Source organism: Polynucleobacter sp. QLW-P1DATA-2 (assembly GCF_001870365.1).
Lineage (GTDB): Bacteria > Pseudomonadota > Gammaproteobacteria > Burkholderiales > Burkholderiaceae > Polynucleobacter.
The window spans coordinates 1-57,671 of the sequence record NZ_LZMQ01000003.1; the positions used below are offsets into that span (position 1 = coordinate 1).

Annotated in this window: 47 protein-coding genes, 1 tRNA gene and 3 pseudogenes (1 of these 51 running past the window's edge); 43 read left to right on the forward strand and 8 right to left on the reverse strand. The window is 46.6% G+C overall.

Annotated features, from left to right (window positions below):
• The 15 genes and pseudogenes from A9236_RS02585 to cysM all read left to right on the forward strand — a co-directional run.
• Nucleotides 1–1,255, forward strand: a 1,255-nt coding sequence (locus A9236_RS02585) for a DNA gyrase C-terminal beta-propeller domain-containing protein (protein ID WP_304442056.1), incomplete at its 5' end; no start/stop codon positions are given.
• A gap of 26 nt (nt 1,256–1,281) precedes the next feature.
• Nucleotides 1,282–2,379 carry a 3-phosphoserine/phosphohydroxythreonine transaminase gene (serC, locus tag A9236_RS02590; RefSeq protein WP_071467736.1) on the forward strand — a complete coding sequence of 366 codons (1,098 nt, stop codon included), beginning with the start codon at nt 1,282–1,284 and terminating at the stop codon, nt 2,377–2,379.
• Nucleotides 2,379–3,458 carry a prephenate dehydratase gene (gene pheA / locus A9236_RS02595; RefSeq protein ID WP_071467737.1) on the forward strand — a complete coding sequence of 360 codons (1,080 nt, stop codon included), beginning with the start codon at nt 2,379–2,381 and terminating at the stop codon, nt 3,456–3,458. The genes serC and pheA overlap by 1 nt, the downstream gene beginning before the upstream one ends.
• Nucleotides 3,459–3,518: 60 nt before the next feature.
• Complete coding sequence (gene hisC / locus A9236_RS02600; RefSeq protein ID WP_071467738.1) at nt 3,519–4,637, forward strand: histidinol-phosphate transaminase; 1,119 nt, start codon at nt 3,519–3,521, stop codon at nt 4,635–4,637.
• Nucleotides 4,634–5,515, forward strand: a complete 882-nt coding sequence (locus A9236_RS02605) for a prephenate dehydrogenase/arogenate dehydrogenase family protein (protein ID WP_071467739.1) — start codon at nt 4,634–4,636, stop codon at nt 5,513–5,515. Before hisC ends, A9236_RS02605 begins: the two co-directional genes overlap by 4 nt.
• Complete coding sequence (gene aroA / locus A9236_RS02610) at nt 5,515–6,843, forward strand: 3-phosphoshikimate 1-carboxyvinyltransferase (RefSeq protein WP_071467740.1); 1,329 nt, start codon at nt 5,515–5,517, stop codon at nt 6,841–6,843. The genes A9236_RS02605 and aroA overlap by 1 nt, the downstream gene beginning before the upstream one ends.
• Nucleotides 6,843–7,505, forward strand: a complete 663-nt coding sequence (gene cmk, locus A9236_RS02615; RefSeq protein WP_071467741.1) for a (d)CMP kinase — start codon at nt 6,843–6,845, stop codon at nt 7,503–7,505. The genes aroA and cmk overlap by 1 nt, the downstream gene beginning before the upstream one ends.
• 130 nt (nt 7,506–7,635) lie before the next feature.
• Complete coding sequence (rpsA, locus tag A9236_RS02620; protein ID WP_011902345.1) at nt 7,636–9,309, forward strand: 30S ribosomal protein S1; 1,674 nt, start codon at nt 7,636–7,638, stop codon at nt 9,307–9,309.
• Between the two features lie 52 nt (nt 9,310–9,361).
• Nucleotides 9,362–9,700 (forward strand): annotated as a pseudogene (locus tag A9236_RS02625) (integration host factor subunit beta); the annotation flags it as partial.
• A gap of 67 nt (nt 9,701–9,767) precedes the next feature.
• Nucleotides 9,768–10,979: a lipopolysaccharide assembly protein LapB gene (gene lapB, locus A9236_RS02630; protein WP_071465302.1), complete on the forward strand. Its 1,212-nt coding sequence runs from the start codon at nt 9,768–9,770 to the stop codon at nt 10,977–10,979.
• Between the two features lie 40 nt (nt 10,980–11,019).
• Nucleotides 11,020–12,384 carry a UDP-glucose/GDP-mannose dehydrogenase family protein gene (locus A9236_RS02635; RefSeq protein ID WP_071467742.1) on the forward strand — a complete coding sequence of 455 codons (1,365 nt, stop codon included), beginning with the start codon at nt 11,020–11,022 and terminating at the stop codon, nt 12,382–12,384.
• A gap of 44 nt (nt 12,385–12,428) precedes the next feature.
• On the forward strand, nt 12,429–13,358 hold the full coding sequence (gene rfaE1 / locus A9236_RS02640) for a D-glycero-beta-D-manno-heptose-7-phosphate kinase (RefSeq protein ID WP_071467743.1): 930 nt from the start codon (nt 12,429–12,431) through the stop codon (nt 13,356–13,358).
• Entirely contained in the window at nt 13,355–14,374 is a 1,020-nt protein-coding gene (gene rfaD / locus A9236_RS02645) for an ADP-glyceromanno-heptose 6-epimerase (protein WP_071467744.1), read from the forward strand. Before rfaE1 ends, rfaD begins: the two co-directional genes overlap by 4 nt.
• 87 nt (nt 14,375–14,461) lie before the next feature.
• Nucleotides 14,462–14,887 carry a helix-hairpin-helix domain-containing protein gene (locus A9236_RS02650; protein ID WP_071467745.1) on the forward strand — a complete coding sequence of 142 codons (426 nt, stop codon included), beginning with the start codon at nt 14,462–14,464 and terminating at the stop codon, nt 14,885–14,887.
• A 41-nt stretch (nt 14,888–14,928) separates the two neighbouring features.
• A complete protein-coding gene (gene cysM / locus A9236_RS02655; protein ID WP_071467746.1) occupies nt 14,929–15,840 on the forward strand; it encodes a cysteine synthase CysM in 912 nt (303 codons plus the stop codon).
• An 18-nt stretch (nt 15,841–15,858) separates the two neighbouring features.
• Here cysM and A9236_RS02660 read toward each other — a convergent pair whose 3' ends face one another.
• Nucleotides 15,859–17,118: a lytic transglycosylase domain-containing protein gene (locus A9236_RS02660; RefSeq protein WP_071465308.1), complete on the reverse strand. Its 1,260-nt coding sequence runs from the start codon at nt 17,116–17,118 to the stop codon at nt 15,859–15,861.
• 83 nt (nt 17,119–17,201) lie between these two features.
• On the opposite strand from A9236_RS02660, the gene A9236_RS02665 reads away from it, so the two are divergent.
• The 5 genes from A9236_RS02665 (at nt 17,202) to A9236_RS02685 (ending at nt 23,398) form a co-directional block, all read left to right on the forward strand.
• Nucleotides 17,202–18,122: a histone deacetylase family protein gene (locus A9236_RS02665; protein WP_071465309.1), complete on the forward strand. Its 921-nt coding sequence runs from the start codon at nt 17,202–17,204 to the stop codon at nt 18,120–18,122.
• Nucleotides 18,123–18,146: 24 nt separating this feature from the next.
• Nucleotides 18,147–19,799: an acyl-CoA synthetase gene (locus A9236_RS02670; protein ID WP_071465342.1), complete on the forward strand. Its 1,653-nt coding sequence runs from the start codon at nt 18,147–18,149 to the stop codon at nt 19,797–19,799.
• A gap of 86 nt (nt 19,800–19,885) precedes the next feature.
• Nucleotides 19,886–20,635: an electron transfer flavoprotein subunit beta/FixA family protein gene (locus A9236_RS02675; protein ID WP_071465310.1), complete on the forward strand. Its 750-nt coding sequence runs from the start codon at nt 19,886–19,888 to the stop codon at nt 20,633–20,635.
• Nucleotides 20,636–21,571 carry an electron transfer flavoprotein subunit alpha/FixB family protein gene (locus tag A9236_RS02680; RefSeq protein WP_071465311.1) on the forward strand — a complete coding sequence of 312 codons (936 nt, stop codon included), beginning with the start codon at nt 20,636–20,638 and terminating at the stop codon, nt 21,569–21,571.
• Nucleotides 21,572–21,610: 39 nt separating this feature from the next.
• Nucleotides 21,611–23,398, forward strand: a complete 1,788-nt coding sequence (locus A9236_RS02685) for an acyl-CoA dehydrogenase (protein ID WP_071467747.1) — start codon at nt 21,611–21,613, stop codon at nt 23,396–23,398.
• A 53-nt stretch (nt 23,399–23,451) separates the two neighbouring features.
• On the opposite strand, the gene A9236_RS02690 is transcribed toward A9236_RS02685, so the two are convergent.
• Nucleotides 23,452–23,528, reverse strand: a tRNA-Met gene (locus tag A9236_RS02690).
• 170 nt (nt 23,529–23,698) lie between these two features.
• Here A9236_RS02690 and A9236_RS02695 point away from each other — a divergent pair.
• From A9236_RS02695 to radA, 3 genes are read left to right on the forward strand one after another with little or no spacing between them, the layout of a single operon-like run.
• Nucleotides 23,699–25,639 (forward strand): potassium transporter Kup, encoded by a 1,941-nt coding sequence (locus A9236_RS02695; RefSeq protein WP_083398911.1) that lies wholly within the window; start codon nt 23,699–23,701, stop codon nt 25,637–25,639.
• A gap of 44 nt (nt 25,640–25,683) precedes the next feature.
• Entirely contained in the window at nt 25,684–26,145 is a 462-nt protein-coding gene (locus A9236_RS02700) for a hypothetical protein (RefSeq protein WP_236638670.1), read from the forward strand.
• Nucleotides 26,146–26,180: 35 nt separating this feature from the next.
• Entirely contained in the window at nt 26,181–27,545 is a 1,365-nt protein-coding gene (gene radA / locus A9236_RS02705; protein WP_071467749.1) for a DNA repair protein RadA, read from the forward strand.
• Between the two features lie 16 nt (nt 27,546–27,561).
• Here radA and prmB read toward each other — a convergent pair whose 3' ends face one another.
• The 3 genes from prmB to dapD are packed head-to-tail and all read right to left on the reverse strand — an operon-like array spanning nt 27,562 to nt 30,491.
• A complete protein-coding gene (prmB, locus tag A9236_RS02710) occupies nt 27,562–28,458 on the reverse strand; it encodes a 50S ribosomal protein L3 N(5)-glutamine methyltransferase (RefSeq protein ID WP_071467750.1) in 897 nt (298 codons plus the stop codon).
• A 42-nt stretch (nt 28,459–28,500) separates the two neighbouring features.
• Complete coding sequence (gene dapE, locus A9236_RS02715; protein WP_071467751.1) at nt 28,501–29,652, reverse strand: succinyl-diaminopimelate desuccinylase; 1,152 nt, start codon at nt 29,650–29,652, stop codon at nt 28,501–28,503.
• Nucleotides 29,653–29,663: 11 nt separating this feature from the next.
• On the reverse strand, nt 29,664–30,491 hold the full coding sequence (dapD, locus tag A9236_RS02720) for a 2,3,4,5-tetrahydropyridine-2,6-dicarboxylate N-succinyltransferase (protein WP_071467752.1): 828 nt from the start codon (nt 30,489–30,491) through the stop codon (nt 29,664–29,666).
• Between the two features lie 174 nt (nt 30,492–30,665).
• On the opposite strand from dapD, the gene smc reads away from it, so the two are divergent.
• From smc to ligA, 3 genes are read left to right on the forward strand one after another with little or no spacing between them, the layout of a single operon-like run.
• Nucleotides 30,666–34,187 (forward strand): chromosome segregation protein SMC, encoded by a 3,522-nt coding sequence (gene smc, locus A9236_RS02725; RefSeq protein WP_071467753.1) that lies wholly within the window; start codon nt 30,666–30,668, stop codon nt 34,185–34,187.
• Nucleotides 34,188–35,258: a cell division protein ZipA C-terminal FtsZ-binding domain-containing protein gene (locus A9236_RS02730; RefSeq protein WP_236638671.1), complete on the forward strand. Its 1,071-nt coding sequence runs from the start codon at nt 34,188–34,190 to the stop codon at nt 35,256–35,258. It begins immediately after the preceding gene.
• Between the two features lie 9 nt (nt 35,259–35,267).
• Complete coding sequence (gene ligA / locus A9236_RS02735; protein WP_071467755.1) at nt 35,268–37,283, forward strand: NAD-dependent DNA ligase LigA; 2,016 nt, start codon at nt 35,268–35,270, stop codon at nt 37,281–37,283.
• A 4-nt stretch (nt 37,284–37,287) separates the two neighbouring features.
• On the opposite strand, the gene A9236_RS02740 is transcribed toward ligA, so the two are convergent.
• Both A9236_RS02740 and map read right to left on the reverse strand, forming a co-directional pair.
• Nucleotides 37,288–39,885, reverse strand: a complete 2,598-nt coding sequence (locus A9236_RS02740) for a [protein-PII] uridylyltransferase (RefSeq protein WP_071467756.1) — start codon at nt 39,883–39,885, stop codon at nt 37,288–37,290.
• Nucleotides 39,886–39,889: 4 nt separating this feature from the next.
• Nucleotides 39,890–40,726 (reverse strand): type I methionyl aminopeptidase, encoded by an 837-nt coding sequence (map, locus tag A9236_RS02745; RefSeq protein WP_071467853.1) that lies wholly within the window; start codon nt 40,724–40,726, stop codon nt 39,890–39,892.
• Between the two features lie 268 nt (nt 40,727–40,994).
• Between map and rpsB the strand changes: the two genes are divergently transcribed.
• The 17 genes and pseudogenes from rpsB (at nt 40,995) to A9236_RS02830 (ending at nt 57,295) form a co-directional block, all read left to right on the forward strand.
• A complete protein-coding gene (gene rpsB, locus A9236_RS02750; RefSeq protein ID WP_071467757.1) occupies nt 40,995–41,744 on the forward strand; it encodes a 30S ribosomal protein S2 in 750 nt (249 codons plus the stop codon).
• On the forward strand, nt 41,744–42,628 hold the full coding sequence (gene tsf, locus A9236_RS02755; protein ID WP_071467758.1) for a translation elongation factor Ts: 885 nt from the start codon (nt 41,744–41,746) through the stop codon (nt 42,626–42,628). Before rpsB ends, tsf begins: the two co-directional genes overlap by 1 nt.
• 185 nt (nt 42,629–42,813) lie before the next feature.
• Complete coding sequence (gene pyrH, locus A9236_RS02760; RefSeq protein ID WP_071467759.1) at nt 42,814–43,524, forward strand: UMP kinase; 711 nt, start codon at nt 42,814–42,816, stop codon at nt 43,522–43,524.
• Nucleotides 43,525–43,535: 11 nt separating this feature from the next.
• Nucleotides 43,536–44,096, forward strand: coding sequence for a ribosome recycling factor (frr, locus tag A9236_RS02765; protein WP_071467760.1), 561 nt, complete (start codon nt 43,536–43,538; stop codon nt 44,094–44,096).
• Nucleotides 44,097–44,119: 23 nt separating this feature from the next.
• Nucleotides 44,120–44,893, forward strand: coding sequence for a polyprenyl diphosphate synthase (uppS, locus tag A9236_RS02770; RefSeq protein ID WP_071467761.1), 774 nt, complete (start codon nt 44,120–44,122; stop codon nt 44,891–44,893).
• A gap of 19 nt (nt 44,894–44,912) precedes the next feature.
• Nucleotides 44,913–45,740, forward strand: coding sequence for a phosphatidate cytidylyltransferase (locus A9236_RS02775; RefSeq protein ID WP_071467762.1), 828 nt, complete (start codon nt 44,913–44,915; stop codon nt 45,738–45,740).
• Nucleotides 45,740–46,940: pseudogene (gene ispC / locus A9236_RS02780) on the forward strand (1-deoxy-D-xylulose-5-phosphate reductoisomerase). The gene A9236_RS02775 and the pseudogene ispC overlap by 1 nt, the downstream one beginning before the upstream one ends.
• Nucleotides 46,941–46,973: 33 nt before the next feature.
• Complete coding sequence (locus A9236_RS02785; protein WP_236638672.1) at nt 46,974–48,092, forward strand: RIP metalloprotease; 1,119 nt, start codon at nt 46,974–46,976, stop codon at nt 48,090–48,092.
• Entirely contained in the window at nt 48,089–50,437 is a 2,349-nt protein-coding gene (gene bamA, locus A9236_RS02790; RefSeq protein ID WP_083398912.1) for an outer membrane protein assembly factor BamA, read from the forward strand. The genes A9236_RS02785 and bamA overlap by 4 nt, the downstream gene beginning before the upstream one ends.
• An 18-nt stretch (nt 50,438–50,455) precedes the next feature.
• Entirely contained in the window at nt 50,456–50,983 is a 528-nt protein-coding gene (locus tag A9236_RS02795) for an OmpH family outer membrane protein (RefSeq protein ID WP_071467764.1), read from the forward strand.
• Nucleotides 50,984–50,985: 2 nt separating this feature from the next.
• Nucleotides 50,986–52,051: pseudogene (lpxD, locus tag A9236_RS02800) on the forward strand (UDP-3-O-(3-hydroxymyristoyl)glucosamine N-acyltransferase).
• A 48-nt stretch (nt 52,052–52,099) separates the two neighbouring features.
• Nucleotides 52,100–52,549 carry a 3-hydroxyacyl-ACP dehydratase FabZ gene (fabZ, locus tag A9236_RS02805; RefSeq protein ID WP_071465359.1) on the forward strand — a complete coding sequence of 150 codons (450 nt, stop codon included), beginning with the start codon at nt 52,100–52,102 and terminating at the stop codon, nt 52,547–52,549.
• Nucleotides 52,549–53,346: an acyl-ACP--UDP-N-acetylglucosamine O-acyltransferase gene (lpxA, locus tag A9236_RS02810; RefSeq protein ID WP_071467765.1), complete on the forward strand. Its 798-nt coding sequence runs from the start codon at nt 52,549–52,551 to the stop codon at nt 53,344–53,346. Before fabZ ends, lpxA begins: the two co-directional genes overlap by 1 nt.
• A 7-nt stretch (nt 53,347–53,353) precedes the next feature.
• Entirely contained in the window at nt 53,354–54,565 is a 1,212-nt protein-coding gene (lpxB, locus tag A9236_RS02815; RefSeq protein WP_071467855.1) for a lipid-A-disaccharide synthase, read from the forward strand.
• Entirely contained in the window at nt 54,562–55,155 is a 594-nt protein-coding gene (gene rnhB / locus A9236_RS02820) for a ribonuclease HII (protein ID WP_083398913.1), read from the forward strand. Before lpxB ends, rnhB begins: the two co-directional genes overlap by 4 nt.
• 3 nt (nt 55,156–55,158) lie before the next feature.
• On the forward strand, nt 55,159–55,983 hold the full coding sequence (locus A9236_RS02825; RefSeq protein ID WP_071467766.1) for an RNA methyltransferase: 825 nt from the start codon (nt 55,159–55,161) through the stop codon (nt 55,981–55,983).
• Nucleotides 55,984–55,999: 16 nt separating this feature from the next.
• Complete coding sequence (locus tag A9236_RS02830) at nt 56,000–57,295, forward strand: alpha/beta fold hydrolase (RefSeq protein WP_071467767.1); 1,296 nt, start codon at nt 56,000–56,002, stop codon at nt 57,293–57,295.
• Between the two features lie 105 nt (nt 57,296–57,400).
• Here A9236_RS02830 and A9236_RS02835 read toward each other — a convergent pair whose 3' ends face one another.
• On the reverse strand, nt 57,401–57,671 hold the final stretch of the coding sequence (locus A9236_RS02835; protein WP_071467768.1) for a pyruvate, water dikinase regulatory protein. It continues 557 nt past the right edge of the window; the window shows 271 of its 828 coding nt (coding positions 558–828); its start codon lies beyond the right edge, outside the window — the gene reads right to left on this strand; it ends in the stop codon at nt 57,401–57,403.

A 57,671-nucleotide genomic window follows, 5' to 3' on the forward strand; every position in this document is an offset into this window, starting at 1 on the left:
AGAAGTGATGGCAGAAATTTCTGACTTGCTTGATTTATTGGCTAAGCCAGAGCGCGTTACTTCTGTTATTGAAAGTGAACTCAAAGAAGTTCAGTCTGAGTTTGGTGCTGCTGGTAGTGATAACGGTCGTCGTTCATTTATTGAAATGAATGCAACCGAACTCTTCACGGAAGATTTGATCACACCTCAAGATATGGTGGTCACGCTTTCTCATACTGGTTACATGAAGAGTCAGCCGCTCAGTGAATACCGCGCACAAAAACGCGGTGGTCGTGGCAAGCAAGCAGCGGCAACTAAAGACGAAGACTGGATTGACACCTTATTCGTAGCGAATACGCATGATGCAATTTTGTGCTTCTCCGATCGTGGTCGTATGTATTGGCTCAAAGTTTGGGAAGTGCCGCAAGGAAGTCGTACTTCTCGCGGCAAGCCAATCGTGAACATGTTCCCGCTGATTGAGGGTGAAAAGATCACTGTGATTCTCCCGATTAAAGGGTATCAAGATGATCAGTACGTCTTTATGGCAACTAGTCTGGGAACGGTGAAAAAGACCCGTTTGTCTGATTTCTCCAATCCACGTAAGGCTGGCATTATTGCGGTTGACCTGAATGAAGGTGACTTCTTGGTTGGTGCAGCAATTACTGATGGTCAGCACGATGTGATGTTGTTCTCTGATGCTGGAAAAGCGGTGCGTTTTGATGAGAATGATGTTCGTCCAATGGGCCGTACCGCACGTGGTGTTCGCGGTATGAATTTGGGTGAAGGTCACCAAGTAATTGCGATGCTCGTTGCTCCAGCAGAAGCTGCCGAAGGCGCTGAAGCGGCAGTAGTAGATGCGAATGGTATTGCGATTCCAAGTAGCGTCTTAACTGCTACCGAAAATGGTTACGGAAAACGTACGCCAATTGCTGAATACACGCGTCATGGACGCGGTACTAAGGGCATGATTGCGATTCAGACTACAGAGCGTAACGGCAAAGTCGTTGCAGCCTCTTTAGTTTCTCCAGAAGATCAAATTATGTTGATCACTACTGGTGGTGTCTTGGTTCGCACGCGCGTTTCTGAAATCCGCGAGATGGGTCGTGCTACTCAGGGCGTTACTTTGATTAACGTTGATGAAGGTACTCGTTTATCTGGTTTACAACGAATTGCAGAGAGTGATTCAGATGACGATGGTGTTGATGAAGTAGAAGATGGTGATGCATCTGCAGATCCATCGACTGATTCTAATTCTGATGCGGCAGGTGACGCTTAAGGCGTCATCACAAGACTAGTAACGCTATGACTTTTGACCGCCGCATCTTCAATTTCGCTGCGGGGCCTGCTACTTTGCCTGAAGAGGTATTGAAGCAGGCTGCTGATGAAATGCTCAATTGGCGTGGACTCGGTACGAGCGTGATGGAGATTAGTCACCGCAGTAAAGAATTCATGGAAGTGTACGAAGAGACTTTGCAGGATCTACGTACTTTGATGAACATCCCTGACACATACGAGATATTGTTATTACAAGGCGGTGGTCTTGGTCAGAATGCGGCCATCCCAATGAACCTCATGCCTTTAGCCAAGAATGGCCCTAAGGCAGACTACATTGTTACTGGCGTATGGTCAGAAAAATCCTATAAAGAAGCGCAGAAATACGGCACTGCAAATTTGGCGGCCTCCTCCGCTGCAGAAAAATTCAACACCATTCCTCCAAGAAGCACTTGGAAATTATCCAATGATGCTGCTTATGTTCTCTACTGTGCCAATGAAACCATTGGCGGTGTTGAGTTTTCGGATGTGCCAGAGGTTGGCGATGTTCCATTAGTTGCAGATATCTCAAGCAACATTCTCTCTAAGGAGATGGATGTGAGCCAGTGCGCTGTTTGGTTTGGTGGTGCGCAAAAGAATATTGGGCCTTCTGGTGTGACGATTGTGATTGTTCGCAAAGATTTGCTAGGTCATAGCATGGGTATCACCCCTACGATTTGGGATTGGTCAGTTCAGGCTAATACCCAATCCATGATCAATACGCCTCCTACGTTCTCAATCTACATGGCCGGCTTAGGCTTTAAGTGGTTACTCAAGCAGGGTGGTGTTAAGGCAATTGAGAAACGCAACCAAGAAAAAGCAGATTTGCTCTACAACTTTTTAGATCAAAGCAGTCTGTATGAAAATCGCGTCACTAAAGAATATCGCTCACGGATGAATGTGACTTTCTTCTTAAAAGATGAGAACCTGAACGCAGAGTTTCTGGGACAGTCCAATGCTGCTGGTTTGGTGGCCTTACGTGGCCACAAGGCTGCAGGCGGAATGCGTGCCAGTATTTATAACGCAATGCCCATTGAAGGTGTAAAAGCCTTGGTTGAATTTATGCGCGACTTTGAAAGGCGGGCTTAATGAGTACTGAAGAACAGCGCTTAGCTCCCTTGCGGGAAAAGATTGACTCATTGGATGCGCAAATTTTAGATTTGCTGACCCAACGTGCAAAAGCTGCGCAGGAAGTCGGTCATGTCAAAGGTGGTTTTGCCTCGCCAGTGTTTCGTCCAGAGCGTGAACGCCAAGTCGTTGCCCGTTTGCAAGAAATGAATACCGGCCCTTTATTGCCAGATGGTATTGCAGCTATTTGGCGTGAGGTCATGTCTGCATGTAGAGCTTTAGAGGCTCGACAAACCATTGCATACCTTGGACCAGTTGGCACATTTTCTGAACAAGCAGCGCAAACGTACTTTGGACACTCCATTGCAGGTTTACCTTGTGCAAGCCTTGATGAAGTATTTAAAGCGGTAGAGAAGGGCGCGGCACAATTTGGCGTTGTTCCTGTTGAGAACTCCAGTGAAGGCGCAATCTCTCGCACACTTGATTTGCTATTGGATTCTTCCATGCGTATCAGCGGCGAAGTTGTTCTACCGATTCGTCATCACCTCTTGACCAAGAGCGGCAATTTAGATGGCGTTACAACCGTTTGCGCTCATGCTCAAGCTTTGGCGCAATGTCAGCAATGGTTAAGCGTTCACGCCCCACAACTGAAGCGCCAAGCAGTTAGTAGCAATGCTGAGGCTGCTCGTATGGCGGCTAACGATCCAACATTGGCGGCGATTGCTGGTGATCCGGCGCAAGAGGCTTATGGGTTACAAGCAGTTGCTGCACAGATTCAAGATGACCCCCATAATCGGACGCGTTTCGTGGTGGTTGGCAACTATGCATGCTCATCTACCGGCAAAGATCAAACTTCCCTAGTGCTATCCGTAGATAACCAGCCTGGTGCCGTACATCGCTTATTGGCACCTTTGGCTAAACATGGCGTATCGATGAATCGCTTCGAGTCACGTCCTGCCCGTAAGGGTACTTGGGAATATCACTTCTATATCGATATTGCCGGGCATTCTGAAGATGTGAAAGTGGTGAAGGCTTTGGAAGAACTCCAAGAGGTTGCCGCGTTCTATAAGAACCTGGGATCCTATCCTCATTCGGTGTAACTAATCGCGTAATAGATTTAGCAACAAGATTCAATAACAAATAAATTGAGTAGAGCTCGAATGACCTCCAAGATTGGCTTAAAACATATCCATGCGATTGCCCCTTATGTAGGCGGTAGACCTATTAGTGAGGTTGCGCGTGAGTATGGTTTGGACGAAAACAAGATTGTGAAGTTGGCCTCCAACGAAAACCCATTGGGTATGCCAAAGTCTGCACAAGAAGCAATGCTTAAGGCGGCTAGTGATCTTGGCCGCTATCCAGACTCCAACGGTTTTGAGCTCAAGAATGTGCTCTCTGCTGCATTAGGCGTTCCAAGTGATTGGATTACCTTAGGTAACGGCAGTAACGACATCTTGGAATTGGCGGCACGTGCTGTTGCCCAGGCGGGCGACGAAATCATTTTCTCCAAGCATGCCTTTGCTGTTTATCCGCTGGCAACGCAGGCTGTTGGCGCGAAAGCAGTAGAAATATCTGCAACCGCTACGTATGGTCATGACTTGCCAGCCATGTTGGCTGCAGTCAAGGCTGCTGGGGATAAAGCCAAGCTGGTCTTTGTTGCTAACCCAAATAATCCTACCGGTAGTTACCTTTCGGCTAAAGAGATTGAAGACTTTTTACTTGCAGTGCCATCGCATGTAGTGGTGGTTTTGGATGAGGCTTACAACGAATATCTCACGCCGGAGCAGCGCTACGATGCCATTGCTTGGGTGAAGCGTTTTCCTAATATGATTTTATCGCGTAGCTTCTCTAAGGCCTATGGTCTTGCTGGTCTACGCATTGGTTATGGTGTTGCGCAACCTCACTTAACTGATTTATTGAATCGTATTCGTCAGCCTTTTAATGTGAATAGCTTGGCTCAGGCAGCAGCGATTGCTGCTTTTCAGGATAAAGCGTTTTTGCAACAAGGTTTTGAGCTCAATTGCGCTGGTTATACCCAGCTCACTAAAGCCTTTGATGAATTGGGTCTCGAGTATTTGCCCTCTGCCGGAAACTTTGTTTTGGTGAAGGTGGGTGACGATGAACAAGCGGGCGCGCGTATTAACTTAGCCCTACTCAAGTGCGGCATTATTGTTCGCCCAGTAGGTAACTATGGTTTGCCACAATGGTTGCGCATCTCTATTGGCTTGCAAGAAGAGAATGCAGCATTCATTGCAGCCTTAAAAGATATTCTGAAATGACCATCATTAATCCAGCAAGCAATTACGGCACAGTCACTATTGTTGGTGTTGGCTTGATTGGAGCGTCCTTGGGATTGGCTCTCAAGCAAGCGGGCGTTGTTAACAAAGTCTTGGGTGTGGGTCGTAGCAAAGAAAACTTAGATCAGGCCCAAAAGATGGGTGCGATTGATGGCGTTGTTGATTTAGTTGAAGCTGCAAAGCAATCAGATGTGATCGTACTGTGTATTCCGGTAGCGCAGATGCGTGCAGCATTTGAAGTGATGGAGCCGCATCTTGAGTCACGCACCATGATTACAGATGCTGGCAGCACCAAAGGGGATGTTATTTTGGCCGCCAAAGAAGTATTGGGTAAAAAAGCATGCCAATTTGTACCGGCGCATCCGATTGCGGGCGGTGCACAGCATGGTGCAGCCGCCGCCAAGGCTGATTTATTTCAGGGCAAGCAAACGATTATTTGCCCGCTGCAAGAAAATTCTCCTGAAGATATTGCGCTGATGACAGGCTTTTGGGAGTCTGTTGGCTCTGAGGTTAAAAAGATGGGTGTTGTGCAGCACGATGCTATTTATGCAGCTGTTTCTCATTTGCCGCATCTCCTGTCCTATGCGCTGATGGCCAGTGTTGTGAACTCTGAAGATGCTGATCAAAAGCTTAGCCATGTGGGCGCTGGCTTTAAAGATTTCACGCGCATTGCTGCATCTAGCCCAGAGATGTGGCGTGACATTTGTTTGGGTAACCGCATGGCAATCCTGAAAGAGTTGGATCAATACCTATTAATCGTGAACCATATGCGTAAGTTGATTGCCGAGAACGATGGCGCTGGCCTAGAGAAATTATTTAATAAGGCAAGTAAAGCGCGTCAAGATTTGGATATTATTTAATGAGTGGTTTGCCTGATATTCGTATTGGCCCATTTAGGCGAGCTCAAGGCGCAATTATCTTGCCAGGCTCTAAGAGCATTTCTAATCGTGCCTTACTGCTAGCTGCACTCTCTTCTGGTACTACAACCCTTACGAATTTGTTGGATGCAGATGACACGCAAGTAATGCGTAATGCCTTGCGTCAACTAGGCCTGTCTGTGATCGATCAGGCTGACAAGGTTTGTGTCATTGAGGGTTGTGGTGGCAGATTTCCGGTACGTGATGCCGATCTCTTTATGGGTAATGCAGGCACAGCCATACGCCCCCTTACCGCTGCGCTAGCAATGCAAGGTGGTAACTATCGTTTATCCGGAGTCGCTCGCATGCACGAGAGGCCTATTCGGGATTTGGTGGATGGTTTACGCCAAGTAGGCGCCAAGATTGAATACGAGTTGCAAGAAGGCTATCCACCAATCAACATCTTGGCATCTGATATTCAGATTAAAGATGTTGTGAAGGTGCGCGGGGATGTGTCAAGTCAATTCTTGACTGCTTTGCTGATGGCTTTGCCATTGGTTGCAATCAATCCTGTACGTATAGAAGTGGTTGGCGAATTAATTTCTCGGCCCTATATCGACATTACTTTGAAACTCATGGCACGCTTTGGTGTGAATGTTGTTTGCCCAGACATGCAATCATTTGTGATTCCAGTCAAAACGGCTGATGGGGTTTATAAGAGTCCTGGTCAACTCTCGGTTGAGGGTGATGCCTCCTCCGCCTCTTACTTCTTAGCTCTTGGCGCCATAGGCGGTGGTCCTGTAAGGGTGCTGGGTGTGGGGAATGACAGTATTCAAGGGGATATCGCATTTGCGGATGCACTTACCTTAATGGGTGCCAACATTACCGCTGGTGAAGATTGGATTGAAGTTTCAGGTGTAAAAAATACAAACGGCAAACTCAATGGCATCACGATTGATTGCACTGAGATTCCAGACGCTGCAATGACACTCGCAGTTGCCGCTTTGTATGCAGAAGGCCCAACGCGTTTAAATAATATTGCTAGTTGGCGTGTGAAAGAAACAGATCGCATCGCCGCCATGGCAAAAGAATTAAAAAAAGTTGGCGCACTTGTTGAAGAGGGCCCCGACTATATCGTTGTGCAAGCACCAAACTCGCCAACTGAGTGGAAGTCACCTAGCGAAGGCATTGACACTTACGATGACCATCGTATGGCTATGTGTTTCTCTCTTGCCGCATTTGGTCCGAATGCCTTGAAGATTAATGACCCTAATTGCGTAGCCAAAACGTTCCCAACTTATTTCGGGGAATTTGCGAAAGTCGTCAGTTAATGAGTTCTTTCCCAGTCATTGCGATTGACGGACCTACTGCCTCAGGCAAAGGGACGATCGCGTCTTTGGTCGCTGAGAAGTTGGGTTTTCATTATCTGGATAGCGGGGCGCTGTATCGGCTACTTGCTCTCGCTAGTGAAAAGCAGGGAATGGATGTCAAAAATGGCTCTGAATTAGGTCTTTTGGTTCCCAAGTTATTGATTTCATTCAAAAATAGCTATATTTTCCTCAATGGGGAGGATGTGACGGACGCTATTCGCACGGAAAATATCGGCCTCAGAGCATCTGCCTTAGCGGTTCACCCAGAGGTAAGGACTGCTTTAGTGGGTCTGCAACGCAGTTTTCGCCAATCTCCAGGTCTAGTGGCCGATGGCAGGGATATGGCCAGCGTCATATTCCCAGACGCAGTTTTGAAGGTTTTTCTGACAGCTACAGCCGCCGCCAGGGCCGAGCGGCGCTATAAGCAATTGATAGCTAAGGGAATTTCTGCTAAACTTTCCGACTTACTGCAGGATTTGCAGGAGCGCGATGCCAGAGACAGTAGTCGAGGTGCCGCACCCTTGCTTGTTGCAGATGGTGCAAAAGTGCTTGAAACATCAGATCTTTCGATAGATCAAGCAGTTAAGACAGTTTTAGATTGGTATCAATCTTCAATTGCTTAGTTTTGTAAGTAGTAAGTAGTAGTTTTGGTGTCTTAAGAAACTCCACAACGCGAACATTTCATTAGCGTGTTTCTTGAAGATTTTTTTAACCTAACCCGTCAGGCCTTCTGGCGGCACAAAGTGAATACACATGTCTGAATCATTTGCAGAATTATTTGAAGAATCATTAACCCGATCGAATATGAAGACCGGCCAAGTTATTTCGGCTGAAGTCCTTCGCATCGACCACAACTTCGTCGTTGTTAACGCTGGCTTAAAGTCTGAAGCGTTTATTCCTGTTGAAGAATTCCATAATGACGCTGGCGAGATTGAAGTAGCTCCTGGCGATTTCGTTTCTGTTGCTATTGACGCCCTCGAAAACGGCTATGGCGACACCATCCTCTCCCGTGACAAAGCGAAGCGCTTGGCCTCATGGTTGAATTTGGAAAAAGCTCTTGAGCAAGCTGAGATTGTTACCGGTACTGTTACTGGTAAGGTTAAAGGCGGCTTGACTGTGATGGTTAACGGTATCCGCGCATTCTTGCCTGGATCACTCGTTGATACACGTCCAATCAAAGACACCAGCCCTTACGAAGGTAAGACGATGGAGTTCAAGGTTATCAAGCTTGATCGTAAGCGTAACAACGTGGTGTTGTCACGTCGCGCGGTTGTTGAAGCTAGCCAAGGTGAAGAGCGTGCTAAGTTGATGTCTAACCTTAAAGAAGGTGCAGTAGTTACTGGCCTCGTTAAGAACATCACTGATTACGGCGCATTCGTTGACCTCGGTGGTATCGATGGCCTCTTGCACATTACCGATTTGGCATGGCGTCGCGTACGTCACCCAAGCGAGATGTTGACTGTTGGTCAAGAAGTGACCGCGAAGATTTTGAAGTTCGATCAAGAGAAGAACCGTGTTTCACTCGGTGTGAAACAACTTGGTGATGATCCATGGGTTGGTATCGCTCGTCGTTACCCACCGAATACCCGTTTATTCGGCAAAGTAACCAACTTGACTGATTACGGCGCATTCGTTGAAATCGAATCTGGTATCGAAGGCTTGGTACACGTTTCTGAAATGGATTGGACTAATAAGAACGTTGCTCCAAGCAAAGCTACTGCATTAGGTACCGAAGTTGAAGTCATGGTTCTGGATATTGATGAAGACAAGCGTCGTATTAGCTTGGGCATCAAGCAGTGCAAAGCAAATCCATGGGAAGAGTTTGCACGTTCACAGCAAAAAGGCGACAAGCTTTCTGGCGCAATCAAGTCAATTACCGACTTTGGCGTGTTCATTGGCTTGCCTGGTGGTATCGACGGTTTAGTTCACCTCTCAGACCTTTCATGGAATGAGCCAGGCGAAGAAGCTGTTAAGAAATACAAAAAAGGTGATGAAGTTGAAGCCACTGTTTTGGCAATCGATGTTGAGAAAGAGCGTATCTCTCTTGGTATCAAGCAATTGTCTGGCGACCCATTCAATAACTACACATCTGTCAGCGACAAGGGTAGCCTTGTAACTGGTACTGTGAAGGCTGTTGATGCTAAGGGTGCAACAATTCACTTGGCAGATGAAGTTGAAGCTTACTTGCGCGCTTCTGAGATCTCAACCGATCGCGTTGAAGATGCACGCAATGTATTGAAGGAAGGCGATAGCGTAACTGCAATGATCATCAATATTGATCGCAAGTCACGTGTTATCAATCTTTCAATCAAGGCAAAAGACAGCTCTGATCAACAAGATGCAATGAGCAAGCTCCAAGGTGATGCGCAGTCTGGCACAACCAACTTGGGTGCTCTGTTGAAAGCAAAATTGGACAATCAAGGCTAAATCAATATCGCCGCTTTCCATGAGGAGAGCGGCGGTTTTTTATTGATAGATCATGACAGATCAAGAGCAACAAGCAATTACCCGCTCCGAACTAGTGGAGAGCTTAGCGGAACAGTTTCCGCAGCTTCTGCCTAGAGACGTGGAGTTGGCCGTAAAGACATTGTTGGACACAATGACTCAAGCATTGGCTGAAGGAAAGCGAATTGAGTTGCGCGGCGTGGGAAGTTTTGTACTTCATCATCGTCCTGCACGCACTGGCCGCAACCCAAAGTCTGGCGAGAAAGTATTGATCCCAGAAAAACGTGTGCCGCACTTTAAGCCTGGCAAAGAGCTGCGCGAGCGTGTTGATTACAAGCCGTTGAAACAGGCGGGCCCCAAAGAGGGTTCTGGTGCCTAGTAATCTGGCTCATCCTCAGTGGTCCGTTCGGACCTATTTTTTTATTTAGGTTCTGCGCGCTATGATTCAGATAGCTACTTCTTGGTTGCTGCTTCTACCAGTCATGTTTGGTATTGGCTGGTTGGCATCTCGTTGGGATTTGCGTCTTGAAAATCGTATGGATGAGCGTGAGCGTATGCGTCAGCAGCGCTCAACATTTAAGGGTTTGAGTTTGCTATTGAATGAGCAACCAGATCAGGCGATTGAAACGCTGGTGAAGATTGCCCAGCTGGATCCAGAAACAGTTGAATTACATTTTTCGCTTGGTAATTTATTTCGTCGCCGCGGCGAGACTGAGCGCGCCATTAAAGTGCATCAACATTTAGCAAATCGTGATGATTTGAAACCGCGTGATCGCGATCACGCTGCTTATGAGTTGGGTCGTGACTTCTTGCGCGCAGGTTTATTGGATCGTGCTGAAGCATCCTTAAATCGTGTGGGTGATGGTAAGTACGCAGTTCCCGCAAAAGAAAGTCTCTTGGAGATGTATCAAGTAGAGCGTGATTGGACAAAAGCTATCATTGCCGCCAGTGAGCTCGAGGGCTTGCAAGGAAAATCACATCGTACTGAGATTGCTCAGTTTCATTGTGAATTGGGTCAAGATGCTCTGCGTCGTAAAGATCTTGCCGAGGCTGAACAGTCGATTCAACGTGCCTTGCAAGCAGTTCCTAATCATGCTCGTGCGCTGATTTTGCAAGGCGACTATTTAGTGGCTGTAGAACGCCCAGCACAAGCCATAGAAGCTTGGAGCTTGGTGGCCGCTTCGCATCCCGCTTATATGCATTTATTAGCCGACCGGTGGATGGCAGCTCATGCCACCTTAGATAAGGCGAATGAGGGATTGGATCGCCTCCTGATATTGCTCAAGACACAAGCCTCTGGCGAGTTGTTGGATATTGTCTATAAGCAGCTTATGCAACTTCGCGGCCCCAAAGCTGCCAATGCCATGTTGGCTGAGGTGATGCAGTATTCACCTAGTTTGAGCGCCTTATCTAAGATGGCAGAAACTCGTCTTGCCCTCGAAGAGGGTAGTGCAAGCCCCGAAAGATTGTTAGAGCTTCAATCCATTTTGAAGCTTTTACGTGAGCGGACAACCAGCTTGGCTCGCTACACTTGCGGTAACTGTGGTTTCCGTGCGCGCAGATTTTATTGGCAGTGTCCTGGTTGTAATAATTGGGAGGCATACTCCCCAAGACGTTCTGAGGGCGTCGCGCCAAGCGGCCCTTCCATGTAATACCATTTATTAAAGTACTGAGACATCACTAGGGGTTCAATTGAAAGTTACGATCGTTGGCAGTGGTTACGTAGGTTTGGTTACTGGGGCTTGTTTGGCTGAACAGGGGAATAATGTCTTCTGTTTGGATTTAGATCCAAAAAAGATTGAAATTCTGAACTCCGGTGGCGTGCCAATCTATGAGCCAGGGCTAAAAGAAATGATTGAGCGCAATCGCGCTGCCGGCCGCTTGCAATTTTCAACCGATATTGCTGCTTCCGTAGCGCATGGTGATGTTCAATTTATTGCAGTAGGCACGCCTCCTGATGAGGATGGTTCGGCCGATTTGCAGTATGTCGTTGCTGCTGCTCGTAATATTGGTCGTCATATGACCACAGCTAAAGTAATTGTGGATAAATCGACTGTTCCAGTAGGCACCGCGGATAAAGTATCTGCAGCGATTACTGATGAGCTAGATAAGCGTAATCTTTCTGCTGAACTTTGTTCAGTGGTTTCAAATCCAGAGTTCTTGAAAGAAGGCGCTGCTGTAGAAGACTTTATGCGCCCAGATCGCATCGTAATCGGCACTGAAAATACTCCAGCAGGCATACGTGCAAAAGAGCAAATGCGCAAACTCTATGCGCCATTTAATCGCCATCATGAGCGTACCTATTACATGGACGTGAAGAGCGCAGAGTTAACGAAGTATGCTGCTAATGCAATGTTGGCAACCCGCATATCCTTCATGAATGAATTGGCTAATTTAGCTGACTTAGTTGGTGCAGATATTGAAGCGGTGCGTCAAGGTATTGGCTCCGATTCACGCATTGGCTTTGGCTTCTTATATCCCGGTACTGGCTATGGTGGCTCATGCTTCCCGAAAGATGTATCTGCGCTATCCAAAACTGCCAAAGAACATGGTCGAGATCTGAAGATCTTGGATGCTGTGGAAGCGGTGAATGAAATACAGAAATACGTCTTGGTAGAGAAAATTGAAAAACGCTTTGGCAAAGATCTCAAGGGTATGAAGTTTGCCTTGTGGGGCTTAGCATTTAAGCCTAATACTGATGATATGCGTGAGGCGCCTAGTCGCGTCATCATCCAGGAATTAGTGAAACGTGGCGCTACTATCGTAGCTCATGATCCAGTGGCTATGCCTGAAGCGAAACATTGCTTAGATTTGGATTTTCAAGGAAATCCGGATGGTCTAAAGCAGATTTCTATGGTCGAAGACCCAATGGCTGCCCTAGATGGTTGCGATGCCTTGGTGATTGTGACTGAGTGGAAGGCTTTCCGCAGTCCTGATTTTGATGCAGTCATGCAAAAGTTAGTGCGCCCTGTGATTTTTGATGGACGTAATCTGTACGAACCCCAGGCGATGCAAGAATTGGGTATTGAGTACTACGGCATTGGGCGACATAATTAAACTATTACTAGATATAGAAATAGAACAATAAAATAAGTATTCAAATGGAAAAAGCCAACCGAGAACAATTTTCAAATGCGCGTCTACTAGTGGTAGGCGATGTCATGCTGGATCGCTATTGGTTTGGAGATACCCATCGTATTTCCCCTGAGGCGCCAGTACCAGTGGTGCAGGTTGGCAAAATTGATGAGCGCCTAGGAGGTGCTGCCAATGTAGCCCGTAACGTAGCTGCCTTAGGTGCTCAAACTACTATCCTCGGAATTGTTGGCAAAGATGAGCCAGGTCAACGGGTAATTGATTTACTCAAATCAGGCGGCGTTGATAGTCAATTAGAAGTTGATGCAGACGTGCCAACCATTGTGAAATTACGTGTCATCGCACGTCAACAGCAACTCATTCGTCTGGACTTTGAAGAAACTCCTAGTGAAAAAGCATTGGCTCACAAATTAGAGCGTTTTGAAAAACTCGTTGGCTCTGCTGATGTTGTCATTTTGTCGGATTACGGCAAGGGCGCTTTGGGTCAAGTAGCTCATATGATTGAGCAGGCAAGGGCGCAAAATAAAGTGATCTTAGTTGACCCCAAAGGTGAAGATTATGAAAAGTATCGCGGCGCCACTGTCTTAACGCCCAATCGCAGTGAGTTACGTCAGGTAGTTGGGCAATGGACTAGCGAAGAAGATTTAACCAAAAGAGCGCAAGATCTCAGACAATCTCTGAATCTTCAGGCTTTGTTATTGACGCGCTCTGAGGAGGGGATGAGCTTGTATACCGAAGCAGGTGTCAGTCATGTGAAGGCACAAGCCAGAGAAGTGTTTGATGTCTCTGGTGCCGGAGATACAGTAATTGCAACCTTAGCCGTAGCATTGGCTGCTAAGTGGCCGCTAGAAAAGGCTATGGCGCTTGCTAATCGGGCTGGCGGCATTGTGGTTGGTAAGCTTGGTACTGCTACCGTTACTTCAGAGGAATTACAGTGACTATTATCGTAACTGGCGCTGCTGGTTTTATTGGTGCCAATATTGTTCAGGCGCTCAATGCGCGTGGTGAGAAAAATATCATTGCAGTAGATGACTTACGTCCTGCAGATAAATATCGCAATCTAGCTGATCTTGACATCATTGACTATCTCGATAAAGATGAATTTCTAGAAGCATTTAGAAGTGGACGCTTGGGTAAGGTCAGGGCAGTGTTTCATGAGGGGGCTTGCTCCGATACCATGGAGACCGATGGCATTTTTATGATGGCGAATAACTATCGCTACACCATGAATTTGCTCGATATTTGCACTGCTCAAAAAGTGCAGCTTCTCTATGCATCTTCAGCAGCTACTTATGGTGGTTCTGATGTATTTATTGAAAGTCGTGAGCATGAGAAGCCACTCAATATTTATGGCTACTCTAAATTCTTATTTGATCAGGTAATGCGTAAGCGTTTTGCTGAAAATGCAAACACTGCGCAAGTCGTGGGCTTCCGTTATTTCAATGTTTATGGTCCACGCGAATCACATAAAGGTCGCATGGCATCAGTTGCCTTCCATCAGTATCACCAATACAAGGCGAATGGCCATGTCAAACTCTTTGGTGAGTATGGTGGCTATGGTGCAGGTGAGCAAAGTCGTGACTTTGTTTCTGTAGAGGACGTGGTTAAAGTAAACCTCTTCTTCTTGGATCACCCAGAAATCAGCGGCATCTTTAATTTAGGCAGTGGACGCGCACAACCCTTTAATGATGTGGCGCATGCTGTTGCGAATGCCATGCGTAAGCTGGATAAAGCTCAACCAGCATCCCTGCAAGAATTGGTTAAAGAAAAGGCTATCGAGTACATTCCATTTCCGGATGCGCTTAAAGGTAAGTATCAGTGCTTCACTCAAGCAGATCTAACTAAACTGCGAGCTGCTGGCTACAAAGAGCCCTTCTTGAATGTTGAGCAGGGTGTAAGCCGTTATATCGAGTGGTTGGAAGCAAATTCTGGTTTTTTAGCTAATCCACTGTAAGCCCGTCAACTTCAGGTTTATCTCTTCGTTGTAAACGATCCACGCGCACTTTGTGTCCGTGGATTTTTTATTTACTACGGAGAATGTATGACAAAAAATTTCAATATGAGAAGTGCGGGCTTCATGAGATCAGCCTTGGTATCAGCAGTTCTGGCGATTGCTTCTTTAGGATTGGCCAATGCCTCACCGGTCAATGTGAATACCGCCACACAGTCAGAACTAGAGAGCATTAAAGGAATTGGCCCATCCAAGGCAAAAACGATCATCACAGAGCGGACGGATGGTGGACATTTTCAAGATGCCAATGATCTACAAAAACGCGTACGTGGCATTGGTATGAAATCCGTTGAAAAAATGGTGGACAACGGTTTAACGATCGAAGCCCCCAGCTCTTTTCGGGAGCCCACTGGGCGTACCAAGAAGGAGGGGAGCGCCTCTAGCAGACGCAATTCACGTAATCAAGCTGGTAATCGCAATCAGCCGGAGCGTCCGACACAACATCGCCGAAATTAAGCCCTTTAGAGTGTAGGCTTGCTTATGGCTAAAATGGGCTCATGAGTAGACCTTCTTACCTAACGATTTCACAAACAGTCGGCAATACGCCTTTGGTGCGTTTGCAGCGAATTCCCGGTTTAGAAAACCAGAATCGAAATAACGTGATCTTGGGTAAGTTAGAGGGCAACAATCCAGCCGGGTCGGTCAAAGATCGGCCTGCGCTGTCAATGATCACGCGCGCCCAAGAGCGTGGCGAAATTAAACCTGGTGATACCTTAATTGAAGCAACGAGTGGTAATACGGGAATTGCTTTGGCAATGACGGCGGCAATGCTGGGTTACAAGATGATTTTGGTAATGCCCGAGAGTCAAAGTATTGAGCGTCGTCAAAGTATGGCTGCTTATGGGGCGGAACTGATTCTGACTGCCGCCTCTGGTGGCATGGAATTTGCGAGAGATTATGCCATGCAGCTTCAACGTGAAGGTCGCGGTCGATTGCTTGATCAGTTTGCTAATTCAGATAATCCACGCGCTCATATTGAAACAACCGGCCCAGAGATTTGGCGCGATACCGACGGAGAGGTAACCCATTTTGTTTCTGCTATGGGCACTACAGGAACAATCACAGGTGTTTCAACATACCTGAAGTCAATGAATCCTAAGATTCAGATCATTGGTGCTCAGCCGGAAGAGGGTTCTCAGATCCCCGGCATTCGTAAATGGGCACCAGAATATTTGCCCAAGATTTACCAAGGCGATCGCGTAGATCGGATTGAGTATGTGACACAAGCAGATGCTGAAGATATGGCAAGGCGATTGGCCGCTGAAGAAGGTATCTTTTGTGGTATCTCCGCAGGAGGTGCGCTAGTGGTGGCCTTGCGTATTGCTCGCCAAGTTGAAAACGCTACGATCGTCTTTATTGTGTGCGATCGTGGTGATCGTTACTTATCTACCGGCGTCTTTCCTGCCTAACTTATCGATTGAGTTTACTTAACTCGTTTTTGACTTTTTCTTAGCGCTAGACTTTTTGGCTTTTGCCTTTGATTTTTCTGCAACGCTTTTGGGATCAACCATTTTTGCTGGTCCATTAACGAGTACTACACTTTGATTTTTATATCCTAAGGCTTCAGCAAACTCTGCTACGCTTTGTGCATAAAAGTAACTCCGGTTGTATTGCACAATTGTTAAGAAGTTATTTAAACCCACAAAGTACTGTGCTTGATCGATCCCATCTTTATCGGGATAAGGTAGATCCACAATCAATGCCTTACTTTGGGGCTCTACGCCGCCACGCTGCAGGTCTCCTTGTTGCGGTAACAGGATGCCTTTTTCAACGAGTTCTGCAACGGTATATTTGAGCTGAGGCTCCCCGTCAGCCAATTTTTTTGCGGCAGCTATGCCATTTTCTTGCACCGGAAAAGAGATCGGCATGCCCGCTTGCCAGCCATGCTTCTTCATAAAGTTAGCGACACTAGCAATCGCATCTTTAGGACTTTGCTTAAGATCGATATGACCATCACCATCACCGTCGACTGCAAAGCTCCGAATACTGCTTGGCATAAATTGTGGCAACCCGATGGCTCCAGCGTAGGAGCTGTTTTGATTGAGGCAGGAATTAAAGCGAGCAGCATTGAGACCCTGACTTCTGTTTTGAGCGGGCAATTTGCCGCCAGCGTCAGTCCAGCACATCAGAATGAGTTCTTGGAGTTGATCTTTAAATAGTTGTTCTCGGGCAGGCTTATTGGGCGTATCTGGATAGCTAAAGGCTAGGGTAGATAAAACATCTTTGACCCTAAAACCACCCGTTTGGCGTCCATAAATGGTCTCAATTCCGATAATGGCCACAATGATCTCAGCAGGCACGCCAGAATCTTGCTCTACTTGGCTTAAAAAGGTTTGGTTTTCATCCCAAAAGACCTTTCCGGCTTTCAGGCGAATAGGCTCAACAAAGCGCTTGCGGTAAACCAGCCAGTTCTTCTTAAAGGTGCCCGATGGGGGTAATACCAATTTGCGTATTGAAGGAATCGTTTTAGCATCTAAGAAGCCATTTTCTAGGGTCTGTAGGGGGATTTCTTGAGTTTGAGAAACTTGGCTCAGTAAGGCCTTTAGATTTTGGCTATAACTGGCTTCAGTGGCTGCATCATCGGCTTGGTTTACGATGGGCTGTTGGGTATTGCTTTGCTGTGTGGGGGCGCTAGAGCAGGCCCCAAGAGCAAGCGCTAAAAGTAGGCAGGAGACACGAAAGCGCATACGCAAGGATATGGGTTGTAGAGAATTAAGCACAATTAATTAGATTATAAAAACGACAGTTTTGCTATTGAGGATTACAACTAATGACAACAGGATACATAACTCATCCCGATTTTCTGAAACATGAGATGGGAAGTCATCATCCAGAATGCCCTGAGCGGATTCAGGCAATCAATGACCAGATGATTCGTAGTGGGGTAGATCGCTTTGTTCAGCACCTGGATGCGCCCTTAGCCAGTGAAGATCAGCTCGAGTTAGTCCATAGCCCTGACCATATTGCTTTTGTCAAAGAGCAGGCCCCCCAAAGTGGTTATTCCATGTTGGATGGCGATACGATTATGAATCCACACACTTGGCAAGCTGCATTACGCGCAGCTGGTGCTGCAATTGCTGGCGTGGATGCAGTCATGAAAGGTGAGGTTGAGAACGTCTTTTGCGCAGTAAGACCTCCTGGCCATCATGCTGAGCCAACCCGTTCAATGGGCTTTTGTTTATTTGACAACGTTGCCATCGCTGCCCGGTATGCAATGGAAGAATATGGCATTGAGCGTGTAGCAATTATCGATTTTGATGTGCACCATGGCAACGGCACTGAAGCAGCATTTTTCAATGACCCTAATGTCATGATGTGCAGTTTTTTCCAGCACCCTTTTTATCCTTATAGCGGACTCGATCACGCCAATAATATGGTCAACGTGCCCTTGCCAGCGGCAACTCGCGGTGATGTTGTGCGCTCGATTGTTGAAGAGAAGTGGTTACCAGCTTTGCGCAATTTTGAACCGCAACTGATCATTATTTCAGCTGGCTTCGATGCACATCGCGAAGATGACTTGGGTCAAATGGGTTTAGTCGAGGATGATTATGTATGGATCACCAAGCGCTTGAAAGAAATCGCACATCAGTACGCTAATAACCGGATTGTGAGTTGCTTAGAGGGTGGTTATAACTTATCTGCCTTAGGGCGTAGCGTCGTTGCTCACGTTAGAGCATTGGCTGATATTTAAAAGTAGTGTTATTGAAAGTAGATGATGGCAAATATTTATGAACAAGGTTTAGAGCGTAATTCTGCTAACTACACTCCAATTACTCCACTATTGTTTTTAGAGAGATCTGCTCAGATCTATCCAAACAAGGTTGCAGTGATTCATGGCAAGTTGCGTCAAACTTGGTCACAAACGTATGAGCGCTGCCGTCGCCTAGCTAGCGCCTTGCAAAAGCATGGCATTGGTCTTGGAGATACGGTTGCTGTGATGTTGCCCAATACGCCACCCATGGTCGAGGCACACTTTGGCATCCCAATGGCCGGGGCAGTATTAAATGCCTTAAATACTCGCTTGGATCCTGAATCCATTGCTTTTATGCTTAATCATGGCGAAGCAAAGGTAGTCATTGTGGATCCGGAGTTTTCTGGAGTGATGAAAAAAGCGCTTGAGATCGCCAAGCAGGAAACTGGTCGTGAGTTTCTGGTAATTGATGTTGAAGAAAAGGAATATGACGTACCTGGCGATAAGTTAGGCAAGCTGACTTACGAACAATTACTGGCAGAGGGTGACCCACAATTTGCGTGGCAAGTGCCTGCAGATGAATGGCAAGCAATCTGTTTGAATTACACCTCTGGCACTACCGGCAATCCTAAAGGGGTGGTGTATCACCATCGTGGCGCTGCCATTAATGCAGTTTCGAACATTTTGGATTGGGATATCAATAAGCATCCCGTGTACTTGTGGACTCTGCCAATGTTTCATTGCAATGGCTGGTGTTTCCCATGGACAATTGCTGCTCGTGCCGGGGTCAATGTTTGCTTGCGTCGTGTTGATGCACAACATATATTTGCAGCAATTAAAGAGCATGACGTCACACATTACTGCGCGGCGCCGATCGTACATAACCTTTTGGTCAATGCTCCCGATGAGCTCAAAGAAGGAGTGCCAGCGGGCGTGAAGGGCTTGATTGCTGGAGCTGCGCCCCCTGCCTCCATTATTGAAGGTATGGAAAAGTTAGGATTTGATTTAACACACGTCTATGGTTTGACCGAGGTCTATGGTCCTGCAGCGGTATGCGTAAAGCAAGACGAGTGGAATGATGTAGATATTAGTGAGCGCGCTCGTTTGAATGCGCGTCAAGGTGTTCGCTACCACATGCAACAAGCAATCGCTGTGCTTGACCCTGAAACAATGCAGCCCGTTCCTGCTGATGGAGAAACCATGGGTGAGATTATGTTTAAGGGCAATATTGCGATGAAGGGCTATCTTAAGAACGAAAAGGCAACCAAAGAGGCATTTGAAGGTGGCTGGTTTCATTCTGGCGATTTAGCGGTCATGAATCCTGACGGCTATGTGAAGATGAAAGACCGCAGCAAAGACATCATTATTTCTGGCGGAGAAAATATTTCTTCTGTTGAAGTGGAGGATGTACTCTATCGTCATCCAGCGGTAATTGCTGCCGCAGTGGTGGCGAAGCCGGATCCGAAGTGGGGAGAAACCCCTTGCGCCTTTTTGGAGATCAAGCCGGGCATCCAGGTCACTCCAGAGGACATCATCGCCCATTGCAAAAAGCACTTGGCTGGCTTTAAGGTGCCCAGGGCAATTGTTTTTGGGGAGCTTCCAAAAACCTCCACCGGAAAAATTCAGAAATTTGAGCTTCGTAAGCAGGCAGGCTCAGCCACCGCTATTGATGTCTAGGTTAGTGGTGAGGGCGGTAAAATAGTGGTTTCCCGAGTTTTTAAACAAATCGTGTTTTTGTAAAGATTGAGGATTGTGAAAGTCAGATGAAGATCTTAGTTGCGGTTAAACGCGTTGTTGATTACAACGTCAAAGTTCGAGTGAAGTCAGATAACTCTGGCGTCGATATTGCTAACGTCAAAATGAGTATGAACCCCTTTGATGAGATCGCAGTTGAAGAAGCGGTACGTCTTAAAGAAGCTGGCGTAGCATCTGAAGTGGTGGTTGTTAGCGCAGGTGTGACTCAGTGCCAGGAAACTTTACGCACAGCAATGGCGATTGGTGCGGACCGCGCTATTTTGGTGGAGACTGACGCTGAGTTACAGCCTTTAGCCGTTGCTAAAATCCTCAAGGCCCTTTCCGAGAAAGAACAGGCTCAGATCATCATTCTTGGTAAGCAAGCAATTGATGACGATAGCAATCAAACTGGTCAGATGTTAGCTAGTCTTTTGGATGTTCCACAAGCTACCTTTGCTTCCAAGGTAGTCATTGCCGATGGCAAAGCTACCGTGACCCGTGAAGTGGATGGCGGTCTAGAGACAATTGCCCTCACGTTGCCTGCAGTCATTACTACTGACTTGCGTCTCAATGAGCCACGTTACGTAACCCTGCCTAACATTATGAAAGCCAAGAAGAAAGCGATTGACATCGTTAAGCCTGAAGAGCTTGGCGTCGATATTGCCCCGCGCTTAAAGACTCTCAAAGTTGAAGAGCCACCAAAGCGTAGTGCCGGTGTCATGGTTGCAGATGTTGCAGCCCTTGTAGAGAAACTCAAAAATGAAGCGAAGGTGATTTAAATGGCTGCTCTTGTAATTGCTGAACACGACAATCAATCCTTAAAAGCGGCTACTTTAAATGCGGTTGCTGCTGCGTTGCAGTGCTCCCCTGAGGTGGATGTGCTGATTGCTGGCAATGGATCAGATGCTGCTGCAGCTGCTGCAGCGCAAATCGCTGGTGTGCGTAAGGTCATTCAAATAGATGATTCTGCTTTAGCGGATCAATTAGCTGAACCTTTAACGGCACAGATTCTCTCGCTTGCAAGCGGCTATAGCCATATCTTGGCCCCGGCAACTGCTGGCGGTAAGAACGTGCTTCCTAGAGTGGCGGCAAAGTTAGATGTGGCCCAGTTATCAGACATTACTAAAGTAGTCTCACCAGATACTTTTGAGCGTCCTATCTACGCAGGTAATGCTATCGCTACCGTCCAATCGAGTGACCCAGTCAAGATCATCACCGTTCGCACTACCGGTTTTGATCCGGTTGCAGCTACTGGTGGATCTGCCGTTATTGAAAAAGCAGCCGTTGCACAAAGTGCTGGTAAATCCTCTTTTGTAGGTCGTGAACTCACTAAATCAGATCGCCCAGAGCTGACTGCAGCCAAAATTATTGTCTCGGGCGGACGTGGTTTAGGTTCGGGCGAGAAGTATCAAGAGCTGGTTGTTCCATTGGCTGACAAACTTGGCGCAGCCTTAGGTGCTTCACGTGCTGCGGTCGATGCTGGTTATGTGCCTAATGATTATCAGGTTGGTCAAACAGGCAAGATTGTTGCCCCACAACTGTATGTGGCTGTTGGCATCTCTGGTGCGATCCAGCACCTAGCTGGCATGAAGGATTCCAAAGTCATCGTAGCAATCAATAAAGACCCAGAGGCTCCTATTTTTGGTGTAGCTGATTATGGTTTAGTTGCCGATCTTTTCACTGCTGTGCCTGAGCTAACGAATGCCCTCTCGTAATTTTCAATTGCTGATTGATCTCAAATCATAGGAGCAGTAATGCCATACGTAGCCCCCGTTAAAGATATGTTGTTCGTAATGAATGAATTAGCGGGGCTATCTGAAGTAGTGGCTTACCCTTCCTATGCAGAGGCAGGTGCAGATGTTGATTTAGCGCCAGCCATCTTGGAAGAATCCGCCAAGTTCAATCAAGATGTGGTCGCGCCGCTGAACTGGATTGGCGATCAAAAGCCAAGCTCACTAAAAGATGGTGTTGTCATAACAACTCCTGGTTTTAAAGAGGCATTTGAGCAATTTGGTTCTGCTGGATGGCAAGGCGTTATTCATCCTGCGGAGTTTGGTGGCCAAGGCCTTCCAAAACTCATTGCGACTGCCTGTTTTGAGATGGTCCATTCCGCTAGCCTGTCCTTTGCTTTATGCCCGATGTTGACTGACGGCGCAATTGAAGCTTTGTTGACTGCTGCGAGCCCAGAGTTACAAGAGCAATTTGTGCCGAGCATGATCGCTGGTGAGTGGACCGGGTCCATGTGCTTAACTGAACCACAAGCGGGTTCTGATTTATCGATGGTGCGTTCTAAAGCGGTGCCTGAGGGCAACGGTACTTATAAGATATTTGGCACCAAGATCTATATCACCTATGGTGAGCACGATATGGCTAAGAATATTATTCATTTAGTGTTAGCCAGAACACCAGATGCCCCTGAGGGTGTTAAAGGAATTTCTTTATTTGTAGTGCCTAAGTTTTTAGTAAATGCTGATGGCTCATTGGGTGAGCGCAATGATGTTCATTGTGTCTCGATTGAGCATAAGCTCGGTATTAAGGCGAGTCCAACAGCAGTATTGCAGTTTGGTGATCATGGTGGCGCTATTGGGTATTTGGTTGGCGAAGAAAATCGCGGCCTCGAATACATGTTCGTCATGATGAATGCAGCTCGTTTTGCGGTAGGCATGCAAGGCATTGCCGTTGCGGAGCGTGCTTATCAAAAGGCGGTGCAATACGCTAAGGATCGCGTGCAAAGTCGTGATTTAGGTGGCTCTGCTGGTCCTGTGGCAATTATTCATCAGCCAGACGTCAAGCGCATGTTGATGACAATGCGCGCTTATGTAGAGGCTTCTCGTGCCTTAGCGTATTACGCTGCCGCTGCATACGATGCGCAACATGCTGCGCCAGATGAAGCTGTACGTAAATCCAATCAATCCATATATGAATTCCTGGTGCCGATCGTAAAGGGCTTCTCAACCGAGATGTCGATTGAAGTTGCTAGCTTAGGCGTGCAAGTTCATGGTGGTATGGGCTTCATTGAAGAAACGGGGGCGGCACAACACTATCGTGATGCCCGAATTTTGACGATTTATGAAGGCACGACTGCGATCCAGGCAAACGATTTAGTTGGTAGGAAAACGGTTCGTGACGGCGGAGCTACTGCAGAGGGACTTTCACAAAGAATTGCTGAAACCGAAAAGGAGCTTGCTGCCAGCGGTACAGCAGATGCAAAGGCGGTTCTTAAACAACTGAGCGCAGGACGTGTTGCATTTGAAGCGGCTGTAGCCTACATCTTGGCAAATGCGAAGAGCGATACCAAAGCCGTCTATGCCGGTAGCTTTGCTTATCTGCGCTTATCAGGCTTGGTACTGGGTGCCTGGCAAATGGCACGAGCCTTATTGGCAGCTGAACGTCTGCGTGACAGCGATCCTGTTTTCTACAATACCAAGATAGCAACAGCCCGTTTCTTTGCAGAAAACCTATTGCCGCAAGCCGGGGCCCTAGCTACTTCCATTGTTGAAGGCGGTCATTCCACTAATGCTTTGGAAGTGGAGCAGTTCTAAGTGGCCAGAAAAGCAAAAAGCCCTTAAAAATTAAGGGCTTAATGAATAAATCTTGGTTGCGGGGGCAGGATTTGAACCTACGACCTTCGGGTTATGAGCCCGACGAGCTGCCAGACTGCTCCACCCCGCGTCTGAAGCTGAAATTCTACCATTTTTTTGGACCTCTCTGTCGAGGTATTCCTGCGAAAGAAGCATAAATAAGCAGTTTTTAAGTGGAAATTTCAAATTTAATAGCTGCTGATAAGGAGTAACATATTGCCACGCAATATGTTGAATATTTAGCCTATAAAAGGATGATTCATGTCAGTTAGTAATCCTGAATTTTCGCAATCAGAAATATTACGCCCCGTGGATATACAAGGCTCAGACCATCACCAGAAAGGTGGCTTGGCGACATTGGCACTTGGCGCAATTGGTATTGTGTTTGGCGATATCGGCACTAGCCCGCTCTATGCTCTAAAAGTTTGCTTTGATCCTCAAAATGGCATTCCGATGACGCCGGATTCTATTTTTGGTGTGATCTCAATGATTTTTTGGTCATTCATTTTGGTGGTATCGCTCAAGTATTTATTGTTTGTGATGCGCGCAAATAATCACGGTGAGGGCGGTATTTTGTCTCTCATGGCGCTTGCTTTGCGAACCGCAAAGACCAATTCCAAGCGATCGATTGTGATCATGATCGTCGGCGTTTTGGGGGCCTGCCTTTTTTATGGCGATGCCGTGATTACGCCCGCCATTTCTGTACTCTCTGCTATTGAGGGCACCACTGTTGTATCTGATAGCTTTATCCCGTACGTACTGCCAATCACGATTGGGATTTTGTTGTGCCTGTTTTTGTTCGAGAAAAAAGGGACTTCAGTAGTGGGCGCGCTTTTTGGTCCTGTGATGTTGGTTTGGTTCGCTTCATTAGCTTTGATGGGCTTTAATCAGATTCAGGATGCGCCGCAAATTATTGCTGCTTTAAATCCGATTCACGCATTTAAATTTATGACTCAGGATGCTGGGATTGCTTTTGCAGTCACTGGATCAATCTTTTTGGTTCTGACTGGTGCTGAAGCTTTATATGCTGATATGGGTCATTTTGGAATTCGCCCAATCAAATACGGTTGGTTCTTGTTGGTAATGCCTTGTTTGCTGATTAATTATTTTGGTCAAGGAGCAATGCTCCTAGCCCATCCAGAAACAATTGCAAATCCATTCTTTCTGATGGTCCCAGAATCCTATACTTTTGCCCTGGTTGTATTGGCAACCTTGGCAACGGTCATCGCCTCTCAGGCCTGTATCTCTGGGGCTTACTCTATGACAAGCGAAGCTATCTTGCTTGGCTTTTTACCGCGCATGAAGATTGCATTTACTTCCGACAAAGAAAAAGGTCAGATATACGTGCCCTTTATTAATTGGGTGCTTTGCTTTGTGGTGATTGGTATTGTTTTGGCTTTCAAGAAGTCGGAAAACTTAGCCAATGCCTATGGGGTTGCTGTTTCGACCACGATGCTTTTAACTACTTTGTTGGCTGCGGTGGTAATGAAGGCCCTGTGGAAATGGAATTCTTTCCTAGTCGCCATCATCATTAGCTGCTTCTTGATTATTGATATTGGTTTCTTCACTGCTAATCTTGTCAAGTTACTTGAGGGTGGTTGGTTCCCGGTAGCGATTGCTTCGATCTGCTTCTTGTTGATGATGACTTGGTACCAGGGCCGTCAAATTGTTCGTAAACGCGTTCTCGACGAGGGAATTCGACTGGATACATTTATCACCAGCTTATTACAGAACCCGCCACATCGCGTTGAGGGCACTGCTATTTTCCTTACTGCCCATGTGGACTACCTTCCGGTCTCTTTTTTACATAACCTCAAACATAACCATATCCTGCATGATCGAGTCTTTTTCCTTAAATGCAGTATCTGGGACGTGCCTTATGTTAATGATGACCAAAGGCTTACCCTGAAAGAGTTGGGTCCAAACATTTATGTGGTCCGCGCAGTCTATGGATTTAAAGAAACTCCGGATGCCAATCAAATTTTGGCGCTGCTTGAAAGTCAGTTTGATTTGAAATTTGATTTGATGAATACTTCCTTCTTTCTTTCAAAAGACACAATTGTCCCAACTAGCTTGCCTGGCATGGCCATATGGCGTGAGCGCTTATTTGCTTGGATGTATCAAAATGCGGGCCGTCAATCTGATTTCTTCAAAATTCCAGCAAACCGTCTAGTTGAGTTGGGTGCTAAGGTGGAAATTTGAGGCAAGATATTTTTTCTTGCTCAAAAATATTCTCGGTAATATTTTTGTTCAGCGCCACTCTTAGTGGGCTTGCTTTAGCTACTCCTGCAGAAGAGGCTGAGCTCAAAAAATTAGACAAGATAGAGCAAGAATTAGAACTCCAACGCGACTGGGCTAAGTATCGTTGGGGTAAAGCCTCTTCAGAGTGTTATCAAAATTATTGGGTTAACTACTGTCTGCGTAGTGCGAGAGCTGATTATCGTAAGGAGATTGATCCGATCGGCGAGCAAGAACATGCATTGCATGAAGTGCAACGCAATTTACGTAAGAGTATTAAAGATCAGGATGATCAAAAGCGGATTGCGGAGCGTGCCTCCTCAGAAAAAGCAGCTGAACGAGTCGATAATCAACGTGAGTTCGAAGACAAGCAAAAAGCAGCAGCGGCTAGAGCGGCTGATTTGGAGCAACGTCGCAAAGATGCACCTAAACGCGCTCAAGAGAATAAAGCTGGCACTCAGCTCGATTAACCCCATTCGTTTCAATCTCATTTATTAGGCATCTCTTGGCTAAAGTCAAAACGGTTTACATCTGCCAGTCTTGTGGCGGCACTTCTGCAAAATGGCAGGGCCAATGCCCATCTTGCCAGTCTTGGAACACGATGGAAGAAGGGCTACCAGAGACAACATCGAATGCGCGTTTTCAAGGATTAGCGCAATCACTGCCAAGACAAAAGCTTTCCGCTATTACTGCTGAAGATTTGCCGAGGTTCAGTACTGGCGTGGAAGAGTTTGACCGCGTATTGGGCGGAGGCTTAGTTCCTGGTGGTGTTGTGCTTCTCGGTGGCGACCCGGGAATTGGTAAATCAACCCTCTTGTTGCAAGCACTAGCAGAAATGAGCTCTGCCGGTATGAATGTGCTCTACAGTAGTGGTGAAGAATCTGCAGCACAAATTGCCTTGCGTGCAAAACGGATTGCTTTGGATGCGCCACAACTTGAAGTCTTGGCAGAAATTCAGTTAGAGAAACTGATCTCCATTATGGATACCGTTAAACCTCAGGTATTGGTTGTGGACTCTATTCAGACTTTGTACTCTGAGGTGTTGAGTTCGGCCCCTGGTTCTGTGGCACAAGTAAGAGAGTGCGCTGCGCAATTGACGAGGGCGGCTAAATCTAGCGGTATCTGTGTATTGATGGTGGGTCACGTTACTAAAGATGGTCACTTGGCTGGCCCACGTGTTTTGGAGCATATTGTTGATACCGTGCTGTACTTTGAAGGCGATACGCATTCCTCATTTCGCTTGGTACGATCTATTAAGAATCGATTTGGTGCGGTGAATGAGCTCGGCGTATTTGCGATGACTGAAAAAGGTCTACGTGGCGTCACCAATCCATCCGCAATTTTCTTATCGCAACATGAGCAAATGGTTCCCGGCGCTTGTGTCTTGGTAACACAAGAAGGCAGCAGGCCGCTCTTGGTTGAAATTCAGGCGCTGGTAGATACGGCGCATGTACCCAATCCACGCCGCTTGGCAGTTGGTCTGGAGCAGGCGCGCTTGGCAATGCTTTTAGCAGTTTTACATCGTCATGCTGGAGTAGCGTGTTTTGATCAAGACGTTTTCTTAAATGCAGTAGGTGGCGTCAAGATCTCTGAGCCAGCCGCTGATTTGGCCGTGCTCTTAGCTATTCAGTCATCGATTCGCAATCGCGCATTACCTAAAGAACTGATTGTGTTTGGCGAGGTAGGCTTGGCTGGAGAGATACGACCATGCCCGCGTGGTCAAGAGCGCTTAAAAGAAGCAGCAAAACTTGGTTTCACCGTGGCAATCATTCCAAAAGCAAATATGCCCAAGACCAAAATTCCAGGCTTAAAAGTGATTCCCGTAGAGCGTATTGATCAAGCTATCGCAGCAGCGGCCGAGCTCAGTTAGTTCTTGCCTGATCCAATTAGCGCAGGTCTTCAGCCTGTATTAAAAGTACTTGCTCTTCGCCAGCAGATACTTCCATCCAGATTGCTGGAATTTGTGGGAAGGCTTTTTTAAAGTTCTCATACTCATTGCCGATTTCAAGCAGAATGGCGCCGCGTTCCGAAAGATAATCGGGTGCTTGCGCAATGATTCGCCGAATGAGATCCATGCCGTCATCCCCACCAGCGAGCGCAAGTACTGGCTCAGCATGATATTCAGCGGGAAGTGCACTCATTGAACTGGCATTTACATACGGTGGATTGCAAATAATGAGATCAAACAGGTTGTCTTCATTAGGCTCGGGCAAAGCATCCCAAAGATCACCATCTAAAAGCTCTACCTGTGAGTTCAAGTGGTGACGGTCAACGTTGCGTGCTGCAACGGAGAGGGCTGGCATGCTGATATCGCATGCGCTCACGTGAATATCTGGGCAGGAAAGCGCTAGCAAGATGGCTAAGGAGCCATTCCCAGTGCACAGGTCTAAGGCTTTGCCGTCTGCCGGCAGCCATGGCTCAAGGGAGCCATCCACAATCAGCTCTGCAATCCATGAGCGGGGAACAATACTCTGTTCGCTGCAAAAGAATGGCACACCCATTAGCCATGCTTCACCCAAGATATAGGCAAGGGGTTTACGGGTGGTAATTCTTTCCTCTGCAATCGCTAGCGCTTTTTGGTACTGTTCACTGGAGAGTATTTGCTCTAGATGATCTAAGGCTTCCGTAGGACTAAGGTCAATTTGCTTACTCACAATCCATAAAGCTTCGCTTTGCGCATCGATGGCACCATGCCCATAATGCAAATTTGCTGCCTCTAGTTTCTGAGCAATCTGATCGATGCACTGATTTACTGTAAGGGCTTGAGAAGGCTCAGGGTCCATGATGGATAAATTGGGTATTAGAAGAAAAGGGAGGTGGGCGGCTTAAGCAATAAGTTGCTCTAGCGTTTTGCGATAAATATTTTTGAGTGGCACGACATCATCAACAATGACGCACTCATCGATCTTATGGCTAGTGGCATTCAGTGGGCCAAACTCTACAACCTCTTTGCAGATCTTGGCAATAAAGCGACCATCGCTAGTGCCACCCGTAGTAGAAAGCTCAGTATCTACTTGAGTTTCTGCTTTGATTGCCTTGCGCAGAGCACCCGCAAGATCGCCGTCGCCGGTGATAAATGGACTACCACCTAAGACCCAGTCAATTTCAAAGTCTAGGCCAGCATTTTTGAGGATTGTTTCCAGACGTTCGCGCAGCTGCTCTGGTTTGCTCTCAGTAGAGAAGCGGAAATTGAAATCCACAACTAATTCACCGGGAATGACATTGTTTGCGCCAGTGCCTGCATGAACGTTTGAAATTTGAAAACTGGTTGGCTGAAAATATTCATTGCCTTTGTCCCACTCGGTTTCTACTAAGGTGGTAATTGCTGGAGCGGAAAGATGAATCGGATTTTTACCTAAGTGAGGGTAGGCAATATGTGCCTGAATACCCTTGACCTTGAGCTTGCCAGATAGCGAGCCGCGACGACCATTCTTAATCATATCGCCAAGTTGATCTACTGAAGTTGGCTCGCCGATAACGCAGTAGTCTAAGCGCTGACCATGCTTTTGAAGGCGCTCACACATGATGACAGTGCCATCATTCGCAGGCCCCTCTTCATCACTCGTAATTAAGAAGGCGATCGATCCCTCGTGATCAGGATGGGTGGTGACAAACTCTTCGGTGGCTACAACAAAACCAGCTAAAGAGGTTTTCATATCAGCAGCACCACGGCCGTAAAGCATGCCGTCGCGAATGGTTGGCGTGAATGGATTGCTCGTCCACTTATCTAGTGGACCTGTTGGTACAACATCGGTATGACCAGCAAACACGAGCACTTTGCCTTGATCGCCAGCTTTCCCTTTTTTGATCGCCCACAAGTTAGTTACTTGAAAGTGATCGGGTCCGCTCACAACACTTTCGGTGTGAAAGCCAATGGCTTGTAGGCGTTTGGCAATTAAATCTTGGCAGCCACCATCGGCTGGTGTAACAGAATGGCAGGAGATGAGAGCTTCAGTAAGCTCGAGAGTGGCGCTCATAGATAATTTGCTTAGTCGCGGAGAAGTTCGTTGATGGCAGTCTTGGCTCTAGTTTGTGCATCCACCTTCTTTACGATGATGGCAGCGTACAAACTGTATTTGCCACAAGCAGATGGAAGGGAGCCTGGAACCACTACGGAACCTGCAGGAACCCGTCCGTAATGTACTTCGCCAGTTTCACGGTCATAAATTTTGGTGCTTTGACCGATATAGACGCCCATGGAGAGAACAGCGTTTTCTTCAATAACAACCCCTTCGACGACCTCAGAACGGGCGCCAATAAAGCAGTTGTCTTCAATAATCACAGGACCAGCCTGAATTGGCTCCAAAACACCGCCAATACCTACGCCACCAGAAAGATGGACTTTTTTACCAATTTGAGCGCAAGAACCTACGGTTGCCCAGGTGTCGACCATGGTGCCATCGCCTACATAAGCGCCAATATTGACGTAAGAAGGCATTAAAACAGCATTTTTGCCAATAAATGAGCCACGGCGGGCCATTGCAGGGGGAACCACGCGGAAACCACCTGCGGCAAAATCCGCTGCTGTGTAGTTTTCAAACTTACTAGGAACTTTGTCGTAGAACTGGGTATAACCACCAGCGCCCATCGGTTTGTTGTCTTCTAGGCGGAATGAGAGCAAGACGGCTTTCTTAACCCATTGATTTACTTCCCACTTGCCGACATCACGGCGCTCGGCAACGCGAATAGTGCCTGCATTGAGGCCCTCTAAGACGGCGTTTACGGCCTCGCGGACGTCCGCTGGGGCACTATTGGGTGAGAGGTCTGCGCGGTTTTCCCAGGCTTGTTCGATGATGCTTTGTGGTGATTGGCTCATGCTTTTCAGTTAACTATCAGATTGTTAAGGGATTTTGTCCCTGGAGGTAGATTTATCATTATATCGATGGGGCAAAAAGGCGTCTAAGTAGCCTCAAGCTTGCTATCATCTTCCCACTTTAGATGTAATTTTTACCCCTTTATTTGAACCTCCTTTTTCCCTGCAAAGTACGCCGTGCAACTGAAATCCATCAAACTTTCCGGCTTTAAGTCTTTCGTTGACCCAACCCATTTTGAAATGCCTGGCCAATTAATTGGTGTTGTAGGCCCTAACGGTTGTGGAAAGTCGAACATTATTGATGCCGTCCGCTGGGTTTTGGGTGAATCCCGCGCTAGTGAACTACGCGGCGAATCTATGCAGGACGTTATTTTTAACGGCTCAGGATTGCGCAAGCCTTCTGGCCGCGCTAGTGTGGAACTCATTTTTGACAATACAGAAGGACGTGCTCAAGGACAGTGGGGCGCTTTTACAGAATTGGGTATTAAACGTGTTCTAACTCGTGATGGAAATTCGAGTTACTACGTTAATAATCAAGTTGTTCGCCGTAAAGATATTCAAGATATTTTCTTGGGTACAGGTATGGGTCCAAGAGGCTATGCCATTATTGGTCAAGGTACGATCAATCGCATCCTAGAATCAAAACCAGAAGAATTGCGTGTGTTCTTAGAAGAAGCAGCTGGTGTTTCTAAATACAAAGAACGTCGCAAAGAAACTGCCTCTCGTTTAGAGGACACAGTTGAAAATTTGACTCGCGTTGAAGATATCTTGCGTGAGTTGGATCAACAGCTCACTCGCCTGGAAAAACAAGCCACTGTTGCCGAGCGTCATGCAGAGCTTTCAACTCTGATGAAATCGCAGCAACAGCTACTCTGGTTTGTTCGCCAAACTGAGGCCGGTAAAGAGCAGGAGCGCCATGCGAATGGTATTCGGGATACTCAGGTAGGGCTTGAGGAGCAGACCGCTAAGCTACGCCATGCCGAGGCTGAGCTGGAGACTATGCGTACCCAACAATACGCATTGCAAGACAAGGTATCAGAGGCCCAAGGCGAGCTTTATCAAACGAACTCTGATGTTAGTCAAGTTGAGTCACAGATTCATTACGTGCAAGAAGCACGTCAACGCTTACAACAACAAACCCAAGATTTGCAAGCGCAGTTGCAGCGCTGGACCGTGCAAGAGACGGATGCTGCTCAAGCGCAGCGCACTGCTGAATATGAGTTAAGCGAAGCTTCAGAAAAAGAACAAACTTTATTGGCAGGCTTAAGTGGTTTACAAGAGCAAATGCCAGGATGCGAAGAGGCTTATCAAACGGCTTCACGGGATTTAAATCATGCGCGCGAAACATTGGCAACGATTGAGCAGCGCCTTGCTAGTTTGGGTGAGCGTATTCGTGCAATGTCAGCTCAATCTGATGAACTTAAAGGGCGTGAAACACGCTTGACAGGTGAGTTGGATGGAATGCGCAGACCGGATGCAGAAGCTTTGCAAATGGCGATGGATCGTCACACTATGGCGCAACGCAAGGTGGAAGAAGCAAAGCAGCGTGCTGGCGAAACACAACAACGTGTACCTGCCGCTGATGAGGCTCGTAATACTGCCCAACAAAAAATCCAGGCTGCTAACCAAGAGTTGGCACAGACTGAGGCAAAACTCACTGCATTAACTGCTTTGCAAGCAAGCGTTCAAGCCCAAGGCAAGATTGGTCCATGGCTAGAAAGTAAGGGTCTCAAAGAAAGTAAGCGTCTCTGGCAAGAGCTCAAGGTAGAGAGTGGCTGGGAAGCTGCTCTAGAGTCAGTCTTGCGTGAACGCCTGGCGGCAGTTACCGCAAAGAGCGTTCAAGAAACATTGGCATTGGCCAATGATGCGCCCCCAAGCCGCTTAGCCATTTTGCTGGCCGATGAAATTACGCCTGCGCACACTACAGTCCCAGCAGATTTCACGCCTTTGTTGAGCCGCGTTCAAAGTGCTGGCGCACCAAGGTTAACTTCAGTGCTGCAAGAATGGCTAGACAATATTTATATTGCTAGCAGCTTAGAAGATGCATTGCACCGCCGTGAAAAATTACCAGCAGGTGGTGCGTTCGTAACTCAACAAGGTCACTTGGTTAGTCGCGTTGGTGTTCAGTTGTATGCAGCAGACTCTGAGCAAGCGGGCATGTTGGCGCGCGCTCAAGAGATGGAAAGTCTTGAGAAGCAGTTGCGCGCACAAAAACTCATGCAAAGTGAATTGCAAGGCGAGTTGGATCAATGCGTTGCTAACTATCAAGCAGCTCATCAAGCGGCAGAACAAGCCCGCATTAACGCTGAGCAGGCTGTTCAAGAGGCACATGGTTTTGAGGTGGAAAGAATGCAGTTGACTCAAGCTGAAGAGCAGTACAGTCAACGCGCTGCACAAATTCAGGGTGAGTTAAGTGAGCTGCGCCAGCAAGGGGAGCAGCTAAGCCTGACTCAAGAGCAGGCTAATGAAGAGTTAGCGCAATCGGAAGAGTCTAAACAAGGCTTCCAAGAAGCACTGGCAACCGCTCAAGAAAAATTAGAACTCTCGACCCAAGAACGAGATCGTTTACGTGAATCATTACGGGTTTCTGAGATGGCTGCGCAAGAGGCAGCTTTTGCAACCCGCTCATTGCAACAGCGCATTGCTGACTTGCAGCGTGATCAAAGTACAGCTCGCACACAGATCATGGAGATTCAAGATAAACATGATCTAGCTACTAAAGAGCTCGAGACTTTAAGTGACGAAGAGGCGCAAGATAAGTTACAAGGTCTTTTACTTGCCCGTAGCGCTCGTGAGGCTGCTTTGGCAAATGCCCGTACTGAGCAAGACGCCTTATTGCATCAATTGCGTGAAGCGGATGAAGCGCGTATGCAGGTTGAGCGCAGCTTACAGCCTATGCGTGACAAGGTGGTGGATTTGCAGCTCCGTGAACAAGCAGCTCGTTTAAATTTCGAGCAATTTGCTACTTTATTAGCGGATGCAGAAGCAGACTTGATTGCTTTGGAAGCGAATTTCAGTCCTGACCTTAAAGTAGGCGCCTTGCAAACTGAAGTCAATCGTTTGAGTTCAGAAATCCAGTCTTTAGGCCCAGTAAATATGGCCGCGCTTGATGAATTGTCTAGCTCACGTGAGCGTAAACAATTCTTGGATGCCCAATCCGCTGACTTGAATGAAGCAATGCAGACTTTGACTGACGCTATTGCGAAGATCGATGCCGAGACTCGTGATTTGTTGCAAGGCACTTTTGATCAAGTAAACAGCCACTTTGGCAAACTGTTCCCCGAGCTGTTTGGTGGTGGCCATGCAGAATTGGTGATGACTGGTGAAGAGATTTTGGACTCCGGTGTACAAGTGATGGCTCAACCTCCAGGCAAGAAAAATAGCAGCATTTACTTGCTCTCAGGTGGTGAAAAAGCATTGACTGCTATTGCTCTGGTCTTCTCACTATTCCTCCTGAACCCAGCCCCATTCTGCTTATTAGATGAGGTGGATGCGCCATTAGATGATGCAAATACCTTGCGCTATGCTCAGCTAGTTGCCAAAATGTCAGATAAGACACAGTTTTTGTTTATCTCGCACAACAAGATCACTATGGAAATCGCTAATCAACTGATTGGTGTCACGATGCAAGAGCAAGGCGTATCCCGCATTGTTGCTGTGGACATTTCTTCAGCCGTTTCAATGGTGGAGGCTGCCTAAGTGTACGTAGAACAAATCATGACGATGCTGGGACTGTCTGATTTGCAATTTGCTTTGGCTGCAATCGGGTTATTGATCTTGATTGTAGTAGCAATCTTGAATTTCAAATACTCACGTGCTCGTCGTAAGGCAAAAGAGCAGAACCAATATGCTACGGATGAGCGTTTTGCTCGTGAGCCCAGTTTTGGGCAGGGTTTTGCAGATGCTGGCGAACGTGCAGAACCTAGTTTTGGTGAACCATTATCGAGCGCTACAAGCACTCCCGAAAAATTTGTAATTGATCCTCGTATTGATTGCGTCATAACACTCCGGTTTGATGAGAGTATCAGCGGCGCAGAAATCTTGGCAGAAATTTCTGCTTGGAATGATTTGCATGGAAAGCCATCCGCAAGGTGGATATGTGAAGGCTTAAATGCTGACCAAGATGCCGCTGAAGACTGGGAAGAGTTAAAGCCAGAATCAACTTATTCTGAGCTCCAGCTCGCCATTCAGTTAGCTGGCCGTCGCGGCGCTATTGGTGTTTTAGAGTTATCTGATTTTTGCTCTCGCGCACAAGCGCTTGCTGATACCTTGGGTTCTCAAATAGATATGCCTAGTGTTAATACTATGCTGGAAAGTGCCAAAGAGTTAGATGTGATGGCGGCAGATAGCGATATTCAGTTGAGTATCAATGTGCTGTTTGATGAGTCTTGTCCTTGGGGCAATTTTGATGCCCTAATGCGTCAACGCGGATTCAAATTGGCTCGTAACGGTAGGTATTATGAGTTTCACAGTAACGGTAAATCCATCTTTAATAGCGCTGACTTAGATCCCAATAAGCCTGTTACTCAACTCACACTACTTCTAGAAGTTCCCTTGGTGCGGCAAGATGATCGCGCCTTTGAAAGAATGTTGGGTGAGGGTGTTGAGATTGCTCAGGTCGCCAATGGCCGTTTGGTTGATGACAATGGAATTAATTTAAGCGAGGCAGCAGTCATTAGTATTCGTCAGCACTTGGATGTGCTCTATGCCAATCTTGAGAGATACGGCATTCCAGCAGGCTCTTCAACAGCTAGCAGACTATTTAGTTAAGGAATTATCTTGTCGTCTAATAGTCCGACAAATTTAGCGGAGCGTTACGCATTTTTACAAGCCGAGCTTGCCCGTCTTGAGCATGCATATTACGTTTTAGATAATCCACTCCTTCCCGATATTGAATACGATCGACTCTATCGTGAGTTATTGGAGATTGAAGCGAATCACCCTGAGTGGGTAACATCAGAGTCACTTTCTCAAAGAGTGGGCGGTGCAGCCTTAAAAGAATTTGATTCAGTTACCCATCAAGTGCCGATGCTTTCACTCAATAACGCATTTGAGGACGCAGAACTGATTGCCTTTGATCGACGTTGTCGAGAGGCTTTGCATGCAGATCATGTGACCTATGCTGGAGAGCTGAAGTTTGATGGCTTAGCTATTTCCCTTCGTTATGAAAATGGCTTATTGGTCACCGCAGCAACCCGGGGCGACGGTGCCAGCGGCGAGGACGTTACGGCAAATATCAAAACTATTCGCGCTATTCCACTGAAGTTAACAGGTAAGCATATTCCTCAAGTTTTAGAAGTTCGTGGTGAAGTCTTTATGTATCTCAAAGATTTCCAAAAAATGAATCAACAGGCGGCGGCTACAGGTGAAAAAGAGTTTGCCAATCCTCGTAATGCTGCTGCAGGTAGCCTGCGCCAACTAGATTCCAAGATCACCGCCAAAAGACCACTTTCTTTCTTTGCCTATGGCCTAGGCGCCCTTGAGCCACAGTCTTGGTTGCCCAAAACACATGAAGAATTGCTTAATGCTTATGCAGAATTAGGTTTGCCAGTATGTGCAGAGCGTAAAGTGCTGCACTCCGTAAATGAAATCTTAGCCTTCTATAACGAGATTGGCGCTAAGCGTAATTCCTTGCCATATGACATTGATGGGGTTGTTTATAAAGTCAATTCATTTGCAGAACAAGCAAAGCTTGGCTTTGTATCTAGGGCTCCACGTTTTGCCTTGGCACATAAATATCCAGCTCAAGAGGCATTGACTACTGTTTTGGGAATTGATGTACAGGTAGGTCGTACGGGCGCAATTACTCCAGTAGCAAGGCTAGCTCCAGTCGAAGTGGGTGGTGTCACTGTTACCAATGCTACGTTGCACAACGAAGATGAAGTCAAACGCAAGGATGTGCGCATTGGTGATACTGTTTCAGTGCGTAGGGCAGGAGACGTCATTCCTGAGGTGGTATCAGTGATTAAAGATCGCCGACCAATAGATGCGCTAGAGTTTGTCATGCCTACCCGCTGTCCGGTTTGCGATTCTCATATTGAGCGCTTAGCTGATGAGGCGGTAGCGCGATGCAGTGGTGGATTATTTTGTGGTGCACAACGTAAGCAAGCGTTAATTCACTTTGCTCATAGAAGGGCGCTTGATATTGAGGGTCTAGGTGAGAAGATTGTGGATCAATTAGTGGATCAAAATCTCGTTAGAACACCAGCAGATCTCTATAGGTTGGGATTTTCTGCCTTAGCAAATCTAGAGCGCATGGGCGAGAAGTCAGCAGACAATCTGATTCAGGCAATTAACCAATCCAGAAATACCACTCTAGCTAGATTTATCTTCGCTTTGGGTATTCGTCATGTGGGCGAGACTACTGCAAAGGATTTGGCCAACCACTATCAGTCCATGCATGCCCTCATGGATGCCAGCATGGACGACCTACTGACTGTGAAGGACGTTGGCCCAGTAGTAGCAGACTCCATTACGAGTTTTATGGAAGAAGCACATAACCGTGAGGTGATTGAACAACTTCTCGCATCTGGAATGCAGCTTGCTGTTGAGGAAAAAATCATTAGTGCAGCAGTAGCAGGCAAAACATTTGTCCTAACGGGAACTTTTCCAACCCTCACAAGAGATGAAGCTAAAGATCTACTTGAAAAAGCAGGGGCCAAAGTGGCAGGCTCAGTTTCTAAGAGGACGGATTATGTCGTTGCGGGCACAGATGCTGGTAGCAAGCTCACCAAAGCAGAAGAGTTGGGTGTGCCAGTGATTGATGAAGCCGCAATGCTGGATTTATTGAAATAAGGGATTAAGCCCCTAAAGCTTCCAACAACTCTGTCTCAAGCTGGATCTGTAGCTTTGGATTCTTGCCCAAGTTAGCAGCATCTAAAAGAAGAATGTCTTCCACTCGCTCACCAAGAGTATTAATCCTTGCTGTATGAATCGATACTTGATGTTTGGCTAACACTCTAGAGATGGTGTAGAGCAGGCCTGTACGATCACTCGCAGAGAGAGCCAGGGTGTAATAGCGACCCCGGTCATCTGGAACCATGTGAACCCGCGGTTGAATTGGGAAGGTGCGTGACTGCCGAGAGAGGCGACCCATGCTTGGGTTGGGTAGTGGATCTGCGGTTGTTAATGCTTGTGTTAATTCAAACTCAACCAGTTGAATGAGATCGCGATAACTACCGCCTTCATCAACTAGATTGCTACCAGAGATTTGGAAGGTATCAAGAGCGTAGCCATGGCGAGTCGTATGAATGCGGGCATCCCAAATTGAGAATCCATGTCTTTCAAAGTAGGCGCAGATTCTGGCAAAAAGATCTTCTTGGTCTTTAACATAGACAGCTATCTGCAAACCTTCGCCAATAGGTGATAGTCTTGCTCTCACAATCGGCTCATCGCTATTTACTTTGTTATAAAGATGGCGAGTTAACCAAGCAATGTCTGATGAGTCTTGCCTGAGGAAGAATGCAACATCTAATTGTTTCCATAACTCCTCATAGGACTCATCGTTAATGCCATAAAGACGGAGTTTGGTTTTGGACTCTTCTTGGTGTTGAGCTAGCTCTGAGTTGGCATCTGGTTTCGCACCGCCTAATACTCTCAGAGTTGCGCGATAGAGGTCCTCTAGTAATTTGCCTTTCCAAGCATTCCAAACTTTAGGGCTGGTGCCGCGGACATCTGCAACCGTAAGAAGGTAGAGTGCAGTGAGGTGGCGCTCATCGCCGACTTTCTTGGCAAAGGCTCTAATCACATCTGGATCAGTAATATCTTGCTTCTGGGCCACCTGACTCATATTTAGATGCTCTGCAACAAGCCACACTAAAAGTTCAGTGTCTTGTTTATCTAGGCCATGATCTTTTGCAAACTTGCGTGTGTCGGCTTTCCCCAGTTGAGAGTGATCCCCGCCGCGCCCTTTGGCGATATCGTGAAATAGCGCTGCAATCACGAGTAACCAAGGTTTCTCAAAATGGGCAATGAGGCCACTGCAAAAAGGAAACTCATGGGTATATTCCACCACCATGAAACGACGGACATTCCGCAAGACCATCAAAATATGCTGATCGACTGTGTATATGTGAAATAAGTCGTGCTGCATTTGCCCAACAATTCTTCTAAAGGCAGGCAAACACCTTCCTAAGACGCTACTGCGATTCATGAGTTGGAATGCGCGGCTGACACCTTCAGGCTGCTTAAGGATCTCAATAAATAAGGCGCGATTAACGGGGTTGGCACGCCACTTGCTATCCATTTTTTGACGAGCGTTGTATAGCGCTCTAAAGATAGTGGCAGAAAGACTCTTGACGTTAGCGGTTTGTGCAAAAACTAAGAAGGTTCGCAAAATTTGCTCGGGGTGCTTCTGAAACAGTTGTGGATCAGTGATATCCAAGACGCCTTGACGCTCAATGAAGAACTCATTCCCCTCACCAGGGATGGGAAGTATCGTTTTTGATTCTTGTGGAAACAGCAGGGCCTCAATGTTTTGCATCAATACATCGTTTAGCTGGGTAACGGCTTTTGCTGCCCAGTAGTAGCGACGCATGATCGCTTCGCTAGCCTGGCGTGATGAGTCAGTTTCAATACCCATGACTTTGGCAAGGGGTGCCTGCAAGTCAAAAGCAATGACGTCTTGACGCCGACCAGCTAGTAGATGCAGATTAGCCCTAAGGGTTTCTAGAAAACGTTGGTTACGGTTTAATTCCGTAAGCTCACGCTGCGTCACTAAACCTGCTTGGTTTAGGTCTTTAAAGGTGTCACCGAGTAAAGCCGCTTTACTGACCCAAGAAATAACCTGTAAATCACGTAAACCACCAGGGCTTTCTTTGCAGTTGGGCTCAAGAGAATAGGGGGTGTTCTGATGCTTGTAATGCCGCTGAATTTGTTCTGCCTGTTTTGCTTGGAAGAATATCTTTGGGTCCATCGCAGATTCAAAGGCAGTAGCAAACTCTTTAAAAAGTATTTTCATGCCGCAGATGAGGCGCGCCTCAAGCAAAGAAGTGCGCACGGTAATATCTTGTTCGGATTCAGAGATACATTCAGCAACAGTTCTGACTGAGGAGCCAATCTCCAGTCCGGTATCCCAGCAGCTAGCAACGAATTGCTCCACTTTTGCTGATAGGGACTCAGCTGACTTAACATCTGCTGGAAGCAAGATCAAGATATCAATATCAGAGTAAGGAAATAGGGCGCCCCTACCGAAGCCGCCAACCGCTACCAAAGTAGCTTCATTATTTAAGCCACAGTTATTCCATAGTTGACTTAGCAGTTGGTCAGTCAGTTTGCTAAGTTGCTTAGTGAGTTTTCCAACGGCCTGAGTTTGCTTGAATTCAGCGTACGCAATTTCTCGGGCAGCACGCAATCCAGCAGCATCAGTAATTTTGTTTGTCACTGGAGGCTTGCTCATCAATTTAGATGTTGGCTACAGCAGGCCCAAAAGCAAGGCCTTTAACGCAATCAGGCGGAGGATTGCTGCCTTCTGACCAGGTCAATACTTCAACACCACTTGAAGTTACCAGAAGCGTATGTTCCCATTGAGCAGAGAGGCTGCGATCTTTGGTTTTAACCGTCCATTGATCCGGCATCGTGCGAATATCTCGACGACCAGCATTAATCATTGGCTCAATGGTGAATGTCATGCCGGCTTGTAGTTTTTCACCGGTTCCTGGTCGACCATAATGCAGAATCTGAGGATCTTGATGAAATACTTTTCCGATGCCGTGACCACAATATTCACGGACAACCGAATAACCCGCTTTTTCTGCATGCGTTTGTATCACGTGACCAATGTCACCCAGTGAGGCGCCGGGTTTGACTTGAGCTATACCAAGCCACATACATTCAAAAGTAATTTGGGTTAGGCGCTTTGCCATGACTGATACTTCACCAACCATAAACATGCGGCTGGTATCACCATAGTAACCATCTGGAGTGATGACGGTGATATCTAGATTTACTACGTCACCATTTTTAAGAACTTTTTCTCCAGGAATGCCATGACAAATCACATCGTTCACTGAAGTACAAATCGATGCAGGAAAGGGTGGGTAGCCAGGAGGTTGGTAATTTAGTGGCGCGGGAATTGTTTTTTGAACATCACGCATATATTCATGGCAAATCCGATCTAGTTCGCCAGTAGTTACCCCAGCAACAACGTGGGGGCTTACATGGTCCAACACCTCGCTGGCCAAACGGCCGGCTTCTCGCATCCCTTGGATGTCTTTTTCTGCAGTAAATACACTATTCATTCCTTGATTATCAACGACTTGAGTCCCTTTGGTTTGGCTTATTTGCTTAAAATTTAGGCAGTATTCCTCATTTTGATGCATTCTGAAGCGATTTTGGGGTTCCCCATCTGCTGGTAAGTAAGGGTAAGGCTGGCTAGATCCTTGATATTTAAGCTATAATTTCGTTCTCAGGTCTATTTTGGACTTCAAATCGCGAGTTGAGCCTTCCAGGGTGGCGTTTTTTAGCGCAGCTAGGACTCAACTTTAGAAACAACCCTTAGGAGAAGTTATGTCAGTAACTATGCGTCAAATGCTGGAAGCCGGTTGCCATTTTGGTCACCAAACACGCTTCTGGTCCCCAAAGATGGCCCCATTTATTTTCGGTCATCGCAATAAGATCCACATCATCAACTTGGAAAAAACATTGCCAATGTTTCAGGACGCCCTGAAATTTGCAAAACAAGTTGCTGCTAATCGTGGCACGATTTTGTTTGTTGGTACTAAGCGTCAATCACGCGAGATCATTGCTGAAGAAGCTGCTCGTGCTGGTATGCCTTACATCGACAGCCGTTGGTTGGGCGGTACGCTCACTAACTTTAAAACTGTTAAAGGTTCCCTCAAGCGTTTGAAGGATATGGAAGTTGCTAAAGAAGCTGGCGACTGGGAAAAGCTTTCCAAGAAAGAGGCTTTGACCAATGATCGTGATCTCGATAAGTTGCAAAAAGCGCTTGGCGGTATCAAAGATTTGAATGGTGTTCCAGATGCGATTTTCGTAGTGGACGTTGGTTATCACAAGATTGCTATTACTGAAGCTAACAAGCTTGGTATTCCAGTGATCGCTGTTGTGGATACCAACCACTCACCAGAAGGTGTTGATTACATCATCCCTGGTAATGATGACTCTAGCAAGGCTGTAACCCTCTATGCACGTGGCATTGCAGACGCAATCCTCGAAGGCAAAGCAAACTCTGTTCAAGAAATCTTGACAGCAGTTAAAGAAGGCGAAGAAGAGTTCGTTGAAGAAGGGAAAGCTGAATAATGGCCGCTATTACCGCTGCAATGGTTGGCGAGTTACGCGCCAAAACTGATGCTCCGATGATGGAGTGCAAAAAAGCTTTGACAGAGGCTGACGGTGATATGGCTCGTGCAGAAGAAATTCTGCGTGTCAAACTGGGTAGCAAGGCTGGTAAAGCCGCTTCACGTGTTACTGCTGAAGGTATCGTTGCCACTGCAATCAATGGCAGCACTGGCGCATTGCTTGAAGTGAACTGTGAAACAGACTTTGTTTCTAAGAACGATGACTTCTTGGCATTCGTCAATGATTGCGTAAAGTTGGTTGCTGAAAAGAACCCGGCTGACGTTGCAGCTTTGCTCGCATTGCCTTTGAACGGTCAAACTGTTGATGAAGTTCGTAGCGCATTGATTGGTAAGATCGGTGAGAACATCATGCCACGTCGCTTTAAGCGTTTCTCTGGAAGTAATAAGTTAGTTTCTTACCTCCATGGCACCCGCATTGGTGTAGTGGTTGAGTTTGAAGGTGACGACGCTGCTGCTAAAGACGTTGCTATGCATGTTGCAGCAATGAAGCCGGTAGCTTTGTCTATGGCCGACGTTCCTGCTGAATCAATTGCGATTGAGCGTAGCGTTGCCGTTCAAAAGGCTGCTGAATCTGGCAAACCACCAGAAATCGTTGAGAAGATGGTTGAAGGTTCTATTCAGAAGTACCTCAAAGAGGTTTCTTTATTGAACCAAACTTTCGTTAAAAACGATAAGCAAACCGTTGAGCAAATGCTCAAGGCCGCCAATACAACAGTTAAAGGTTTTACTATGTTTGTTGTAGGCGAGGGCATTGAGAAGCGCCAAGACGACTTTGCTGCTGAAGTAGCTGCTCAGGTGGCTGCTGCCTCTAAAGCAACTGCTTAATTAGCTAGTCTGGGGCTATCCCCGTTAGCTTGGTAATACCCAAAAGGGCATGGAAACCTTAGTTTCTGTGCCCTTTTGTTTGATCTCCAGCAAGCCCTTTATAATTTGGCGAAGACATTAAAAAGTACTTAAAGATCAATAAGCTAAGTATGTAAAGTACTTAGCAAATTACGGAAAATCAAAATATGCCAGGCTATAAACGCGTCCTCCTCAAATTATCTGGTGAAGCCCTTATGGGAGATGATGCTTTTGGCATCAATCCAGTCACCATCGATTCCATGGTTTCTGAAATTGCTCAAGTAGTCAGTAGCGGTGTTGAACTTGCCATCGTTATTGGCGGCGGAAATATTTTCCGCGGCGTTGCGGGCGGTGCTGCAGGCATGGATCGTGCAACAGCCGACTACATGGGAATGTTGGCGACCATGATGAACTCACTCGCATTGCAAGATGCTTTGCGTCAAAAAGGGGTTGAAGCTCGGGTTCAGTCTGCCCTCAGAATGGACCAAGTGGTAGAGCCCTATATTCGTCCTCGTGCGATTCGTGCGATGGGTGAGGGCAAGGTGGTGATCTTTGCTGCGGGTACAGGTAACCCATTCTTTACAACTGACACTGCTGCCGCTTTGCGTGGTGCCGAGATGGGGGTGGAGATCATGCTTAAGGCAACTAAGGTTGATGGCATCTATAGCGCCGATCCAGTAAAAGACCCAACGGCAACTTTATATAAGACCATCACATTTGATGAGGCAATCATCAAGAACTTACAAGTCATGGATGCTACAGCGTTTGCATTGTGCCGTGACCGTAAATTACCAATTAAAGTATTTTCAATTCTGAAGCCAGGCGCATTAATGCGCGTAGTGCAGGGTGAAGCTGAAGGTACTTTGGTGCACGCTTAATAGGAGGCATGATGTCTGCAGTAGAAATTAAAACTAATACCAACCAAAAGATGGAAAAGTCTCTCGAGGCTTTGAAAACCAACTTAGCAAAAATTCGTTCTGGCCGTGCTAACCCAGGAATCTTGGAGCATATTCAAGTCGACTATTACGGCAATCCAACCCCGTTGAGTCAAGTGGCTAGCTTGGGTCTTGCCGATGCTCGCACCATCAATGTTCAACCATTTGAAAAGACCATGGTTGCGGTAGTTGAGAAAGCAATTCGAGATTCTGACTTGGGCTTGAATCCCGCTTCACAGGGCACTGTGATTCGTGTGCCAATGCCTGCTTTGACTGAGGAGCGCCGTCGTGAGCTGACTAAAGTGGTCAAGAGCGAAGGCGAAGATACAAAGATCGCTGTGCGTAACTTGCGTCGCGATGCAAATGAGCACCTCAAACGCTTAACTAAAGACAAAGAAATTTCAGAGGATGAAGAGCGTCGTGCTACTGATGAGATTCAGAAGATGACCGATAAGGCAGTGGTTGATATTGACAAGATCATTGCTGAAAAAGAAAAAGAGATCATGACGGTTTAAGGCCGTAATGAGCTTTATTTTTTATGACCCAACACCTTAGCTCCACACAGGCGATACCAGAGGTCAATGCTATCCCTCGCCATGTTGCAATCATCATGGATGGTAATGGGCGTTGGGCTAGTAAGCGGATGATGCCCCGTGTGGCAGGTCATTCAGAAGGTTTGGGCGCGGTTCGTAAAATTGTTCAAGAATGCCGCAAGCTAGGCGTTGAGTACTTAACGGTATTTGCGTTTAGCTCAGAAAATTGGCGCCGCCCACCCGAAGAAGTGGGCTTTTTAATGAAGCTCTTTCTCAAATCGCTTAAGGGCGAGGTTTCGCGTCTTGCTGACAACGATATCGCATTGCGGCTGATCGGTGATCTGAGTCGATTTGATTCTGCTATTCAAGATATGGTGCGGTTTTCAGAAGAGAAGACTGCTGGATGTAAGGCGCTCACCTTCACGATTGCTGCAAATTATGGTGGTCGTTGGGATATCTTGCAGGCGATGCGCCATTGCCTGGAGGCCAACCCTAACTTAAAGCCTGAAGAAGTTAGCGAAGAGCTACTGCAGCCTCATCTTTCAATGGCATATGCTCCGGAGCCAGATTTATTTATTCGCACAGGCGGTGAACAACGCGTGAGTAATTTCTTGTTGTGGCAACTGGCTTATACCGAGTTATATTTCACGGATGTTTTATGGCCCGACTTTGATGAGGCAGAGCTACATAAAGCCTTTGATTGGTTTAGTCAGCGCGAGCGGCGCTTCGGACGCACCAGTGCTCAGCTTGCTTCGCAAGCAATGAGTGACGCAGTTTAATCCTTAAATTCACTTTGACATGCTCAAAACCCGAGTAATTACTGCCCTTGTTCTATTGGCAGTTCTTTTGCCAATTTTATTTTTATTGCCACCTGTTTATGTGGGCGCATTCTTTTTGGTGGCTTTATTAGCTGCTGCTTGGGAGTGGAGTCGTTTATTGTTTCCTGAAGCATCTCGCGCTGCTTGGTTGTATGCATTATTTTGTTTGGTAATCATTCTGCTTTTGCTGGGTATGCAGAACACCGCTTGGCAATTCTCCCTGTTATTGCTAGCAGTTATTTTTTGGTTTTTTATCGCACCATTTCTTTTGGCAAGAGGTATGAATCTTTCTTTGCCTAAGTTACGCCCTTTTTATGTAGTACTTGGATTAATTTTGTTGCCAGCAACTTGGTTTGCTTTGATATTTCTGCGTGAACTAGGTTTAGTGTTTCTTCTATCAACAATGGCTTTGGTATGGGTTGCAGATATTGGTGCTTATTTTGTTGGAAAGGCCTTTGGAAAGCGTAAGTTGGCAGTACAAATTAGTCCTGGTAAATCCGTTGAGGGTGCGATTGGCGGCCTAGTTCTTTGTTATGTGTACGCCCTTGTGTGTGTATTTTGCTTGCCGTTTGAAGCCACTTTATTCGGGGCATGGGCTATCCGCTTTGGCTGGGTTCCAATGCTGCTGATGGTGACGGTGCTCACCGCATTCAGTATTTTTGGAGATCTCTTTGAATCTCAATTGAAGCGTTTAGCGGGGGTCAAAGACAGTAGCCATTTATTGCCGGGGCATGGTGGAGTACTCGATCGTGTAGATGCCTTAATTCCGGCTATGCCGATTGCTGCTTTGCTTGCTGGACTCGTTTAATGACAAAGCAAGCAAATAAGCAGGTTGCCATCTTAGGGTCTACCGGTTCGATTGGTGTGAGCACCTTAGACGTGATTCGGAAAAATCCCGAGAGATTTAATGTGGTCGCGCTGACTGCTGGCAAGCAGGTAGACCGTTTAGCGGAACAATGTGTTGAGTTTCGGCCAGTAATTGCAGTGGTGTCCGAGGCAAGCGATGCAGCACGTTTGGAGAGCTTGTTACGCGAAAAAAAATATCCAAACACAAGTGTTGTATGGTCCAGATGCGCTTGTTACCGCGGTTACGAATTCGGATTGCGATACTGTGATGGCTGCTATTGTTGGAGCAGCAGGGTTAGTGCCTGCACTTGCCGCCGCCAATGCGGGCAAAAGAGTATTACTCGCAAACAAAGAGGCGCTAGTAATGTCTGGCAATTTGTTTATGCAGGCTATGAAGAGTGGTGGGGGCGAACTCCTGCCAATCGATAGCGAGCACAATGCTATCTTTCAATGTCTGCCCAATGATTTTACAAAGGCGCCACATGCGCATTTAGGCGTTGAAGAGTTATGGCTAACCGCATCTGGTGGTCCCTTCAGAAATACTCCTTTAGATCAATTGGCGAGCATTACGCCTGAGCAAGCCTGCGCCCATCCTAACTGGATAATGGGTAGAAAAATTTCTGTTGATTCTGCAACGATGATGAACAAGGGTCTTGAGGTAATCGAGGCTTTTTGGTTATTTGGTTTGCCACTTGAAAAAATTAAAGTATTGATTCATCCTCAAAGTGTTGTGCATTCGATGGTGCGCTATCGTGATGGCTCAGTTCTAGCGCAAATGGGTCAGCCTGATATGCGCACTCCAATTGCTTACGGTTTGGCTTGGCCAGAAAGAATAGAGGCAGGGGTTGCGCCTTTAAACTTAGCGCAACTTGCAAGCCTTAATTTTTCAGAGCCAGAGTTAGCTCGCTTCCCATGCCTCTCTTTGGCATTTGCTGCAGCTAAAGCAGGTGGTACAGCTCCAGCAGTACTCAACGCTGCCAATGAAGTGGTGGTAGCAGCTTTTTTGGATAGCGGACTTCCTTATTTGCAAATAGCATCCTTGGTTGAAAGAGTATTGAATACCATTCCCGTATCTAGCGCAGATTCTTTAGAGACTATTCTGTCTGTCGATACGCAGGCAAGAAAAGTTGCGCAGGATTTCATTGCAGCGCTATATAAGTAATTTAGATAAATAGGAATTTCTTTGCAAGCGCTCATGACACTCGCTGCATTTTTGGTAACCCTCGGTGTGTTGGTTAGCTTTCATGAGTTTGGACATTTTGTTGCAGCTCGCGCTTGTGGGGTGCGAGTACTTCGCTTTGCGATCGGTTTTGGGAAGCCGCTATTGATTTATCGAGCGAAGAATAAAACGGAGTGGGTGCTTGCCTCCATTCCTTTGGGTGGTTATGTGAAGCTATTAGATGGTCGTGACCGTAGTCAGTTGATTGCGAGTAATGAGCAGTCTGAGTCCTTTGATCAAAAGCCACTTTGGCAGCGTTCTTTGGTTGTGGCCGCCGGTCCATTAGCTAACTTCTTTTTGGCAATAGCTCTATTTTCGGTAATTTATATTTCCGGAGTTCCTCAGTTGCCAGCAGTCTTGCAAAATCCACAAGAGAGTTCTGTTGCTGCGAAATTGGGGGTGATTGAGGGAGATAGGGTGCTTGGATGGCAAAGCCTGAATTCTGAGGGTGCCGTGCCCGCTTTTGGTGAATTTGAACCCATCCCCAGTTGGAATGCCCTGCGGTGGAATTTAATGGATGCTCTCAGTGGTGAGCATGGTTTTGCCTTGCAATTGCAGGATCCCGCTGGTAACCAAGTCATTAAGATCTTTAAAGCCCTTGATTTGCCGCGGATTAGCCCTGATGGCGACCCCATGGGGCAATTGGGATTGCTGCCTAAGATGACCCCATTGGCTGATTGGCAGGAGCTCAAATTAGACCCCCTCAATGCCATCCGTTTTGCATCCCAGAGGGTGTGGCTGATCAGCAAGGTTTCCGTCAGGCTCATGCTGGGTATGCTTACTGGTCAAACCTCCATCAAACAACTCGGAGGCCCCTTGAGTATTGCTGATATGGCTGGCAAGTCAGCTCAGGTTGGTTGGCAGCCTTTTTTGGCATTTTTAGCATTGATTAGCATCAGCATTGGCCTTCTGAACCTACTCCCTTTTCCTATGCTTGACGGGGGTCAGCTCCTGTATGATGCATGGGAGCTGGTGGCTGGTAAGCGGATTCCGATATCGATGCAGGAGCAGTTCCAAAAAGTGGGCTTCCTGTTACTGATTTCTATGTCTATGCTGGCCTTGTTTAACGATTTACAACGCTATTTTTCGCCTTGAATTTTCTGAACTCATTCCCTTCTGCTTTTATTCGCCTTTCAGCTCAGCTGCTAGTCATTATTGCCATCAGCTTCGGTGTGAATGCACATGCTGCTGATTCATTTGTTGTCAAAGATATTCGGGTTGAAGGTTTACAGCGCGTAGAGCCAGGCACAGTATTTAGTTATTTATCAGTTCAAGTAGGTGATACGTTTACGGAAGAAAAAGGCGCAGAAGCGATTAAAGCGCTCTACAGCACTGGATTTTTTAGGGATGTGCAAATTCAAGCTCAGGGTGATGTTTTGATTGTGATTGTTGAGGAGCGCCCAACAATATCCCGCATCGAATTTACGGGGATGAAGGAATTTGATCCTGAGATCGTTCGTAAATCTCTTAAGGCTGTTGGTGTAGCAGAGGCTCGTTTTTACGATAAAGCTTTAATTGATAAGGCAGAACAAGAGCTAAAGCGCCAATATGTCGGTAAGGGCATGTTTGCGGCAGAAGTGGTGGCAACCGTTACCCCTGTTGAGCGTAATCAAGTGGCTATTTATTTCAATATCGACGAAGGCCCGGTTGCTAAGATCCAAGAGATTAATTTCATTGGAAATGAAGCGTTTAGTGAAGGCACCCTAAAAAGTGAAATGCAGCTCAAAACTGGCGGCTGGTTATCGTGGTATAGCAAAGACAACCTTTATTCAAAACAAAAGCTCACTGCTGACTTAGAGACTATTCGCTCTTACTACTTAAATCGTGGATATTTAGAGTTTGTAATCGAGTCTACTCAAGTCTCGATTACGCCCGATAAAAAAGGAATTTATTTAACTGTCAGTATTCGCGAGGGTAATAAATTTACTGTGAAAGATGTCCGCCTGGCAGGCGAGACCCTGGGTAAAGAAGCTGAGTTTAAGCAGCTCATCGTTTTGAAACCTGGTGACACTTTTTCATCCGCCAAATTGACTGAGAGCACCAAGGCTATTGCAGAAGTATTGGGCTCATATGGTTACGCCTTTGCAACGATTAATCCTCAGCCAGACATTCGTCGCGAGCTCTCCGAAGTAGATCTGACGCTGGTAATTGATCCTGGTCGTCGCATTTATGTTCGCAAGGTGGACATCTCCGGTAATGCAAAAACGCGCGATATGGTGATTCGTCGCGAGATGCGTCAGTTCGAAAGCTCTTGGTTCGATAGCGACAAGATCGATTTATCCAAAAAACGTTTGGGCAGACTGGGCTATTTCACTGAAACTGACATCACTACAGACGATGTACCAGGCTCGCCCGATCAGGTTGACGTCAACGTGAAGGTAACTGAAAAACCAACCGGTGCCGTGACTATTGGTGCGGGTTTCTCTTCAACAGAAAAGTTGATTTTGTCGGCTGGTATTAATCAAGACAATGCCTTTGGTACTGGAACTGCAGTTGGCCTGAATGCATCTTTGGGCAAGATTAATCAGAATTTAACCTTGTCAAATTACGATCCCTATTTTACTGAGGACGGAATTAGCCGATACACTGATTTGTACTATCGTCAGTCTAAGCCCTTGTATTACGTTGGTGACCCCGATTACACCATTAAATCTGTTGGCTCCAACATCAAGTTTGGAGTTCCTTATACGGAAGTAGATCGCGTATTCTTTGGAACGGGTGTCGAAGCTTTCCAAATTCAAACTACTGCTAATACTCCAATACCGTACTTGAACTACGCCCAGAGTTACGGTGTTGCTGCTCCGGGATACCCGGCGACTTTAACTACTTATAACGTCCCGCTTACCGTTGGCTGGTCTCGCGATGGAAGGGATAGTGCCTTGATACCCTCTGATGGATCCTTGCAGCAGTTATCGGCTGAGGCGGGTACCCCAGTTGGAAATATGACCTTCTATCGACTTTACGGCCAGTATCAGAAATACCACTCCTTCTCCAAGGGCAATATTCTCTCCTTCAATGGTGAGGTTGGCTATGGTGAGGCCTACGGCAGCAACCCTTTCCCAATTACCAAAAACTACTACGTGGGCGGCATAGGATCGGTTCGTGGTTACGCTCCAGGATCATTGGGCCCTCAGTACTACAACACAACTATTGGGGCTTACCAACCTACGGGCGGGCAATCTAAGATTGTTAGTAACGTGGAATATACCGTCCCAGTTCCAGGCTCAGGTGTAGATAAGACATTACGCGTATTTACCTTCGTTGACGGCGGTAATGCTTTTGGCACAAACCTCAACCTTGTCCTCCGATACTCCTATGGATTGGGTATATCATGGATATCACCACTAGGGCCTTTAAAGTTTAGCTACGGTATACCGATTAAGTCGCAACCAACGGACAATATCCAGCGCTTGCAGTTCCAGGTGGGTACAGCGTTTTAATTGTTTAAGGAAAGTGTTATGAAGTTTTTGCAATTTTCAAAATTAATTCAATTTGGTTTGGTGGCTGTTATTGCGGCCCTTGCAGCTCCACAAGTTTTTGCCCAGGACGCAGGAACGCGCGTTGCAGTAGTGAACTCAGAGAAGGTATTTAATGAGTCTAACTTAGCCAAAGCAATGCAAACTCGCTTGCAAAATGAGTTTACTAAGCGCCAAAATGATTTGCGTGATAGCGCTCAAAAAATCAAATCAGCAGCAGAAAAGCTGGATCGAGATACTGCGGTGATGAATGAAGCTGAGCGCTCACGTCGTCAACGCGAGTTAGCAGATCAAGATCGTGAACTCCAACGCAAGCAGCGTGAGTTTACGGAAGATCTCAATCAACGTACCTTCGAAGAGCGCGCTAAGATTGCTGAAAAAGCGAATTTGGTTCTGCGCCAAATTGCTGAGCAAAGAAAATTGGATGTCATCGTTCAAGAAGCGGCTTTTGTAAATCCTAAAGCTGACATTACCGATGATGTCATCAAGGCTTTAAACAGTCAAAAGTAAACATGCCTACCGCCATTGAGCTGGCCGAACAGTTTCAAGCAAGCTTGGTGGGGGAGGCCTCCGGCATCTTCGTTGGTCTTGCGCCATTAGAGCGAGCCCAGGAGAATCAAATATCCTTTCTTTCAAATCCGCTGTATCGCCAGCAGGCTAGCGATAGTGGCGCCGGCGCCTTGATTGTCAATAAGGCAGATTTAGATTATCTGCAAGCAAACCCAAGTACTAATTCTGCAAAGCGGGTTTACTTTGTCTCTAAAAATCCTTACGCTACCTTTGCTAGGATGGCGCAGCACTTCGCTAAACAAGTGGCGCCAAAATATGCGCCCGGTGTTAATCCTGGTGCCGCAATAGATCCATCAGTAGTTATCCCGGCTTCATGTCACATTGGTCCCTTTGTGCAAATCGCTGCCGGTGTAAAACTAGGTGAACGTGTTTGTATTTTAGGTAATACGACGATTTCCGAAAACTGCAGTATTGCTAGTGATGCACTCATCTATCCATCGGTATCTATTTATCATGGTACTCAGGTTGGTGAGCGTTGCATTATTCATAGTGGTGCAGTCATTGGAGCTGATGGTTTTGGATTCGCACCAGACTTTTCTGCTGCAGGTGGAGAGTGGGTCAAGATTCCGCAAACAGGTAATGTGGTGATTGGGGATGATGTCGAGATTGGCGCATCAACCACAATTGACCGGGGCGCGATGAGTGATACGATCATTGGCGCAGGGAGCAAAATTGATAATCAAGTACAAATTGCGCATAATGTTATTGTGGGCAAGTGCTGTGTGATTGCTGGTTGTGCGGCAATTTCAGGGAGCACAAAAAATCGGTAATTTCTGCATTATTGGCGGCGCAGCTAACTTTGCCGGCCATTTAACCATCGCTGATAGAACTACAGTTTCGGGAAATACTTCGATTATTCGTTCCATTACGGAGCCAGGGCAGCATTTCACGGGAGTCTATCCGTCTATGCTTCATTCTGCCTGGGAAAAGAATGCGGCAATCCTTCGTGGTCTAGATAAAATACGTCAACGCTTGCGTTTATTGGATAAAAACAAAAACACCGAGTGATAGATCTCCCAACAACACAATTTATTATTTACCTTTAAGACGATGAATATGAGCAAACCTATCGCGATTGATATCAATAAGATATTGCAGTTATTACCCCATCGCTACCCATTTTTGCTGGTAGATCGTGTCTTGGAAATCACTCCTCGTGAAACAATAACTGCCCTCAAGAATGTCACCATGAACGAACCGTTCTTTCAGGGGCACTTTCCAGATTTTCCGGTAATGCCTGGTGTTTTGATTATTGAAGCCCTAGCTCAAACCGCAGCATTACTGACCTTCTCTGAAGAGCGTGCTGAAGATGCTGTCTATTATTTTGCAGGCATTGATGGTGCGCGCTTTAAAAAGCCTGTATTGCCGGGCGATCAACTTATCATGACTGCTAAGCTGGAGCGTGAACGTGCAGGAATCTATAAGTTTGCAGTCCATGCAACTGTTGATGGTGAGCTTGCTGCTGAGGCAAATATTACTTGTGCGGTACGTTCGAAAGGCGCTTAATGACTCGGATTCATGCATCCGCTGTTGTAGACAGTCAAGCTGAGCTCGCTAGTGACGTTGAGGTAGGTCCTTATTCTGTCATTGGGCCCCATGTCAAAATTGGGGCAGGAACTAAGGTGGGTTCCCATACCGTGATTGAAGGTCATACAACTATCGGCAAAGATAATAATTTTGCACACTTTGCTGCAATTGGCGGGGCTCCACAGGATATGAAATATCGTGGTGAACCTACCCAATTAATTATTGGTGATCGCAATACTATTCGTGAGTTCACAACGATTCATACGGGCACATCTCAAGATGAAGGTATTACCCGTATTGGTAATGACAACTGGATCATGGCCTATGTTCACATAGCGCATGATTGCCAAGTCGGGAACCACACCATTTTTTCTAGCAATGCACAAATAGCGGGTCACGTTCAAGTAGATGACTGGGCGATTATGGGCGGTATGTCAGGAGTTCATCAATTTGTCCGCATTGGTCAGCACGCCATGCTTGGCGGCGCCTCTGCTTTGGTGCAAGATATTCCACCATTTGTAATAGCTGCTGGTGATAAGGCTTCTCCACATGGTATCAACGTTGAGGGGTTAAAGCGCCGCGGATTTTCAAGTGATACGATTTCGGCTCTGCGACAGGCATACAAAGTTCTTTATAAGGATGGCCTTAGTTTTGAAGAAGCTAAAGTAGAGATTCAGAAGATGGTTGTGGCAAATGCGGCAGACTCGGCTACTGCTGAAAGGCTTGCTCAGTTCCATGACTTTATTGCCGCCTCTACACGCGGCATTATTCGCTAACGATAGGATTACTTTGCCAAAGTTAGCTTGTGTAGCTGGCGAACCTTCTGGCGACTTACTTGCTGCGCCAGTCCTGAGTGCGCTAAATCAAATTCCAGAGATGTCTGGTTTAGAAGTCTATGGCATTGGTGGTCCGCGTATGCAAGCCCAAGGCATGCGCTCTGACTGGCCTATGGAAACATTGAGCGTGCGTGGTTACGTGGAAGCTATTAAACAGCTGCCTGCTATCTTGAAACTTCGCAAAGAGCTGATTCAAAATCTTCTCCATGAAGGTCGACCTGATGTCTATCTTGGAATTGATGCGCCTGACTTTAATTTGGGGGTTGAGCTTGAGCTACGTAAGGCAGGCATTCCAACTTTGCATTTAGTATCGCCTTCTATATGGGCGTGGAGAGCAGGACGCATTAAGAAAATCTCTCAAGCAGTAGAGCGCATGCTTTGCATTTTCCCTTTTGAAACCCAGATCTATGACAAGGCTGGTGTAGCCTCAACTTATGTTGGCCACCCTTTGGCTAGTGAAATCCCACTTGAGCCTAATACCCACCAAGCAAGAGAAAAATTAAGTCAGCACCTCAACATCCCTGGGAAATCCCTAGATGGAATAGTAATAGCTGTCCTGCCTGGAAGCCGTGGTTCTGAGATTGAGCTCATAGCCCCAGTCTTTTTTGAAACGATGCAACTGCTATCAGAAAGATTAAAAGGGCAGAAACTTCATTTTTTAATTCCGGTGGCAACACCACGATTACGTGAGCCGCTTGAACAGCTTGCACTCAATACAAAGAATAGGAATCCAGATATTCAGATTCATTTGCTTGATGGCATGGCGGATGAAGTGCTGGAGGCATCCGATGTAGTGTTGATCGCCAGTGGTACAGCCACTTTGCAGGCGGCTCTATGGAAAAAGCCTATGGTGATTTCTTATAAGGTGCCCTGGTTGACTGCGCAGATCATGAAGCGTCAGGGTTACTTGCCGTATGTAGGTTTGCCAAATATTCTCTGCGGTCAGTTTGTTGTTCCTGAACTTCTACAAAATGACGCAACCCCTGAGAATCTAGCCAATGCCCTGCAAGAATGGCTTGAACATCCAACTAAAGTTGTCACACTCAAAGAGCGATTCGCACAAATGCATGAAACATTGCGTCGTCCTACTGGCTTATTGGTTGCGCAAGCAGTTGCTCAAACGATTGCCAATCAACGCAAGAACAAAGTTAGCGTATGAGCCTCATTTGGATCTGTGGTGTAGATGAAGCAGGGCGCGGTCCGTTGGTTGGTGCCGTGGTCGCTGGTGCCGTAGTGCTCGATCCCAATAATCCCATAGAAGGCCTCAAGGATTCTAAGAAGCTCACACCTGCAAAGCGCGAGTTTTTGTATGAACAAATTATGGAAAAGGCAAAAGCCTGGGGAGTGGGTGAAGCCAGTCCAACAGAGATTGATGAGGTCAATATCTTGCAAGCCACGATGCTGGCAATGCGCAGGGCAATTGAAGATCTCACTACTCGCTTAGGCAATTGGCCAGATAAAGCATTAATTGACGGCAATCGCTGCCCAGAGCTACCAATCGCCGCAGAAGCAATAGTGAAGGGCGACTCTAAAGAGCCTGCAATTTCAGCGGCATCAATCATTGCTAAAGTCACACGTGATCGCCAGATGCAGCTTTTGCATGAGCGTTATCCTGAGTATGGCTTTGCACAACATATGGGTTACCCAACAGAAGCCCATTTTGCAGCCCTTAAACGATATGGGGTATGCGATCAACATAGAAGAAGTTTTTCGCCGGTACGAAAAGTGCTAGAAAACCAAAACTACTAAGCCATGCACTTTGATCTCATCACCTCCAAAGAGAATCCTCTATTTAAAGAGATTCGTCTATTGCAGGCCACTGGCTCAAAGGGGCAGAAAGCAAGGCTGGCTGGTGGGCATGCATTGCTTGAGGGTATTCATCTAATTCAAACTTGGGTAGGTGACCCAGGTTTGAAGACCTTGCTCACTTCAGAGATCGGTTTGAAGAATGCAGAAATCGCTGAGGCGGTGTATTCACATATCGAGATCTGTCCAGATACAAAGGTATTTCAATTAGATAGTTCACTCTGGGATTTGCTGAGTGATCTAGTGAATGCACCCCATATGGCTGGTTTACTGGATCTTCCTCAATCTTGCCTTACTCCACCACAATCAATTTCTACATTGGTTGGTGACGTGGTGATCCTAGACCGTATTCAGGATGCGGGTAATATTGGTTCGATATTGCGCACAGCAGCCGCAGCAGGCTTTACTCAGGTATTGGCTTTGTCTGGGTGTGCCCATCTATGGTCAAGCAAAGTATTGCGGGCTGGTATGGGTGCTCACCGCCTACTCAATCTATATGAGGGCTGGTCAAATCAGCAAGTACTTAGTGCTATTACTGCACCCCTTCTGGCTACTACTGCTGATGCAGAGTCAGATCTATTTTCTTTAAAGAAAGAGCTGCTTCACCCTGTTGCTTGGGTGATGGGTAGCGAGGGGCAGGGTGTATCGGAAGATCTCTTAGCTCAAGCAAAAGGAGTTTCGATCCCGATTGATCCAAGGGTTGAATCTCTCAATGTTTCTACAGCAGCAGCAGTTTGTTTATTTGAAACAGTGCGCGTGCGGCGCAGTTAAATCAAAAAGGATTCTCATGAAACATTTTGGAAGTTGTTTATTTTTAGTCATTACATTTGTCTCACTATCGCCATTCGGTGCTCAAGCGACTCCAGATATTCCGCCTTTTTATGCTGCAGCATCTAAGATCAAACCTGATGGTAAGCTCGGACAGGTAGTAAAGAGGGAAAAGATTAATACGCCAATACCAAATGCTCAGGCTTGGCGAATTGCTTATATTTCCTCGGATGTGAATGATCTAAAAACCATTTCTACTGGACTCTTGATATCTCCAGTAGGTCAAGCTCCAAAGGAGGGTCGCCCAATCGTTTCATGGTCGCACGGCACAACGGGAAGCGCCCAAAATTGCGGACCTTCGCAGCAAATCAATCCAGCAGTTCCTTTGAATGAGTATTACTTGAAGAATGGTAATTCTTGGGAAGATTATGGCGTTCTCTCTTTGGCTGAATTAATCAAAGAGGGTTATGTTGTAGTGGCAACTGATTATCAAGGTCTTGGAGGTGGTGGTAAGCATCAATATGCCGTTGGGCAGACCCAGGGTCGCGATGCGATAAATGCTATCCGTGCAGCGGGGGCAGTTAAGGAGTTGGGTGCTAATAAAAAGGCGCTACTTTATGGTTGGTCTGAAGGGGGTTACTCAGTTCTTTCTGCTGGCGGATCCAGAGAATATCTTGCCCAAAAAGGTACCGCCTTTGATGGAATCGAGCTTGTGGGTGTCGTAGCGATTTCTCCAGTAAATCTCTCAGGTGTTGCTCAGTACGCATTGATGAGTGCTGAAGGAAATGCAGATCAAGCGATGAATAAGATTTCTGCGCCTTTATCCGGAAATATTTTTTTATGGGGACATTTGGCAGGAATGATGTATGGCTTGCAGGCGGCATACCCCAATAAATTGCAACTCACAGATTGGTTTACACCTGAAGGTGCAGCAGTGTTTGATCAACTGTCTAACAATAAATGTTTCCACGTATTAAGTGATTCTCTAACTTACTCTTATGGGGATAACTACAAATCTTTGGTAAGGCAGGATCCTATTAATTCCAAGGCATGGATTGATTTAATGATTGCTGGCGGTATTCCGAATAGCGTACCTACAATGCCGGTTCTGGTGTTTAGGGGTACAAAAGATGCTGTGCCTAAGCCAATGGTTGATATTTATGAGGCTCAGATGTGCAAAATGGGCGGCAACATAAAACATATTGAGCTTGATGAAGCAACACACTTCACTAGCCCAGTGGAGGCACAACAAGCTTTTCTACCATGGATTAAAGATCGATTTGCCAATAAGCCAGCTGTCAATGCATGTCCTTAGGCTTGGTAAGATTTTTGCTTCATGTATTTCGCATAATAAAAAGCCACCTACGGGTGGATTTTTATTGGCTCAGCCATCAATTTCACTCTCCTGAGGTTAGTCTTCCTAACCAAGGATTGTTTTGTCGGATTTAATTGCTTGCAAAACGGTTGTCGCAATTTCTTCAATGGATTTGCTGGTAGTGAGAACCCAAGGGATAGATTGCTTTTTCATCATCGCCGTTGCCTCATTAATTTCATAGCGACAGTTTTCAAGCTTTGCATAATTACTGCCTGGGCGGCGCTCATTACGAATTTCAGACAAGCGCTCAGCATCAATCATCAAACCAAAGATTTTTTGGCGATAAGGGACTAGGTCTTTAGGAAGCTGTCCTCGC

What these genes read in the sequence shown, in the direction of transcription:
- A9236_RS02785 (WP_236638672.1), top strand. Translation starts at nt 46,974, where the DNA reads ATGACACTCGCTGCATTTTTGGTAACCCTCGGTGTGTTGGTTAGCTTT.
- pyrH (WP_071467759.1), top strand. Translation starts at nt 42,814, where the DNA reads ATGCCAGGCTATAAACGCGTCCTCCTCAAATTATCTGGTGAAGCCCTT.
- dapD (WP_071467752.1), bottom strand. Translation starts at nt 30,491, where the DNA reads ATGAGCCAATCACCACAAAGCATCATCGAACAAGCCTGGGAAAACCGC.
- rpsB (WP_071467757.1), top strand. Translation starts at nt 40,995, where the DNA reads ATGTCAGTAACTATGCGTCAAATGCTGGAAGCCGGTTGCCATTTTGGT.
- A9236_RS02830 (WP_071467767.1), top strand. Translation starts at nt 56,000, where the DNA reads ATGAAACATTTTGGAAGTTGTTTATTTTTAGTCATTACATTTGTCTCA.
- fabZ (WP_071465359.1), top strand. Translation starts at nt 52,100, where the DNA reads ATGAGCAAACCTATCGCGATTGATATCAATAAGATATTGCAGTTATTA.
- rfaE1 (WP_071467743.1), top strand. Translation starts at nt 12,429, where the DNA reads ATGGAAAAAGCCAACCGAGAACAATTTTCAAATGCGCGTCTACTAGTG.
- A9236_RS02775 (WP_071467762.1), top strand. Translation starts at nt 44,913, where the DNA reads ATGCTCAAAACCCGAGTAATTACTGCCCTTGTTCTATTGGCAGTTCTT.
- lapB (WP_071465302.1), top strand. Translation starts at nt 9,768, where the DNA reads ATGATTCAGATAGCTACTTCTTGGTTGCTGCTTCTACCAGTCATGTTT.
- A9236_RS02685 (WP_071467747.1), top strand. Translation starts at nt 21,611, where the DNA reads ATGCCATACGTAGCCCCCGTTAAAGATATGTTGTTCGTAATGAATGAA.
- A9236_RS02825 (WP_071467766.1), top strand. Translation starts at nt 55,159, where the DNA reads ATGCACTTTGATCTCATCACCTCCAAAGAGAATCCTCTATTTAAAGAG.
- rnhB (WP_083398913.1), top strand. Translation starts at nt 54,562, where the DNA reads ATGAGCCTCATTTGGATCTGTGGTGTAGATGAAGCAGGGCGCGGTCCG.
- A9236_RS02650 (WP_071467745.1), top strand. Translation starts at nt 14,462, where the DNA reads ATGACAAAAAATTTCAATATGAGAAGTGCGGGCTTCATGAGATCAGCC.
- hisC (WP_071467738.1), top strand. Translation starts at nt 3,519, where the DNA reads ATGACCTCCAAGATTGGCTTAAAACATATCCATGCGATTGCCCCTTAT.
- A9236_RS02670 (WP_071465342.1), top strand. Translation starts at nt 18,147, where the DNA reads ATGGCAAATATTTATGAACAAGGTTTAGAGCGTAATTCTGCTAACTAC.
- A9236_RS02660 (WP_071465308.1), bottom strand. Translation starts at nt 17,118, where the DNA reads ATGCGCTTTCGTGTCTCCTGCCTACTTTTAGCGCTTGCTCTTGGGGCC.
- tsf (WP_071467758.1), top strand. Translation starts at nt 41,744, where the DNA reads ATGGCCGCTATTACCGCTGCAATGGTTGGCGAGTTACGCGCCAAAACT.
- map (WP_071467853.1), bottom strand. Translation starts at nt 40,726, where the DNA reads ATGAATAGTGTATTTACTGCAGAAAAAGACATCCAAGGGATGCGAGAA.
- frr (WP_071467760.1), top strand. Translation starts at nt 43,536, where the DNA reads ATGTCTGCAGTAGAAATTAAAACTAATACCAACCAAAAGATGGAAAAG.
- cmk (WP_071467741.1), top strand. Translation starts at nt 6,843, where the DNA reads ATGAGTTCTTTCCCAGTCATTGCGATTGACGGACCTACTGCCTCAGGC.
- A9236_RS02675 (WP_071465310.1), top strand. Translation starts at nt 19,886, where the DNA reads ATGAAGATCTTAGTTGCGGTTAAACGCGTTGTTGATTACAACGTCAAA.
- uppS (WP_071467761.1), top strand. Translation starts at nt 44,120, where the DNA reads ATGACCCAACACCTTAGCTCCACACAGGCGATACCAGAGGTCAATGCT.
- pheA (WP_071467737.1), top strand. Translation starts at nt 2,379, where the DNA reads ATGAGTACTGAAGAACAGCGCTTAGCTCCCTTGCGGGAAAAGATTGAC.
- A9236_RS02680 (WP_071465311.1), top strand. Translation starts at nt 20,636, where the DNA reads ATGGCTGCTCTTGTAATTGCTGAACACGACAATCAATCCTTAAAAGCG.
- A9236_RS02740 (WP_071467756.1), bottom strand. Translation starts at nt 39,885, where the DNA reads ATGAGCAAGCCTCCAGTGACAAACAAAATTACTGATGCTGCTGGATTG.
- aroA (WP_071467740.1), top strand. Translation starts at nt 5,515, where the DNA reads ATGAGTGGTTTGCCTGATATTCGTATTGGCCCATTTAGGCGAGCTCAA.
- cysM (WP_071467746.1), top strand. Translation starts at nt 14,929, where the DNA reads ATGAGTAGACCTTCTTACCTAACGATTTCACAAACAGTCGGCAATACG.
- lpxA (WP_071467765.1), top strand. Translation starts at nt 52,549, where the DNA reads ATGACTCGGATTCATGCATCCGCTGTTGTAGACAGTCAAGCTGAGCTC.
- rpsA (WP_011902345.1), top strand. Translation starts at nt 7,636, where the DNA reads ATGTCTGAATCATTTGCAGAATTATTTGAAGAATCATTAACCCGATCG.
- serC (WP_071467736.1), top strand. Translation starts at nt 1,282, where the DNA reads ATGACTTTTGACCGCCGCATCTTCAATTTCGCTGCGGGGCCTGCTACT.
- dapE (WP_071467751.1), bottom strand. Translation starts at nt 29,652, where the DNA reads ATGAGCGCCACTCTCGAGCTTACTGAAGCTCTCATCTCCTGCCATTCT.
- A9236_RS02665 (WP_071465309.1), top strand. Translation starts at nt 17,202, where the DNA reads ATGACAACAGGATACATAACTCATCCCGATTTTCTGAAACATGAGATG.
- prmB (WP_071467750.1), bottom strand. Translation starts at nt 28,458, where the DNA reads ATGGACCCTGAGCCTTCTCAAGCCCTTACAGTAAATCAGTGCATCGAT.
- A9236_RS02795 (WP_071467764.1), top strand. Translation starts at nt 50,456, where the DNA reads ATGAAGTTTTTGCAATTTTCAAAATTAATTCAATTTGGTTTGGTGGCT.
- A9236_RS02605 (WP_071467739.1), top strand. Translation starts at nt 4,634, where the DNA reads ATGACCATCATTAATCCAGCAAGCAATTACGGCACAGTCACTATTGTT.
- A9236_RS02695 (WP_083398911.1), top strand. Translation starts at nt 23,699, where the DNA reads ATGTCAGTTAGTAATCCTGAATTTTCGCAATCAGAAATATTACGCCCC.